Consider the following 56752-nt stretch of genomic DNA (forward strand, 5'->3'; position numbering starts at 1 on the left):
CCGAGGTCGACGAGGTTGACGGTGGTGAGAACGCTGGCCTCGATCGAGGTGCCGATGCCGACGACCGCCGTCGAGAAGTCGCCCACTCCGAGTTGGCGCAGCGCCTCCATGTTGGTGGTGTCGGCCTCGACGACGTGAGTGAGCCGCCCGGACCATTCCTGGACCATCTCCGGGTTGCGCTCGATGGCCATCACCTCGCGGCCGAGCTTCGTGAGGTTGAGCGCCGTGGAGGAGCCGAAGCGGCCGAGGCCGATGACGAGGATCGCCGAGGACGACTGCTGCGACGACTTCTTAGCCAATGATCGGCCTCTCTTCCGGGTACCGGAACATTCTTCGGGTGCTCTGCTGGGACAGCGCTGCGGCAAGCGTAATCGTACCGAGGCGGCCGAGGAACATCATCCCGCTGAGCACGTAGAGCCCGGCATCCGGTGCCGCGACACTGACTCCGGAGCTGAGACCGCACGTGGCGAAGGCCGAGATGACCTCGAACAGCACCAGGTCCAGCGGCATGCGCGTGATCTGCAGCATCACCAAGGTGCCGGTGATGACGGCTGCACCGCCGGCGAGCGTCACCGAGATCGCGAGCTTGATCGAGGAAGGTTCGATGCGGCGCCGGAAGGCGGAGACATCGGTCATCCCGCGGGCTTCGGAGAGGGCCGCCAGAACCAGCACGGCCAGTGTGGTGACCTTGATGCCGCCGGCCGTGGACGAGGAGCCGCCGCCGATGAACATCAGCACGTCCAGCAGGAGATGGCTCGTCTGGTTCATGTCGTCGATGGACATCGTGGCGAAGCCGCCCGAGCGGGGCATGACGGCCATGAAGAGGACCTCGAGGGCTGTGGGCCCGGCGCTCTCGTCGCCGAGCGTGCGCGGATTGCTCGCTTCGAAGAACAGCAGCAGGACGAAGCCGACGAGCACCAGCACAGCGGATGTGGTCAGCGTCAGCTTCGTATGGAGGTCCCAGCTGCGGGGCCGGTTCCAGGCGATGGCGATCATGAGGATGACGGGGAAGCCGAGCGAGCCGATGAAGACGGCGACCATGATGACGGTGAGGATCCAGGGATCGTCGGCGAAGTGCTCCATGCCGCCGGGGTGAATCGTGAAGCCGCCGTTGTTGAAGGCGGAGATCGAGTAGAACACCGAGAACCAGGCTGCGTCGCCGACGGACTCCCCCCGCGACAGGAAGCGGGGCAGGAGCAGCGTGAACACGACGAGCTCGGCGATGACGATCGTGGAGATCACGGCGCGCAGCAGGGTGCCGACCTGGCCGAGCTTCCACGTGTTGGTCGCCTGCGCCGCGATCAGCCGCTGGCGCACCCCCAGCTTCTTCGACACGGCCATGCCCAGCACCGAGGCAAGCGTCAGGATGCCCAGACCGCCCACCTGGATGCCGGCTGCGATGACCCCGACGCCGAAGTCCGACCAGTGCTCTTCGGTCACCTCGGTCGTCAAACCGGTCACCGTGACCGCCGAGGTCGCTGTGAACAGGCTGGTGGCGAAGCTCCAGGACTCGGGATCTCGGTGAGAGATCGGCAGACACAGGAGCACCGTGATGATGCCGATGAAGGCGAGGAACGACACCATAGCCAGGCGCGCCGGAGAGGAGTCGGCAAGATGGTCGACGAAATCGCGCAGCCTGGGACCCGGACTGCGGGCCGGTGGGCGCACCGGCGCGTGCGCCGTCGCCTCTGGCCGGCCGCTGGGCCCCGGCGCTGGGCCGAGAGGGCGTTCCGATGCCCGCCGTCGAATCACAGGGACAGTCTAGACAGTGGCAACGCTGCGGCGGACGTCCTCGCACCGGTGAGCCGGACGTCTCATCACTGCGGTCGGTGGGGGAGTGCGACCTCTTCGAAGAGTCGCTCACCGAGCGGCGTGAAGTCCGTCTCCCCGTGCTCCCACCACTCGTCGAGGTCTTCGAAGCTTCCCTGATCCTCGAGCCCGAGCTCCTCAGCGGCGGCCGACCACTTCTCCGAGGATTCGCGCACCCGCGCACTGATGTCGTCCCCAAGCAGCCCGCTGTCTTCCACAGCCTGGACCTGGGATTCGTTCTCCTGGCCGATGAGCTGCTCCGTCTCCGGATCGAACGGCGCGATCGTGCCCCCGGCGGCCTTGGCCTGACGGACGCTTTCGGCGTTGCCGTCGGCGACGATGCCCACGATTCCGCCATAGGTCGCGGAGGCCGCATCGAAGATGATCTGCTGGTAGGCCAGCGGGAGCTGCCCGAAGCTCGCACCGGCAAGTTCCGCACCCACTGCGCGCGAGGACATGCTGTGATCGTCGGTGCTGTAGCTGATGTGCGGTGCGACTTCGAGGATCCCGCCCTCCGCGGACGGCAGGAGCTGGGCGAAGGTGCAGTCGACGGTGCCCCGCTGCAGGGCCTCGAACACCTCGACGTACTCCATGGACACCGGGGAAGCGCCGAGGGCCTCGACGACTCCCAGGTGGGAGGTGCTGGCGACGCGGATCTGCCGCCCCTTCCAGTCGTCGGGTTCGGATCCCGGGTCGGCGCACACGGAGTAGTAGCCGCCGGAGCTGATGATGGGCGTCAGCGGCACCACGCCCTGGGCCTCGTACTCATCGAGCAGGCTCTCGGTCGACCAGCCGATGTCACTGGACACCGCGTTGTAGATCGCCTCACCGACAACCGGGGAGATCGGCAGTCCCGACAGGGAAGTCGCCGCCGCATCGAACGAGGGGTAGTCGCTGGGGTTGTAGATCGGCAGGTTGTAGGCCAGGTCGAGTCGCCCGTCGGCCAGCGCGTCATCGATCTCGGCGTAGCCGGCGATGGCCTGACCCCAGACCAGCTCGATCGTGATCTTGCCGCCGGAGCGCTCCTCGATGTACTCCTTGTAGGCCTGCGCGGCGGGAGCCATGATGGAATTCGGCGAGGCAGCAGGTGGCTGGTAGTTGAGCGTCACCGGTTCAAGATCCGCGAGTGCCGCGTCGACCTCTTCCTGGGGCGCTGCGTGCTCGAATCCTTCTCCGCCGCCGGATCCGTCCCCCGTACCGGCCGAGCCGGCACATCCGCTCAGCGCCAGCGCTGTGCCCGAAGCCAGCGCGACGGCCGGCAGGAAGTTCCTCTTCGTCATACTCGACACCTTTGTCCGGAGTAGTCGTGCATTGTGTTCCACGTTCCGCCCGGCGTCAGCGCCGCACCCAATGGAACTTATCCAATGTTCGATAGGAGTACAACAGAGTGGGACATGGGGGAGGGGCGCCCGTAGGCGACGGGAGCCCGTACGCGACGGGAGTCACGCCAGCAGATACAGTGGTGGGATGAGCAGGCGTGAGACGGACGTTTTCGTTGTCTGGGACGAGTCCTTCACCGAATACAACTTCGGTCCGAACCATCCGATGAACCCGTTGCGCCTGGACCTGACCGCCAAGCTCGCATCGGATTTCGGACTCTTCGATCACCCTCGCGTGCAGATCGGAGAAGCTCCCCGCGTCGACGAGGACGAGCTGGCTGTCCTCCACAAGCCCGAGTTCATCGCGGCGGTGAAGGCCGCCGAATCGACCGAGGAGCTCGACGAGAAGACCGTCAGCACCTACGGCGTCGGCACCGAGGACGTGCCGCGGTTCGAGAAGATCCACGAGGCCTCCGGCCGCATCTTCCAGGGAAGTGTCGAAGCGGCGCGCGCGATCAGCAGCAAGAGGTTCGAGCGCGCCGTCAATTTCTGCGGTGGAATGCACCATGCGATGCCGGGCCGCGCCTCGGGGTTCTGCGTCTACAACGATGTCGCCGGAGCGATCAGGCATTTCCTCGACAACGGCTATGAGCGGGTGGTCTACATCGACCTCGACGCCCACCACGGTGACGGCACCGAGAACTTCTTCTGGGACGACCCCCGGGTCCTGACGATCTCGATCCACGAGAACGGGCGATTCCTGTTCCCCGGCACCGGCTTCGCCAATGACATCGGCGGCATGTCGGCTGCCGCGTCCGCGATCAACATCGCACTGCCGCCGCGCGCCGGCGACCCGGAATGGCTGCGCGCCATCGACGCCGTCGTCCCACCCGTGCTGCGCGAGTTCGGACCGCAGGTCATCGTCTCCCAGCACGGCTGCGACGGACACCGCCTCGACCCTCTCACCCACCTGCGCCTCAGCGTGGATGCGATGCGGGTGGCAGCCGAATGGGTCCGCGACCTGGCCGACGAGTTCGCCGAGGGGCGCTGGCTGGCGACCGGCGGCGGAGGATACGCCCTCGTCGATGTGGTGCCGCGCGCCTGGGTGAACCTGGTCGCGATCGCCGCAGGAGCCGACATCGCTCCCGGTGCCGAGGTGCCGGAGCGCTGGCGCGACTACGTCCAGGCGAAGGCCGGCCTGACGGCGCCCATGCTGATGACCGACGGCCACGACGGAACCTTCGACTCCTGGAAGAACGGATTCGACCCGGAGTCCGACCTGGACCGGACGGTGATGGCCACCCGGAAGAACATCTTCCCCTTCTACGGGCTCGACGCCTACTACGACTGAGGACGGTCCCCTGGCAACTGCGTTGGGAGCGCCGGCCCGCGAGACCTTCCTCACGCCCCCGCCCACCAGGTGTCCCAGTTTTTGGGATCTCGGCGGAAAGAGATAGAATCGAGCGGTTAGTTCAGTCGGCGGGCACTCCGTGTTCACCGAGATTTCGACTCCGTGAGGATGCACATGGGTTCAGTCATCAAGAAGCGCCGCAAGCGTATGGCCAAGAAGAAGCACCGCAAGCTGCTTCGCAAGACCCGCCATCAGCGCCGCAACAAGAAGTAGGGCGCTTCACGGCTTCGGACCCCCGCCGGATGGCCGGCGGGGTTTCGTCTGCGCTCGAGCATGACTCGCCGAACATGACTGTCGAACTGACGTTTCTCACCCGCTCCGACTGCCACCTGTGCGCTCAGGCGCGGGAGGACGTCGCAGCCGCTGTCGGTGAGAGGGATGTCGTCATCGCGGAGATCGACATCGATGCGGACGAAGAACTCCGCGACAAATATGATTGGGATGTGCCGGTGGTGCTGCTGAACGGCAGGCAGCACAGTTTTCACCGCGTCGATCGTGGGCGGCTCGCCCAGGCGCTCGACGCGCTGCTGGCGCGTCGCACGTGACCGGCGGCGGAAGGCCGCGGAACAGGAGTGACAACGGTGGTTGAGACCGTGTCCGGTCCGGACCTGTCGGCCGCCCTGCCCGCACGCTCCGTCCCCGCACCCGTCGTGGCGCGCCTGCCCGGATACCTCCAGGCTCTCGAATCCCTCCGTGCCGGCGGACGCTCGACCGTCTCCAGCGAGGAGCTCGCAGGGATGTGCGCAGTGGGCTCGGCGATCCTCAGACGCGACCTCAGCCACCTGTCCGCGGCCGGCCGGCGCGGAGTCGGCTACGACTGTGCAGGGCTGGCGGCCAACATCCGGTCGTTCCTGGGCCTGGACCGCGTGCGCCGCATCGGCATCATCGGCGCGGGCCGGCTCGGTTCCGCGCTGGCCGACTACGCCGGAATCGCCGCCAGCGGCTTCGCCCTGGCCGGCGTCTTCGACACCAGCCCGCGCGTGGTCGGCACCTCGGTCGGCGGTCTCACCGTCTCTCCGATGGGCGACTTCGCCGAGCGCAGCGCCGAGGCGGGGATCGAGCTCGCAGTGATCGCAGTCCCGGCCCCCGCAGCTCAATCCGCCGCCGATGCGGCCGTCGCCGCCGGCATTCGCGGCATCCTCAACTTCGCCCCCGTAGTACTCACCGTTCCCCCCGCAGTCCACGTCCGTCACGTGGATCTCGCAACTGAATTACAGGTCCTGGCCCATTACACGGCCGCCGAAGCAAGGGAGCAGCAGCAGTGACACTCCTCGTCCTGGGAATCTCGCACCGGTCAGCGCCGATCTCCGTCCTCGACGTCCTCTCGCTCGACAGCGCGGGCATCGAGACGCTGGTCAACGGCGCGCTGGAGGGGGAGTACGTCTCAGGCATCACCGTGCTCTCGACCTGCAACCGCCTCGAAGTCGTCGCCGACGTCTCCGCCTTCCACGGTGGCCTCGCCGACATCGGCTCGGCGCTGGTCGATGCCGTCGGCATCGAATGGAACATCCTCGCGCAGCACCTCTACGTGCACTTCGAGACGAAGGCCATGGAGCATCTGCTCAATCTGGCCACGGGGCTGGACTCGATGGCACTCGGCGAGTCACAGATCCTCGGGCAGCTTCGACAGGCATTCATCGCCTCTCAGGAGGAGAACCGCCTGACCGGCGACCTGTCGCACGCCATCCAGCAGGCGCTGCGCGTCGGCAAGCGGGCGCACTCCGAGACCGCGCTCGACAATGTCTCCCAGTCGCTGCTCGACACCGCGCTCGATTCCGCTGTCGCCCACATCGGCCCGCTCGATCAGGCGAAGGCACTGGTCGTCGGTGCGGGTGCGATGTCCGGGCTCACGGTTGCCACGCTGCAGCGGGTGGGGGTGGCCAGGATCACCGTCATCAACCGCACCCTGGAGAAGGCCGAGCGGCTGGTGGCCCCGGTCGGCGGGCGCGCGGTCGCGTTCGACGACGAGGCGCTCGTGCACGAGATCGCCGACGCGGACCTCATCATCTCGGTGACCGGAGCCCGCGGAGTCGTCCTCGGCCGCGATGAGATCGTCGCCGGCATGCAGCATGATTTCGACTCGCAGCCGCGGAAGTTCCTCGTCGACCTCGCGTTGCCCCACGACATCGCTCCCGACGTCGAGGAGCTGCCGTTCGTCCAGCTCATCGGCCTCGAAGACCTGTCGACGAAGTTCGCCGAGGCGGATCACCACAGCGATTCGAGCGTCATCTCGGTCATCTCCGAGGTCCGCTCGATCATCAAGTCGGAGATGAAGACCCTGACCGCCGGGAAGAAGGCGCGCAGCATCGCGCCGACGGTGACGGCGCTGCGGGCGCAGGCCGAGGAGACCGTCGCGCTGGAGTTCGAGCGGCTGGAGAAGAAGCTCGCCGGCAAGGTCGACGACAAGGCGCTCAGCGAGGTCCGCAAGTCGATGGCCCGAGCGGTCGACAAGATCATCCACACGCCCACCGTCCGGGTCAAGGAGCTCTCCGCCTCGGACACCGGTGTCGACTACGCCGCCGCACTCACCACCCTCTTCAACCTGTCATCGGCGCAGTCGCCGACCGCCGCGGCCATCGACCGCACGAAGATCGCGGTCACCGCACCCGGCGCCAACCAGGTGCAGGCCAGCGACAACCATCACGTCGCGGCGGACGGGCTCAAGCCCGTCGCCGACCACACTCTCGACGTCGTCGAGCCGGAGCGCTTCACCGGCAGGGAGATCAGGCTGGGCACCCGTCGGTCCCAGCTGGCACGCTCCCAGTCGACGGCGATCGCCCAGCAGATCGCGGCGCAGACCGGCTGGCGGGTCAAGATCGTCGAAGTGGTCACCGAAGGCGACGTCAACATGACACCGCTGGCGCAGATGGGCGGCACCGGGGTGTTCGTCTCCGCCGTGCGCACTGCGCTGCTGACCGGCAAGATCGACGTCGCCGTCCACTCGCTCAAGGATCTGCCCACCGCTCCCGCCGCCGGCATCGCGTTGGCCGCCATCCCGCCCCGGGTGGACCCCTCGGACGTTCTCATCGCCCGTGACGGTCTGACTCTGGCGGACCTGCCTGCCGGCTCCGTCGTCGGCACCGGCTCACCTCGCCGCGCCGCCCAGCTGCGCGCTGTCCGGCCCGATATCGAGGTGACCGGAGTGCGCGGCAACGTCGGCACCCGCATCAGCCACGTCTACGAGGGCCGGCTCGACGCTGTGGTGCTCGCCGCCGCCGGCGTCCGCCGCCTCGGCCGGCTGGCCGAGGTCACCGATGTGCTCGAACCGCCGCGCATGCTCCCGGCTCCCGGCCAGGGCGCGCTGGCCGTCGAGACGCGCTCTGCCGCCGCCCAGCTCAGCGAGCTCGACAGCGAACTGCGCCGAGCCCTCGAAGCCATTCACGACGAGACCACCGCGCTGGCAGTCATGTGCGAGCGCTCCGTGCTGTCCCGCTCCGAGGCCGGCTGCTCGGCGCCCATCGGCGCGCTGGCCGAGGTCGAGGGGCAGACGCTCACCGTCACCGGTGTGATGGCCGACGACGACGGTCGGCTGACCCGAGTGACCCGCCGTCGCAGGCTGCCCGCCTCCACCGAGGCGTCCCGCGAGGAGGTGCGCCACTCGGCCCTCGAGCTCGGCGCGGAGGCGGCCGACGAGATGCTCGCCGCGCTCGGCATCACCATCGGCGGGAACGCCGAGGCGAACGCCCCCGAATCCCAGCTCGATCCGCGCCGGGCGCTGGGTCCGGTGCAGGCGAAGGAGGTCGACGGCAGTGGTCGACGATGAACAGCTGCGGGCCGCGGTGAACCCGTCCGGTCCGCGTGGGGAGACCGCTGCCGGAGCGCTGCGCCGCACCCAGCTGGTGCCTCAGCGCCCCATGGTGTATTTCCTGGGCGCCGGTCCGGGTGACCCCGGACTCATGACCTACCGGGGCTCGGAGCTGCTCGAGCGCGCCTCGCTGGTCGTCAGCGACACCCGCGTGCACGATGACATCCTGGAAGCCTACGTGCGCGCCTCGGTGCCCCGGATCGACTCCGCGGAACTCGGCCAGGCCGCCTCGACCCGCGGCCGGAAGCTCGCCGAGCTCGCACGGGAGCACGGAGTCGTCGTGCGGCTGGTGCCGCACGACGGCGTCCTGTTCTCGACGACCACGGACGAGGCGGCCGCCTGCCGCCGCCATGACGTGGACTTCGAGATCGTGCCGGGAGTGGGGCAGAGCTCCTCGATGTCCGCCTACACCGGAACCCCGGTGACCACCAATCGGGTGCGCTCGGTCCGGTTCATCGAGGCCGGCCCGCAGACCCACGTCGACGTCTCCAAGCACCGCAATACCGGACACGTCATCAGCGGCTCCGTCGAGGAGATCGTCACCGCTCTCGAATCGCTCCTGGCCGACGGCTGGGACGGGGACACCCCGGTGCTCATGGCCAACGAGGTCTCGACGGTGCACCAGGTGACGATCGAGGCGACCATGGCGACCGCCGTCGGCAAGCTGCTCGCCGAGGCCTCGCCCGGCGACCATGTGATGATGCTCATGGGCCAGGGGATCGAGAAGCGCGCGGACCTGTCGTGGTTCGAATCGAAGCCGCTGTTCGGCTGGCGGGTGCTGATCCCGCGCACCCGGGAACAGGGCGCCTCGACGGCAGACCTGCTCACCGAGTACGGCGCCGAGGGGACGATCGTCCCGACGATCGCGATCCAGCCGCCGCGCACGCCGAACCAGATGGAGAAGGCGATCAAGGCCCTGGTCACCGGCGACTACCAGTGGGTGGGCTTCACCTCGGTCAACGCCGTGCGCGCGGTTCGGATGTGGCTGTCCGACCTCGGCCTGGACGCGCGCAGCCTGGCCGGAGTGAAGGTCGCCGCCGTCGGCGGTCCCACCGCCGAGGTGCTGCAGGACTGGGGAGTCAACCCGGACCTGGTGCCCAGCGGGGAATGGTCGGCGCGCGGATTGCTCGCCGACTGGCCGGACTTCGATGACTCGCTCGATCCGATCAACCGCGTGCTCCTGCCGCGGGCGGACATCGCCACCGAGGTGCTCGTCAGCGGCCTGCTGGAGCGAGGCTGGGAGGTCGACGACGTCACCGCTTACCGCACGGTGCGTGCCGCGCCCCCGCCGGCCCCGATCCGCGAGAGCATCAAGCGCGGCGACTTCGATGCGGTCCTCTTCACCTCATCCTCGACCGTGCGCAACCTCGTCGGCATCGCCGGCAAGCCGCATCCGACCACCGTGGTGGCCTGCATCGGCCCCGCGACCGCGCAGACCGCGGAGAGCCTCGGTCTGACCGTCGACGTCGTGGCCGATGAGGCGCATATGGGATCCCTCGTCTCCGGTCTGGTCGAATTCGCCCGCGCGCGCCGCGACGAGGACCTGGCCGAAGGCCGCACCCCCCTCAGGCCGTCGCAACGGCGGCGGACTGCCCGAAAGAAGAAGTGAATGAGTGACTACTCACTGGCCCCCGGTTCCATCCGTCCGCGCCGCCTGCGCAGCAGCCCTGCGATCCGGCGCCTCGTCAGCGAGCACCGTCTCCACGCCGCCGACCTCGTCCTCCCGATGTTCGTCAAGGAGACGCTGACCGAACCCTCCGAGCTGCAGGGCATGCCCGGCGTATTCCAGCACACCCTCGACTCGCTGGTGACTGCCGCCCGCGAAGCCGCCGACGCCGGAGTCGGCGGGCTCATGCTGTTCGGCATCCCCGCCGTCCGCGACGAGATCGGGTCGCAGGCGTGGGCCCCGGACGGGATCCTCAACCGTGCGATCACCGCAGTCAGCGAGGCGGTGGGGGACCGAACGGTCGTCATGGCCGATCTGTGCCTGGACGAGTTCACCTCTCACGGCCACTGCGGCGTGCTGGCCGCCGACGGCAGCGTCGACAACGACGCCACCCTGAACCGTTATGCGGAGATGGCAGTTGCGCAGGCCCGCGCCGGTGCCGCCGTGCTGGGACTGTCCGGGATGATGGATGGGCAGGTCGCCGCCGTCCGGCACGCGCTGGACACCGCCGGTTTCACCGACGTGATCGTGCTCGGCTACACCGCCAAGTACTCGTCCGCCTTCTACGGGCCCTTCCGCGAGGCCGTGGAATCACAGCTGCAGGGGGACCGCAGGACCTACCAGCAGGACCCGGCCAACGGCCGCGAGGCGATGCGCGAGCTCGAGCTCGACCTCGCCGAAGGCGCCGACATCGTCATGGTCAAGCCCGGACTGCCCTATCTCGACGTGCTCGCGGAGGTCGCCCAGGCCAGCCCCGTGCCGGTGTGGAGCTATCAGATCTCCGGCGAGTACGCGATGGTCGAGTTCGCTGCCCGGGCCGGAGCGATCGACCGGATGCCCGCGATCCTGGAGACCCTGGTGGCGTTAAAGCGCGCCGGCGCCGACGCGATTCTGACGTATTGGGCCACTGAGGTCGCGAGCGTCCTGGAGCGCAGGCGATGAGCGACCCCACCTCCGGTGTCTTCGCCGGCACCGCCGAAGTCGGCACAGCCGAAACCGGCACCGCCGAAGTCGGCACAGCCGAAGGCGAAGCGACCGGACCCGCCCGTGCCGAGCCGCGCTGGCTGACGGCCAATCAGCAACTGGCCTGGCGGAACCTGCTGGAAGGCCACGAACTCCTCATGAGCCAGCTCGACAAGGAGCTGCGGGCCGCGCACGGCATCGGGATGCCGGAGTACGAGCTGCTGGTCCGGCTGTCCGAGCAGCCGGACCACGCGATGCGGATGGCCCAGCTCGCCGACGAGGTGGGGATGTCCCGGTCGCGGCTGACGCACATCGTGGCGCGGATGGAGAGCCGGGGGCTGCTCAGCCGCGCCGCGATCGCCGAGGACGGTCGTGGAGTCGTCTGCCGGATGACCGAAGGCGGCTGGCAGCTGCTGCAGACCGCCGCGCCGACCCACGTCGAGGGGGTCCGCGACCACCTCATCGACTTGTTGAATGAGGACGAAGTCGAGACGATGAAGAACATCTTCCTCAAGGTCAACGCCCACATGCGTGAGCTGCGCTGAGCGATCGGCGCAAGAAGGAGCGACATGACGAACCAGCCCATCGACCGGTCCCGCGACCTCTTCGAGCGGGCCGGCAGAGTGACTCCCGGCGGAGTGAACTCCCCGGTCAGAGCATTCGGTGCGGTCGGCGGCACGCCCCGCTTCATCGATCGGGCCCGGGGTGCCGCGCTGATCGACGTGGACGGCAATGAGTATGTCGACCTCATCGGATCGTGGGGTCCGATGATCCTGGGCCACGCACACCCCGAGGTGCTCGACGCCGTCCGAACGGCCGCCGCCAAGGGCTTCTCCTTCGGTACACCCAGCGAGAACGAGGTGCTGCTCGCCGAGGCGATCGTCGACCGGGTCGATCCCGTCGACGAGGTCCGCCTCGTCTCCTCCGGCACCGAGGCGACGATGTCCGCCATCCGTCTGGCACGCGGCTTCACCGGCCGGCCCGTGGTGGTGAAGTTCGCCGGCTGCTACCACGGTCACGTCGATGCGCTGCTGGCCGCTGCCGGCTCCGGCGTCGCCACCTTCTCCCTGCCCGACACTCCGGGCGTGACCGGTGCCAGCGCCGCCGACACCCTGGTGCTGCCCTACAACGACCAGGAGGCGCTGCGCTCGGCCTTCGCCGAGCACGGCGACCGGATCGCATGTGTCATCACCGAAGCCTGCCCCGGCAACATGGGCGTCGTACCCCCGCGCGACGGCTTCACCCGGCTCATCCGCTCGCTGACCCACCAGCACGCGGCCCTCATGATCTCCGACGAGGTGATGACCGGCTTCCGCGTCTCACCCAGCGGCTGGTACGGCTGGGAGCTCGAACGCGAGGGATACCCGGACGGTCCGGCTGATCTCTTCACCTTCGGCAAGGTGATGGGCGGCGGCTTCCCGGCAGCCGCATTCGGCGGACGCCGGGAGGTCATGGCCCAGCTGGCCCCGAGCGGTCCGGTGTACCAAGCCGGCACGCTGTCGGGCAACCCGGTGGCAACGGCCGCCGGGCTGGCGACACTGCGGCTGACCACCGAGCTCGATGTCTACTCGGCCATCGAGACCGCCGCGGACAGGCTCCGCCCCGAGGTCACCGCGGCGCTCAGCGCCGCCGGCGTCCCGCATGTCATCCAGAGCGCGAACTCGATGTTCTCCGTGTTCTTCACCGACCGCGAGGCGGTGGTCGACTACGAGGACGCGCGCAGTCAGGACACCGCCGCCTACGCGGCCTTCTTCACCGCGATGCTCGAGCAGGGCGTCCACCTGCCGCCGAGCGCCTTCGAGGTCTGGTTCCTGTCGCTTGCCCACACCGATGAGGTGCTCGACCGCATCGTCGCGGCACTGCCGAGGGCCGCCGCCGCCGCGGCTTCTGCCATGGCCGGCTCCGCGGGGGACAGGACGACCGGATGACGTTGGTGCAGATTCACCTGACCCGGCACGGGGAGGTGCACAACCCGGACGGCATCCTCTACGGCCGGCTCGAGGGCTTCGGACTGTCCGAGCGGGGCAGGGCGATGGCCGACCGGCTCGTCGAGCACTTCACCGCCGCCGAGCGCAGCGTCCGCCTGCTCGTCTCCTCTCCGCTGCAGCGCGCGCAGGAGACGCTGGCACCGCTCGCCGCACAGCTGGAGCTGGAGCCGCGCATCGACGAACGCGTCATCGAGGCCGAGAACGCCTTCGAGGGGACCGCGGTCAACCGCGGATCCCTGTCCCGGCCGCAGAACCTCGCACGGGTGTACAACCCGTTCCGGCCGTCATGGGGCGAGCCCTACCTCGACCAGGTCAAGCGCATGCGGGCCGCTATGGCCTCGCTGCGGGTCCGCCTGGAGCGGGCAGCCGACGAGGCGGGACTCGACGCGGTCGACGGCGTCATCGTGTCCCATCAGCTGCCGATCTGGGTCACCCGCCTGGCCGCGGAGCGCAGGCCGCTGTGGCACGACCCGCGCAAGCGCGAGTGCGCACTGGGGTCTGTCACGACCTTCACATACGAGTCCGGCAGACTGATCGGCGTGGAATACGAGAACGTGTGCGCCGACCTGCAGCCGGCGAAGGCGGTGACCGGCGCGTGACCAGCCGACGGACGCTGCTGACCTGGCTGGCCGCGGGCGCCTCGGCGACGGTGCTGGCCGGATGCTCCACCGGTGACGACGCGCTCGCCCAGCAGGCCGGCTCCGAGCAGGGCTACGTCTCCGGCGCGGGAGTCATCACTCGGGTGCCGGTCGCCGAACGGGGCGAGCCGCTCGACCTGGAATTCACCACCCTGGCAGGCGAACAGACGTCGCTGGCGCAGTGGCGACCCAAGCTGGCCGTCATCAACCTCTGGTACGCCGCCTGCCCGCCGTGCCGGAAGGAAGCACCGGATCTGGCCGCGGTCTCCGAGGAGTTCTCCGAGCAGACGGCGTTCCTCGGCGTCAACGTCCGCGATCAGGCGGCGGCCGCCGAGGCCTTCGTGCGGAACTTCGAGGTCCCCTACCCGAACATGCTCGACTCCGACGGCCGCATGGTCGCGATGCTCTCGGGCATCCTGCCTCCGCAGGCCACTCCGTCCACGGTGATCCTCGACTCCGCGGGACGGGCGGCGGCTCGGGTCGTGGGCGCCGTGGAGGAGTCGACTCTGCGGGGGCTCATCGAAGACGTGCTGGCGGAGTAGCCGGTGCCCGACCTGCTCGCCGGCCTCGGCCAGACCTTCGCCCAGACAGTCATGGACGGCCCGCTCCTCGTCGCCATCGCCGTCGCGGCGCTGGCCGGAGCCGTGTCCTTCGCCTCACCCTGCGTGCTGCCGCTGGTCCCCGGCTACGTCGGCTACGTCACCGGACTGTCCGGCAGCTCGCTGCAGGACCGCCGCACCAGCAAAGTGGTCCTCGGGGTCAGTCTGTTCGTGCTCGGCTTCGCCGTCGTGTTCGTCGCGATCGGCGCCCTGTTCTCCGGACTGGGTGTGCTGCTGGCGGAATGGATCGACGTCGTCACCCGCATCATGGGCGTCTTCGTCATCCTCGCCGGCATCGTCTTCATGGGCGGGTTCAGCTTCCTGCAGCGCGAGCGGCGGATCCACGCCCGCCCGCGGGCCGGACTGTGGGGAGCCCCGGTGCTCGGGGCCACCTTCGCGCTCGGCTGGGCCCCATGCATCGGTCCGACGCTGGCGGCGGTGCTGGCGATGTCGACCGGGTTCGGCGCCTCGGACGGCGTGTGGCGCGGCACCATGCTGACCTTCGTCTACTGCCTGGGTCTGGGGATCCCGTTCATCCTCGTCGCGGTTGCACTGCACAAGGGGATGGGCCGGCTCGCATGGGTGCGCACTCACCAGCAGACGATCGTGCGGATCGGCGGAATCGTCCTGATCATCCTCGGAGTCCTGCTCGTCACCGGCATCTGGACCGCCTGGATCTACAGCCTGCAGGGGCTGATCTCCGGGTTCGAGATGATCATCTGATCGCGCACCGGACACGGCCTGGAAGAGAAGAAGCGAACACCACTGTGACGAAGAACCCCACCCAGCAGAAGCCCGGCTCGACTGCCCAAAAGGGCGCGGCCGGCGCGAAGACGACCGGCACCCCCGCTGTGAAGGCGGCGCCGGCCAACATCGGCTTCCTCGGAATGCTGCGCTGGGCGTGGCGGCAGCTGACCACCATGCGGGTGGCGCTCATCCTGCTGCTCATCCTGGCGCTGGCGGCCATTCCGGGTTCGCTGTTGCCCCAGCGGATTCAGGACCCGATCCGCGTCAGCACCTTCATCGAGGAGAACGGGGCCTGGGGCGAGTTCCTCGACCGGGTGCAGCTGTTCGACGTCTACTCCTCGATCTGGTTCTCCAGCGTCTACATCCTGCTGATGATCTCCCTGGTCGGCTGTGTCCTGCCGCGGACGAACCAGCACTGGAAGGCGATGCGGCAGGATCCCCCGAGGGCGCCTCGGCGGCTGTCGCGGATGCCCGGCTACCAGACCTTCCGACTGGCCGTCGACCCGGATGCCGGGACCGACCGCCCGTCGGCCACCGCCGCAGCCGGCGGCTCGGGTGCCGCAGATTCCGCAGCCGGCGGCCCGGGTGACTCCGCCGCAGCCGGCCAGAGCCTCCTCGGCCGCGCGCAGCAGCGCCTCAAGAAGCAGGGCTACCGGACGGTGCGGCTCGACGACCACATCGCCGCCGAGCGCGGCTACCTGCGGGAGACGGGCAACCTGGTGTTCCATGCGTCCCTGCTGCTCCTGGTCGTGACCATGGCGGTCGGGTCGCTGTTCGGATACTCCGGGCAGCGAGTGCTCGTCGAGGGCGACACCTTCACCAACTCGCTGGTGTCCTACGACTCCTTCGAACCGGGCACGTACTTCGACGCGAGCCGGCTCGATGACTTCCGCCTCCGGCTCAACAGCTTCGAGTCGACCTTCGACGACCAGGCGACCGGCAGCCAGTTCGGTCAGCCGCGCTCCTTCGAAGCCGACATCACGGAATTCCACGAGGGCCGGGAAACTCGCCATCTCCTCGAGGTCAACCAGCCGATCCGGGTGGGCGGCACGGGCGTGTACCTCACGGGCAACGGCTACGCCCCCGTGTTCACCACCCGTGATTCCCAGGGCACCGTCACCTTCTCCGGCCCTGTCGTTTTCATTCCCCAGCCGGAGGCCTCGGGCTACGGCTCCAGGGGAGTGGTGAAGGTGCCGGACGCCGAGCCGGATCAGCTCGGCTTCGTCGGGTTCCTGCTGCCCACCGCCGGCCTCAACGACAACGGGGAGCTGATCTCGCGGTTCGCCGAGCTGCGCAACCCCTATGTCGTGATGAACGTGTACAGGGGCGACCTGGGCCTCGACGACGGGATCCCGCAGTCCGTCTACGAGCTCGAGGCCGACGACATGGTGCAGGTCACCGACGCGAGCGGCAGCCCGGTCACCCTTGAGATGGCTCCCGGCGAGACGGTGGAGCTGCCGGACGGACTGGGCAGCATCACGCTCGAGGGCGTCGACCGCTTCGTGGCGCTCGACATCCGGCACAACCCGACCCAGGGGCTGATGCTGGTGCTCTCCATATTCCTGCTGATCGGACTGGGCCTGTCGCTGTTCGTGCCGCGGCGGCGGATGTGGGTCCGGGTGACCGACCGCGAGGTCGAGGTCGCAGCGCTTGCCCGCGGTGAGGATCCCCGCTCCGAGCATGCCGCGAAGGATCTGGCACTAGAATTGCAGGACTGACCGAGCATGCCGAGCCTCTCGGCGAAGGGACACTGAATGGACGTCAACATCGAGCTGGCCACCTGGTCGAACCTGCTCATCTATTCGGCGATGGCCGTCTATGCGATCGCCTTCATCGCCTACGCATTCGACCTGTTCGGCGGCCGCACGCTCAACTCCGCCGCCGGGGGTCGGAAGGCGACGGCTGCCGTCGCTGCATCGGCCGGCGGTGGCAGGGTCAGGCGCACGGCCCGGACCTCATCCTCCGTCGCGGTGCTGGACCCGGAGACGGCGACCGGTCCCGCAGCCGACGCCGGTTCGGGAGGTGGTTCGGGTGCGGCAGGAGACGCCGCCGAGGCCGGTTCCGGAGGCGCGGTCACCTCGGCCCGCACCCGCAGCCGTCGGCTGGCCCGCGTCGGCACCGCACTGACGGCGCTGGCCCTCCTGCTCCACGTGGCGGCCATCGTGACCCGGACGCTGTCGGTGATGCGGGTGCCGTGGGGCAACATGATGGAGTACGCGCTCACCGCCTCGGCGCTGGCCGGAATCGTCTACCTCGTCGTGCTGAAGTTCCGCGACGTGCGGTATCTGGGCACCTTCGTCGCCGGTGCGATCCTCATCACGCTGGGCCTGTGCATCACGGTCTTCTACACGCCGGCCGCGCAGCTGATCCCCGCTCTGCAGTCGTACTGGATCTACATCCACGTGCCGATCGCGATCCTGTCCACCGCGCTGCTGTCGATCTCTGCCGCGCTGGCGGTGTTCCAGATCGTCAAGGCCGCCACCGAGGCTCGCGCCACGCCCAGGTGGCTGCGCTTCATGGAGCGGGTGCCGGCGAGCGGGAACATCGAGCAGGTGTCCTATCGGATCGCCGCGGTGGGCTTCGTGACCTGGACATTCACGCTGATCGCAGGGGCGGTGTGGGCCGAGGTGGCCTGGGGCCGCTACTGGGGCTGGGACACCAAGGAGATCTGGACCTTCGTCGTCTGGGTGGTCTACGCGGCCTACCTGCACGCTCGCGCCACCCGCGGATGGGGCCCGACGAAGGTCGCAGTGCTCAACCTCATCGGCTTCGCGTCGGTGGTGTTCAACTTCTCCATCGTCAACGTCTACTTCAACGGACTGCACTCGTACTCGGGCCTGTGATCTTCCGGCCTTGGGCAGGCCTGATCCCCGGGGAGAGGCGTGGTCCACGGGGGAGCCCGCATAGCGAATGCCCGGCACCGAGAAGGTGCCGGGCATTTGCGTGGGTCGCGCTGCGCCGGTGAGGTTACGTCGTTCACGAGTCACTGCCGGTCAGATGCCGAGGTCGGGAAAGCGGTGCCGGTCAGGCGCCGGAATCGGGAAATCGCTGCCGGTCAGGCGCCCGCCTCGGGAGGCTCCTCCTCGGACTGCTCCCGCTGGCGGCGGTCACGGCGACGATCTGCGGCAAGGTCATCGGCGAGCTTGCGGAGGAATTCCGGGTCGTCGTCCGGGGCGACGGGGCCGCGACCGGCGGCGGGGCGCTCGCGGCTCTCGAACGAGGAGCGGCCGAACAGATACCACAGCAGCACGCCGACGATCGGGACCAGCAGGATGACGAGGGCCCACGCCCACTTGGGCATGATGCGGATGTGCTGACGATCGCGCGTGAGGCAGTCGAACACGCCGTACAGCGTGATCGCTGTCAGGAGGACGATTGCGGCGACGAGGAACCTGGACATGGCACAAGCGTAATTCACCGCCCTAACAGGAACCTGAGCATGAGACGGCGCGGACAGGCCCACTACACTGGATGGAATCATGCGCAACGTTTTCATCTACTCCCTGCTCCGCCTGCTGATGCTCGTCGGCGTGGTCGCCCTCGTCTGGCTGATCGCCGGCATCTCACTCATCAGCACGATCCTCGCGATCCTCATCGCCACGATGCTCAGCCTGCTCCTGCTGGGCCCCTTCCGCGCGAAGGCGACCACCGAGATGGTCGGGTGGCGCAGCGCGGCCAAGCAGCGCAGGGCGGGGAGGACGGCACTCGCCGACTCCGACGCCTCGGCCGAGGACGCGGAGATCGCTGAGGAGCCGGGCTCAGAGGGCCAGGCCGAGGGCGAGCAGCGCTGAGTAGGTCAGCGCCGTCAGCCCGGTGTTCTTGATCACCGGGATCAGCTTCTGGCCCTGCCCTCCGCCGAGCACCGTCTGCAGCGGCGATATCGCCAGCACCAGTGACAGCGCTGCCAGCACCGCTGCGGGATGCCCGAACAGGATCGGCACGAGCAGCAGCAGGTAGGGCACGAACACGAAAGCGCCGTACACCATGCGCGCCTTCTGGTCCCCGAGCAGCACTGCCAGCGTCGTCTTCCCCGCAGCGGTGTCGGTCGGGATGTCGCGGAGGTTGTTGACCATCAGCACGGCGCAGGAGAACAGCCCGATCGCCACCGCGCCGGCGATCGCGGCCGCGGTCACCTGGGAGACGAGCACGTAGGTGGTGCCGAGTGTCGCAACGAGGCCGAAGAAGATGAAGACGAAGACCTCGCCGAGTGCCATGTAGCCGTAGGGCCGCCTGCCGCCCGTGTAGTACCACGCGGCCAGGACCGCCAGGATGCCCACGGGAATGAACCACCACGCCTGAGCGACCAGGATCAGGACGATTCCGGCCGCCGCAGCGACGCCGAAGGAGATGAAGGCTGCGCGCTTGACGACATGGGGCGGCGCCGCTCCCGAGGCGGTCAGCCGCTGGGGCCCGACCCGGACGTCGTCGGTGCCGCGGATCCCGTCGGAGTAGTCGTTGGCGAAATTCGAGCCGATCTGCAGGCCGAGCGAGACGATCGCGGCCAGGAGTGCGCGGAGCAGGAGAGTGCCGATCCCGACCGCCGGGGCACTGGCCGGGTTGACCGATCCGATGATGAGGGAGGAGAACCCGCCGATCGCGCCGAAGGCCGCCCCGGTGCCGATGAGCACGGGGGCCACGGACAGGGGGAGGGTCCGCAGGCGAGCGCCTTCGATCCACTCTGCCGCTGTCGCCATTTCGTCCTTCTCTCGGATTCCAACCCCCTCATGCTACAGAGCGGCGGCGAGCGCCGAGCCGGCACGCCGATTGCAGGTTCATAACCTTCGGAGGCCGGCCCCCAGGCGATCTGCAGCCAGCCGGCGGGCAGCTGTGCGATCCGGCTTGCCGATGGATCTCATCGGCAGCTCGGTCAAGGGCAGCACCGCAGCAGGCTGCTCATAGCGCGGCAGCGCGGTGCCGGTGCGCACGCGCACCCAGCGGGCGAGTTCCACGGGATCCGGCTCGGCTGCGGCCAGGGCGGCCAGCTCCCCGCCGGCGGGCCGGACGAGCGCGACGATGCGTTCGCCCCATTCGGGGTCCGGGACCGAGGTGACGAGCACCTCGGCGGCTCCGCTGGCCTCCAGCACCCGCAGCAGCACGGCCTCGACCGCAAGGGGCGAGACGTTCTCGCCGCCGGTGATGATGACGTCATCGGCGCGCCCGAGGATCTCCAGCACGCCCTCGGAGATCCGGCCGAGGTCGCTGGTCAGGAAGGAGCGGCGACCGGCAGGGCCGGTGCCGAACCCGGTGCCGGCATCGGGCAGTGCGCGCAGGACCGGGCCGCTGCCGGTGTCGGTCACCTCGACGTACCCGTCGGCCACCACGGCGCCGGTCAGACGCACCAGCCCGTCGGCCGTGATGTCGAGCTCGACCTCGTCGAAGGGGTGTCCGTCGTACACGCAGCCTCCGCACGTCTCGCTCATCCCGTAGGTGCGCACGATGCGCAGCCCGACGGCTGCGGCGGACCGGAGCAGCGCGGGGGAGATCGCCGCTCCTCCGAGGAGGATCGCATCGAGCGCGGCAGCCGCTCGCATGGCATCGGAGTCGGCCATGACGCGTACCAGCTGGGTGGGCACGAGCGAGCCGTACAGCGGGACGCCGCTGTCGGTCGTCTCCTGCAGCCGGGCGACGTCGGCGGTGAACGAGGCTGCGGTGAAGCGCCCGACCGACTGCAGGGGAGCGGTGCCGGCAAGCAGCGAGCGCAGCACCACCTGCGCCCCGGCGATGTGGTTGGTCGGCAGGGCGAGATGCCACCGGCCGGGGCCGGACAGGTGGCGTTCAGTGGCCCGCGCCGAGGCGGTGAGCGCGGCCGCCGACAGCGCCACCCCCTTCGGCCGGCCGGTGGAGCCGGAGGTGAACACCACCAGGGCCGGCGCCTCGCGGTCGGTGCCCGCGGCCTCGTACGCCTGGGGCGGCGCGAGCCGCACGTCCCCGCTTCGATCCCGGGGGAGGACCACGGTGTGCTCGCCCTGCAGGGCGCCGCGCAGCAGTTCGGCAAGGTCAGCGCCCGGCTGCCGAGCGCGGGCACTGTCAGGACTCAGCTCCGGCACCTCAGTAGTACCAGGGGAACGGCGCCCAGTCGGGATCGCGCTTCTCCAGGAAGGCGTCCCGGCCCTCGACGGCCTCATCGGTCATGTAGCCCAGGCGGGTCGCCTCGCCGGCGAACACCTGCTGACCCATCAGCCCGTCGTCCACGAGGTTGAACGCGAACTTGAGCATCCGCTGCGCCTGCGGGGACTTGCCGAGGATCTCGCGGGCCATCTGCAGAGCCGCGACCTCGAGCTCGGCGTGGTCGACGACTTCGTTGACTGCGCCCATGTCGGCCATGTCCTGCGCGGTGTAGGTGCGGCCGAGGAAGAAGATCTCGCGGGCCTTCTTCTGCCCGACCAGCTTGGCGAGGTAGGCCGAGCCGTAGCCGGCGTCGTAGGAGCCGACATCGGCGTCGGTCTGCTTGAAGCGGGCGTGCTCGCGGGAGGCGATCGTCATGTCGCAGACCACGTGCAGGCTGTGTCCGCCGCCGGCTGCCCAGCCCGGGACGACGGCGATGACGACCTTGGGCATCGTGCGGATGAGCCGCTGCACCTCGAGGATGTGGAGCCGTCCGGCGCGGGCGGGGTCGACGGTCTCGGCGGTGTCGCCGCTGGCGTACTGGTAGCCGGAGCGGCCCCGGATGCGCTGGTCCCCGCCCGAGCAGAACGCCCAGCCGCCGTCCTTGGTGCTGGGGCCGTTGCCGGTGAGCAGCACGCAGCCCACATCCGGGGTCTGCCGGGCGTGGTCGAGCGCGCGGTACAGCTCGTCGACGGTGTGGGGCCGGAACGCGTTGCGCACCTCGGGCCGGTCGAAGGCGATGCGGACACAGCCGAGGTCGCTGCCGTCGGGGCCCAGCGCCCGGTGGTAGGTGATGTCCGTGAAGTCGAAGCCGGACACCTCACGCCACGCCGTCGGGTCGAAGATCTCGGAGACACTGTTCATGGGCTCAGCTTAACCGGGAGGCAGGCGGCGGTTAGGCTGGCGCCCATGACCCGCGCTCACAGCCCCACTGAGGTGCACGCGGCGCTCGAGGCCGCCGATCCGCGGGAGGTGTTCCCCGAGATCGCGGTGGTGTCCCTGCCGATGGTCACCCGCTTCCGCGGGATCACCGTCCGCGAGGCGATGCTGCTGCGCGGTCCGGCCGGCTGGGCGGAGTTCTCGCCGTTCATCGAGTACGACACCGCCGAGGCGGCCCGCTGGCTGCTGGCAGCGGTCGAGTTCGCCTGGGCGGAGCCCCCGGAGCCGCTCCGGCCGCGGGTGCCGGTCAACGGCACCATCCCGGCCTGTCCGCCGGGGCAGGTCGCCGAGGTGGCGGCCCGCTACGGCGACGTGTCCACATTCAAGATCAAGATCGCCGAGCAGGGCGCGGCATCCCTCGCCGAGGACCTCCGCCGGATCGAGGCGCTCCGCCGCGCGCGCCCGGACGCCGCGGTGCGATTGGACGCCAACGGCCGGTACGCGCCCGAGGAGGCGATGCGAGCGCTGCAGGCGTTCTCCCGCTTCGAGCTGCAGTACGTCGAGCAGCCGGTGGCCGCGGTGGAGGATCTCGCCCGGATCCGGGAGGCCGCAGACGCCGCCGGACTGGGAATCCGGATCGCAGCCGACGAATCGATCCGCAAGGCGGAGGACCCCTATCGGGTGGCGGAGCTCGGGGCGGCCGACGTGATCGTCGTCAAGGTGCAGCCGCTGGGCGGAGTGATCCGCGCGCGCGAGGTGGTCACCGGCTGCGGACTGCCGGCGGTGGTGTCATCGGCACTCGACACCTCGGTGGGGCTGAGTGCCGGAGCCGCGCTGGCGGCCGCGCTGCCGGTCACCGATCGCGTCGCTGAGATCTTCGGCGGGGCACCCGCCTGCGGCCTGGGGACGAGTGCGCTGTTCGCCGCCGATATCAGCGCCGCACCGGTGCGGGCCGAGCACGGTTCGGTGCCGGTCGGCCGCGCAGCCCCCGACCCGGCACAGCTCAGCCGGCTGCGGGCCGCTCCCTCACGAGTGCGGTGGTGGATGCACCGGCTTCAGCAGTGCTGGAAGCACCTGCGAACCGAGAGCTCTCCTCGGCCGCGACCGGAGTGATCGTGACCGTGGTGACCTCGTCCTGACCCCAGGTGCGGAAGTGGCGGGTCCGCTTCCCGGGGACGATCGGATCGTGGAGGGCACCGGCCATCCGCCCGGTGAGCTCCAGACGCCCCTCGGCGTCGGCCGCCAGGTCGTAGATATTGTCCGACAGCGGGGACGACACCGCGATCCGATAGCTCTGCCCGGGGTGGAACAGCGCAGGAGTTCGGACCCGGAAGGTGCCTGCTCCGTTGAGCGTGAAGGTCGATGCCGTGACCTCGGAGAAGGTCACCAGCTGGGCGCGTCGGCGCGAGATGGAGACGTCCCACCCGTGGACGGAGAAGATCGGCTCGCCGGTGACGAAGGAGAAGGCCCCGCCGTCGTGCACCCCCGAGGCGCCGGCCCAGACGGCGTCCGGGCCCGCAGCGGCCGTGTCGTCCAGCCAGGTCAGCCAGGCGGCGAGCTCACGCTGCCACGCGTACCAGTTGTGCAGCCCGGTGGGCCGCGGCAGCCACGTGTGGGCGATCCCGAGCGATTCGAGCCGAGCGTGGAACGCCTCGCCGTGCTCGTTGACGACTGCTTCGAGCACGTCGATCTCGTCCTCCGTGTCGTCCGGGTCGGGTGTTCCGGAGCCTGCGGTGAAGTAGAGCTGGGTGCCGGCGAGGTTGGGCGTCAGGCTCATCGGGGAGTTCGCCTCCCACTCCGCGCGGTCGCGGCGCGGGTCGCCGAACAGCGATTTCGACTCCCCGCCCTCGCGCAGCGCGATGATGTCGAAGAGCGGCACAGCCCGGAGCGGATCCAGCGGGGACGAGAAGGCGGCGGCGGCGCGGTAGCGGTCCGGATGCTGGGCGGCGTACTTCATCGCGCCGTACCCGCCCATCGACAGGCCCGCGAGCAGCCGGCCGCTGCGCTCCGGACTCACCGAGAAGCGGTCGGCGACGAAGTCGGGCAGCTCCTGGGTGTGGAACTGCGGCCAGTCCAGCACGCGGCCGTCGACCTGGTGGCGGGAGTATGAGCCCGCGCCGGCGTCGGGCATCACGACGAGGTAGGGGCTGTCAGCGGTGAGCTGCTCCGCCGCTCCCAGGTCCGTCCAGGACCGGAAGTCGTCTCCGCTGCCGTGGAACAGGTAGATGACGTCGGCGTGCTCGCTGGGTCTGCCGGGCAGCAGCACCCGCACGCCCACGGTGCGGCCGAGGGCGGGTGAGTAGACGAAGAACTCCCGCAGGCGGGCCGACAGCTTGCGCTTCTCGCGCACGTGGAAGCGGTGCGCGTCCCGGCCGGTGGGTTCCGGGCCGAGGAAGCTCAGGGTCTGGTTCCGGCCGGGGAACTCTCCGGCGCGGGAGCGTGCGGCCGTCAGCGCACGCACGGCGCGCGCGCCGACCGACATGAACATGGAGCGCGGATTCATTCGACAGACCTCACGATGACGACGGCAGATGGCAGACGGTAGGCGGAACACGGCAGCGGACGATGGAGCGGCCGGACCGCTGACGAGCAGAAACGCTCTCGCAGCGGTCGGGCGGATGGTCGGGCGGATTGCGGTGGAGCGGCGGTCGCCGGCGGCTGCGGCGATGAAGTCGACGGCGGCGTAGGCATTGCAGTTGCAGACAACGAGGTTACAAACATACAGACGAAAAGTGAACGGAAGCTGGACGTGTGATACCGAACCGATGCGCAGGACCCGAGGTGCACAGCAGGTGAGCGGCCGAATTGTCCGACCGCTGCCTGCGGTGGACCGGCGGGAATGATTGAATCGACGGGATGAATCATTCGACTGCAACCGCCCGCGCACTGCTGCTCGCGCTGCGCCGCCTCGGGGTGCGCGATGTCGTCGTGTCCCCGGGCTCCCGCTCTGCCCCGCTGACCTACGCGCTGGCTCAGCTCGACGCCGCGGGCCTGGTGCGGGTGCGGGTGCGCATCGACGAGCGCGAGGCGGCGTTCCTGGCGCTCGGGATCGCCAAGGGCCTGCGGGCGTCCGGCCGCGAGCGGCCCGTCGCGGTGGTCACCACCTCGGGGACGGCGGTCGCGAATCTCCATCCCGCGGTGCTCGAGGCGTCCTACGGGCACCTGCCGCTCATCGCCCTGACGGCCGACCGGCCTGCCCGACTGCGGGGCGCCGGGGCCAATCAGACGATCGACGACCAGTCCGCCGTGCTCAGCGACGTCCGCGCCCGATTCGATGTCGCGGCGACCGGCGCATCCCCGCAGCGAGCCCGGGAGTCCGCCGTCGAGGCGGTGGCCCGGTCGCTCGGTGACGGGTTCGCCACCGGCCGCACACCCGGTCCGGTGCAGCTCAATGTGCAGTTCGATGTCCCGCTCGTGCCCGACGTGGCCGACATGGCCCCGTGGTGGCCGGCGGTCACGGAGCACGATGGTCCGGAGCGGCCGGCCGCGAACGGCGACGAGCGCCCCCGACCGCCCGCAGATCGAGAATCCGTGCCGCTGGCGGCCTCCTTCGCGGCCACGGTCCTGCCGGCGCTCGGCCGGCACGCGGTGGTCCTCAGCGGCGATGCGTTCGACCATGCGGCGCGCCGGCTGGTCGAGCTGCTGCGGCACCGCCCCGTGCCGGTGCTGGCGGAGCCGTCGTCGCCGCTGGTCGCCGTCCCGGAACTCGTGGTCGATCACACTCGCGTGCTCGACGCCCGCCCGGAGCTGGTCGCGCGCATCACCGATCTCATCGTGCTCGGCAAGCCCACGCTGTCCCGGCAGGACCAGCGGCTGCTGGGCCGCCCGGGCCTCGCGGTCCACCGCATCCAGCCCGACCTCGATCAGGTCCCCGAGGATGAGTGGGAGCAGGCTCTCGCCTCGGCGCCGGAGCCGACCGGCGCGGCGGGATGGGCAGCGGAATGGGCCGCCGCCGGCCGGGCCTGTGCCGCGGAGGCGGAGGACGGGCCACAGGATGTCACCGCTGCGGTCGCTCGCGCCGTGCTCGCCGCGCCCGGCACGGTGTTCGCGGGCAGCTCCAACGCCGTGCGCTACCTGGATCGGGCGCTGCGTCCCGAGCTCCGAGCCCGCGTCCACGCCTCCCGTGGCCTGGCCGGCATCGACGGATTGGTCTCGACCGCCCTCGGGTTCGCGCAGGGGTCGGGGGGACCCGTCCGCCTGCTCATCGGTGACGTCTCGCTCCTGCACGGGATCGGCGGCCTGCTGCGTGAGTCCGGGGAGGAGCTCGGCCGCGTGCAGATCATCGTGCTCAATGACGACGGCGGCGCGATCTTCGCCGGACTCGAACACGGTAGGCCGCACCTCGCCCCGTACTTCCCGCGCTATTTCGCCACCTCCCACGGCAGGGCCTTCGCCGACTTCGCCCGCGCGTACGGGGTCCCTTACGAGGCGCATTCCACCGCCGCCGGGGTCCGCGCCGCAATCGAGGCGGGCAGGCCCGGCATCATCGAGGTCCGGCTGGCACCGGTGCGCTCACCCGGAGGGCCGGGAGGACCGCCGAGCGGGCAGGAGGGTGTGCCCGGCTCCGAGTGAACCGGCCGTGCGACCCGGCGGCGGCGCGGTCAGGGAAGCAGACCCAGTGCTCGCTTCATGGGTGCGAGCTTCGCCTCGGTCTCCGCGAGCTCGGAGTCGGGGTCGGAGTCCGGCATGATCCCGGCGCCGGCGAAGACGCGGATCCGATTGCGCGCCTCCAGCTGACCGCAGCGCAGCGCGATCCCGAACTGACCGTTTCCGCGGTCGTCGAGCCAGCCGACGGGTCCGGCGTAGCGACCGCGGTCGGCCTCCTCGAACTCCTCGATCGCATCCAGTGCGGTCGCCTTCGGGAATCCACCCACCGCGGCCGTCGGATGCACTGCCGCGGCCACCTCGAGGGCGGAGGGGAGTCCGGTCTCGCCGCGCCGGAGCGTGCCGTGGGCGTCCGAGGCGAGATGGATGACATTGGCCAGCTGCAGCAGGTGGGGCTCGGCGTCGACGTGGAGTTCGTCGGTGACCGTCGCCAGGCTCTCGGCCAGCGACTCGATCGCGTAGCTGTGCTCCCGAGTGTCCTTCGCCGATCCGAGCTGCGTGCGCGCTGCGGCGATCTCCGCCGCCGGATCCGCCTCGACCCGATACGTCCCCGCCAGCACCCGGGAGGTGACCTGCCCGTCGGAGACCCCGATGAGCAGCTCGGGGGTGGCGCCGATCAGTCCGGCGACGTTGAAGGTCCAGCAGCTCGGATAGGCCTGGTTGAGCCGGCCCAGGACCGCGCGCACATCGATGTCGGCCTCGGCCTCGATGACCTCGTCGCGGGCCAGCACGATCTTGCCCAGCCCCTGTCCGCTGCTGCGCAGGCGCTCGACGGCGCGGGTGACGATCCGGGTGTACTTCTCCGCCGTCACCGTGCCCGGCAGCGGACGGGCGCCGACAGGCAGCTTCAGCGGCGTCTCCGCCAGCACGAAGGCGTCCGCCTCGTGAGCGGTTCGGCCCGCGTCGGATCCGGGTCCGCGCACATCGGTGGGCCTGGTGTCGGGCTTGCCGGCGTCGCCGGGTTCTCCGTCCCTGAGCCGGATCGATGTCAGCCAGACCCGCCCCTCCCGCCGGCCCATCACGAACTCCGGGACGTCGATGACGGAGGAGACCTGCGAATGGCGGGAGAAGGCGACCGCGGAGAACCCGATGAGGCCGGAACCGGCCAGCCCCACCTCGTTGTGGATGCGCGCCTCGGCCGACAGCGCTCGCCACGCTCGCGCCAGCGCCGCGAACCGGTCCGGCCCGCAGGCCCGCAGCCGGACCAGCCGGCCCAGCCCCACCAGGCCCGAGGTGCCGCGCACCCAGCAGGAGAATCCCGCCGGCGGAAGCTGGGAGAGGAATTCCGCTGCTGTCGTCGGCAGGCCCTGCACGAAGGGCTTGGGCGCATCCGGGTGCACGCCGTCGATGAACCACGAGTGCACCTCGAGGCGCGCAGCGGGAGCGGCCGGCTCGGCCGTGACGTCGAAGGTTCTCATCGGCGCCAATCCTATCCGGACCGGCTGCCGGACCCCGATTGGCGCCCTGCAGTCGGAAGTTGAGATCATGGTCCTCATGATTCGCGCCCAGCTGGACAAGAAGAAGACCGATGTCGCATCGATGTTCGATGCGGTCGCGCGCCGCTACGACGTGACGAACGACGCGATGACCTTCGGGATCTCGCGGCTGTGGCGCATCGAGATCACCCGTGCTGTCGACCCGCGGCCGGGCGAGCGGATCCTCGACCTGGCCGCCGGCACCGGCTCATCCTCGGTGCCCTTCGCCAAGGCGGGCGCGGAAGTCGTCGCCGGCGACATCTCCGAGGGCATGCTCGCCGTCGGCCGGGAGAAGCACCCGGAGATCGAATTCGTCTACGCGGATGCGATGGATCTGCCCTTCGACGACGGTGAGTTCGACGTCGTCACGATCACCTACGGTCTGCGCAACGTCACCGATCCGCACCTGGGTCTGCGGGAGATGCTGCGCGTGCTCAAGCCCGGCGGGCGCCTCGTGGTGGCCGAGTTCTCGGCGCTGGAGTCGCGGATGCTCAACTCGGTGTACAAGGAGTACATCATGGCGGCCCTGCCGACCGTCGCCCGCGCGGTGAGCTCGAACCCGGAGGCCTACGTGTACCTGGCCGAGAGCATCCGCGCCTGGCCGGACCAGCTGACGCTGTCGCACTGGATCCTCGACGCCGGCTTCGACCAGGTGAAGTACCGCAACCTCACCGGCGGCGTCGTCGCCCTCCACCATGCGCTCAAGCCCGCGGAGCCCGCTGCATGACGACCACGATCGACGCCGACGCCATCGTCGTCGGCGCCGGACCTGCGGGATCGACTGCGGCCGCGCACCTGGCAGGTGCCGGCTTCGACGTCGTCATCCTCGAGAAGTCGTCGTTCCCGCGCGACAAGATCTGCGGGGATGCGCTGACCCCGCGCGCCGTGCGCGAGCTCGCCGCCCTCGACTTCGAGACCCCGGAGTCCGCCGGCTGGCACCGCAACCGGGGCCTGCGGCTGATCGGAGGCGGGCACCGCCTCGAGATCGACTGGCCGGAGGTCGGAGGAATGCCGGCCTACGGCCTCACCCGATCGCGGATGCGGCTGGACGAGGAGCTCGCTCGCCACGCCCAGTCCCGCGGCGCCCGGCTCTACGAACAGGTATTCGCCTCGGAGCCGGTGTTCGGCGCCGACGGCTGGGTGACCGGCGTCAAGGCGACGGGGACCGACCATCGCGGCCGCAAGGTGGGCCCGGACGCACTGTTCCGCGCCCCGGTCGTGATCGCCGCGGACGGTGTGTCCGCCCGCATGGCAGTGGCGCTGGGCATCGAGAAGCGCGACGACCGGCCGATGGGAGTGGCCGTCCGCACGTACCACTCCTCGCCGCGTCACAGCGACGATCACATCGAGAGCTGGGTCGAGCTGCGGCAGCGCTCGGAGGACGGCGCGCCGGGCGAGGCGATGCCCGGTTACGGCTGGCTGTTCCCGATGGGCGACGGCACCGTCAACGTCGGCCTGGGCATCCTCGACACCTCGCCGCAGTTCGGCCAGGTCTCCCTGCGCACGGTCCTCGACGAATGGCTCCAGGCGATGGGCTCAGAATGGGCGATCGGCCCGGACACTCGGTTGGAACCGGTCCGCAGCGCAGCCCTGCCCATGGCCTTCAACCGCACTCCCCACTTCAGCCGGGGCGTGCTGCTGGTCGGCGACGCAGGGGGGATGGTCAATCCATTCAACGGGGAGGGCATCGACTACGCCATGGAGTCCGCCCGGCTGGCAGCCGAGGTGATCGCCACCTATTCCCGCTATCCCGAGGCGGCGCGCCGGGAGAGGCTTCGGGAATATCCCGGCCTGGTCCGGGACAGCCTCGGCGGCTACTTCACCCTCGGGCGGATCTTCGCGAAGATCATCGGCCGACCGGAGATCATGAGCCTGGCCATCAAGTACGGTATGAGTGTCGACACGCTGATGACCTTTGTGGTGAGACTGCTGGCCAACCTGTACCAGGACGAGGCGGGTGCAGACCGCGATCTGTACGATCGCATCATCACCGCCCTGACCCGCCTGGTCCCCGCGACCGGCAACGAATGAGCCCATGAGGACGATTGAAGAGGACATGACGAACGCCGCCGACGCCGGCCGCTCTTCTGCGGCAGACCCGACTCCCACCTCGGGCCCGCTCTCCCCGGCGACGTTCGCCCAGTCCGACTCCGCGCTCGCCCAGGCGCTCGCGGAGCGGCTGCTCGAAGTCGAGGACCTGCTCGACTCCGCGGTCGAGCAGACCGCGTCGCTGCCCAATGAGAGCTCGCACCATCTGCTGCGTGCAGGCGGCAAGCGGGTCCGTCCGATGCTCGTGCTGCTGGCAGCTCAGTACGGCGACCCCTCCCACCTGTCGGTCAGTCGTGCCGCCGCGGCCGTCGAGCTGATCCACCTCGCGACCCTCTACCACGACGACGTCATGGACGACGCCCCGATGCGCCGCGGCGCACCCTCGGCGCATGCGGTCTGGGGCAACAGCGTGGCCATCCTGACCGGCGACCTGCTGTTCGCGCGGGCCTCGCTGCTGACCGCGCAGATGGGGCCGGACGCGGTTCGGCTGCAGGCGGAGACCTTTGAACGGCTGGTCCTCGGCCAGCTCAACGAGTTCACCGGGCCCGGCGAGGGCGTCGACCCCGTCGCGCACTACCTGCAGGTGCTGGCCGACAAGACCGGATCGCTGATCGCGGCGTCCGGGGAGTTCGGGCTGCGCTATTCGCAGGCGCCGGCGGAGCTGATCCCGGTGCTGCGGGACTACGGCGAGAAGGTGGGAATCGCCTTCCAGCTCGCCGACGACATCATCGACATCGCCTCCGAGGGCGAGAAGTCCGGCAAGACCCCGGGCACCGATCTGCGGGAGGGGGTACCGACGCTGCCGGTGCTCTACCTGCAGGCCGACGCCGCCGCAGGAGACGCGGACGCGGCCTCCGTCGTGGCGCTGCTGGAGTCCGACCTGAGCACCGACGAGGCGCTTGAGCGGGCGCGCACCGCGCTCGTCGCCCACCCGGCGCTCGACCGCGCTCGGCAGACGGCTCGCTCCTGGTCGGATGCGGCGATCGCCGCGCTCGACCCGCTGCCGAGGGGCGAGGTCAAGGACGGGCTCGTCGAGTTCGCCCGCTCCGTCGTCGATCGCGTCGCCTGAGCCGTCGTCGATCGTTTCGCCTAAGCCGCCGTCGAGCGCGTCGCCCGAGCAGCTGCTTCAGCGGCGTCGGCGACGGTTCGCCTCCAGCATGTCGACGGTGAGGATGACGACCGCCGACCAGATGATGAAGAATCCGACCCAGCGTGCCGTCGTCATCTCCTCGCCCAGCACGGTCACGCCCAGGATGAACTGAATCGTCGGGGTGATGTACTGCATCATCCCCACCCAGGACAGCGGGATGCGCCGAGTCGCCGCGCCGAACAGGATCAGCGGTATCGCCGTGATCGGGCCCAGCGACAGCATGATGAGCAGGTGCCCGATCCCTTCGGTGCCGAAGTGGGAGTGCCCGGTCGCGGTGAGGATGAGGATCACGGCGACCGCGAACGGGGTGAGCACCGCCGTCTCGACCGTGAGGCCTTCGAGAGCTCCGACCCGGCCGCCGACCTTGTTCTTGAGGAGGCCGTAGGTGCCGAACGAGAAGGAGACGAGGAGCGCCAGCCAGGGGACCTGCCCGTAGCCGATCGCGATCACGATGACCGCGAAGGCTCCCACGGCCATGGCGACCCACTGGAGCGGACGCAGCTTCTCCCGGAGGAACACCACGCCCAGGAAGACGGTGACGAGGGGGTTGAAGAAGTAGCCCAGTGAGATCTCGACGACCCGGTTGAACTCCACGCCGAGCAGGAATCCGAACCAGTTGATCGCGATCACCACGCTGGCCAGCGTGAGGATCCAGAAGTCGCGCGGGGAGCGGAAGACCTGGCCGACCCGCGGGAATCCGCGCGCGAGCGTGAGCAGCATGGCGCAGAAGAGCATCGACCACAGGATCCGGTGGGCCAGGATCTCCAGGCTGCCGGCGGGTGCGGCTGCGGCGAAGACCAGCGGCATTCCGCCCCAGAAGAGGTAGCCCGAGAAGCCGAGGACGAGCCCCGCCCTGCGCCGCGCGGATTCCTCTGCTGCATGGTCTGCGTCAGTCACATCGGCAGTCTAGACACAATGTGCACAGTCTGCTGTGACTTCGGTGATTTCGGACACCTCTGGTCGCTGGGGGGCCTTAGGTGACACTAAGATGGGAGGTCGACCGACTGAAAGGTGTGTTATGACTCGTCCTCTCCGGGTGGCCATTGTGGGCGCAGGTCCTGCAGGAATCTACGCAGCCGATCTGCTGACCAAGGCCGAACGGGACTTCGACGTCAGCATCGATCTCTTCGAGCGTCTGCCGGCACCCTTCGGACTCGTCCGCTATGGAGTGGCACCGGACCATCCTCGGATCAAGGGCATCGTCAACGCCCTGATCAAGGTTCTCGATCGCGGTGACATCCGCCTGTTCGCGAACGTCGAGTACGGTGTCGACCTCCTGCGCGAGGAGCTGCAGGGGCACTACGATGCGGTGATCTTCTCGACCGGCTGCTTCATCGACGCCCGGCTCGACATCCCCGGCATCGAGCTCGAGGGATCCTACGGTGCCGCCGAATTCGTCAACTGGTACGACGCCCACCCCGACGTGCCGCAGACCTGGCCGCTGGATGCCGAGCGCGTCGCGGTCATCGGCAACGGCAACGTCGCCCTCGACGTGGCTCGCATCCTCGCCAAGCCCGCCGATGACATGCTGAGCACGGAGATCCCGGACCACGTGTACCAGGGGCTCAAGAACTCCCGTATCACCGATGTCCATGTGTTCGGTCGCCGCGGCCCCGCGCAGGCCAAGTTCACTCCGCTGGAGCTGCGGGAGCTGGGCCACGTCCGGGACGTCGACATCATCGTCTACCCCGAGGACTTCGAGTTCGATGACGCCTCGATGACGGCGATCCATTCGAACAACCAGACCAAGCAGGTCACCAAGACGCTGACCGACTTCACCCTGCGTGAGCCGACCGGCGCTTCCCGCAGGCTCCATCTCCACTTCCTCCATGCTCCCGTTGCGGTGCTGGGGGAGGAGCGCGTGGAGGGACTGCGCACCGAGCGTCAGGAGCTCGACGGCAGCGGAGGCGTGACCGGCACCGGCGAGTTCGTCGACTGGGAGATCGACGCGGTCTATCAGGCCGTGGGCTACTTCGGCACTGCGCTGCCGCAGCTGCCGTTCGACGACCGCAAGGGTGTGATCCCGAACCACGAGGGACGGGTCGCGGACACGCTGTCGCAGAGTGACGCTTCGGAGGCCCCCGTGCTGCCGGGCGTCTATGCCACCGGCTGGATCAAGCGCGGTCCCGTCGGGCTGATCGGCCACACCAAGGGCGACGCCCTGGAGACGATCACGCACCTCATCGAGGACCACCTCGCCGGTCGGCTGCCTGCCCCCGAGGCGCCGGACGAGGACGCGATCGTCGACCTGCTGAGTGCCAAGTCCGTCGACTTCGTCGACTGGGAGGGCTACCACCTGCTGGAAGCGGCTGAGCGGGCGCTCGGCGAGCCGCATGGCCGCGAGCGGATCAAGATCGCCACGCGGGAGGCGATGCTGGCCGAGGCGCGTCGTGCCGTCCATCCGGCGGGTTCGGCCATCGGATCTGCCGCCGACTGAGCCCCCGGCCGGCAGTGCTCGTCACAGCGCCTTCAGCTGCTTCGGCAGTCTGCAGATGAGGCGGGCAGGTCATCAGCTGAGATGGGCAGGGAATCGGGCGCCGGCCTGATTCCCTGCCCATTCGCGTCTCACATCGTGCGAGATGCTGCGCCGGCGGACGAGTTCAGCGATAGTTCGTGAACTGCAGGTCGACGTCGAGGTCCTTGCCCTTGAGCAGAGCGATCACCGACTGCAGATCGTCGCGCTTCTTGGAGCTCACTCGCAGCTCGTCGCCCTGGATCTGAGCCTTGACTCCCTTCGGCCCCTCGTCGCGGATGAGCTTCGAGATCTCCTTCGCATTCTCCTTGTCGATGCCCTCCTTGAGCTGAGCCTCGATCCGGAACTCCTTGCCCGACGGATACGGTTCGCCGGAGTCGAGCGACTTCAGCGAGATGCCGCGCTTGACGAGCTTCGACTGGAACACGTCGAGCACGGCCTTGACGCGATCGTCGCTGTCGGCCTTCATGAGGATCTTCTCGCCCGACCACTCGATCGAGGCGCCGGTTCCCTTGAAGTCGTAGCGGGAACTGATCTCCTTGGCAGCCTGATTGAGGGCGTTGTCCGCCTCCTGCCTGTCCACTTTGGACACAATGTCGAATGACGAGTCACTGGCCATCGGCTTCTCCTAGCACGTACGCGGGTATCTGTCCGGCCAAGTCTAGTGGCGCGCGGCCGCCCGGACCGGGTGGTGCGCTCGGCCCGGGCGGCCGTCGTACCACTCGTGGTCGTGGCTGCGGATGCCTCGGGGACGCATTTGGTGTTTTCTCCCGGCGCCTAGTATTCTTCCTTAGGTGCTCGACGAGTTCTGCTCGTCGAAATCATCCCGGCAGGTTGCCCGAGCGGCCAAAGGGAGCTGACTGTAAATCAGCCGGCATTGCCTTCATAGGTTCGAATCCTATACCTGCCACGGGAACAGAATGAGGCCCGGAATCCAGCGGACATGCTGGGTTCCGGGCCTCATTCGCTGCCGGTGGCGCGCCGGCTGCGAAAGTCGAGCCGGACGGCGTGAATCCCGGGCGCGCGCTCGCGTGAATCGCCGTTAGTGTTGGTCCCATGTACTCCCCGATCCAGAAGTACCTCGACGAGGTCCACGCCGGCCTGTTCCGCATCCACGGCGGATCGACCGAATCCCCCAACCGTGTTCTCGCGAGCAAGGACCCGAACCTTGTCGGGCTTGCGCTGACCACCTCCGACGGCTTCACCTACACCGTGGGGGACGCCGACGAGCGATTCTCCATGCAGTCCATCTCCAAGGTCTTCAGCTACGCGATCGCGCTCCAGGACAACGGCTTCACGTTCATGGACTCGAAGATCGACGTCGAGCCGTCCGGCTCCTCCTACAACGATCTGTCATCCGAATCCGGCAGCGGCAGGCCCAAGAACGCGCTCATCAACATCGGTGCCATCGCTGCGACCGCCCACATCATCCCCGACTCCGGGGAGTCCGTCTTCGACAAGATCCTGCGGGTGTACTCGGCATGCGCCGGCCGGCAGCTCGACGTCGACGAGGACGTCTACGCCAGTGACAGCGCCGGCAGCGCCCACAACCGTGCGCTCACCTGGTTCCTGTCCTCGTGGGGAATCATCGAGGGCGATCCCATTCCCGCCCACGACGACTACACCCGGCAGTGTGCGGTCAGTGTCAGCGCCCGTGACCTGTCGGTGATGGCGGCGACGCTGGCCAACCTCGGCGTCAACCCGCAGACGGGGGAGAGGGTGTTCGAGACCAAGATCGTGCAGCGAGTGCTGTCGGTGATGCTCACCTGCGGGATGTACGACGACTCGGGGGACTGGGTCTCCAGCGTGGGGATGCCTGCCAAGAGCGGGGTCGGCGGCGGAATCATCTCCGTGCAGCCCGGCCAGCTGGGAATGGCCTCGTTCTCGCCGCCGCTGGACGAGCACGGCTCCAGTGTCCGCGGGCTGGCGGCCCACCGGTGGATGTCCCGGGATCTCGAGCTGCACTTCGTGCGCACCTCGAACGCAGGCCGTTCCACCATCCGGTCCCGGGAGTCGATCGACCGGCTGCCCTCGAGCACCCGTCGGCCGGACGTCGCTGAAGAGGTGCTGGCGGAGTACGGCCACCTGGCACAGGTCATCGAGGTGATGGGCGACCTGCGCTTCTCGGGTGTGGAGGTCGTCTCCCGCGCGGTCAGCGATCTGCACGAGGACACCCTCTGCGTCGTGCTCGATCTCACCCGCGCCGACGAGGTCGCCGATGTGTCGGTGCGTGCCCTCTCGCGCCTGGCGCAGACCCTGGGCTCCCACACGGCCCTGGGCCTGGTCGACCCGGAGGAGCGGATGGCCGAGCTCATGGTGCCGGTCCAGATGGAGCTCGCGGTGTTCGCCTCCCGCAATGAGGCGCTGGTGTGGGCGGAGGACCGCATCCTGGAGGTCTACGGCAACGAGGACTGCTTCCCCGAGGATGAGACCGAGCATGCTGTGCTCATCGAGCGCGTCGACGAGACGTTCCGTGACGACATCGAGCAGTATCTCGTCGCCGAGAGCTACGAGGCCGGGGAGACCATCCGCAATATCGGGGACCCCTTCGACGGCATCCGGTTCATCACCTCGGGCACGGTGCACACGCTCTCGCCTGCGGAGACCGGCCGCGAGGTGATCACGATCCTGACGGCGGGCATGTCCTTCGGAGAGCTGTCCCTCAACGATCACTTCAATCAGCCGTTCACCGTCCGGGCCGAGACGGATGTCGAGATCAGGCTCCTGCCGCGGGATGCGATCGATCGGCTCACCGAGAACTCCCCGCGGGTGGCGGCGCATCTGTGGCGGGCGATCGCGGTGGAAGGCTACGCACGCCTCGGTCAGACCCTGCGAGGGCACAGTTGAGGTTCGATGAATACCTGCGGATGCACGAGCATCCGGGGGTGCCCGGCTCCGATGTCAAACCCTGGGTGATCGCGCACCGGGGCTACTCCGGCGCAGCTCCGGAGAACTCCCTGGCGGCGATCGATGCTGCCCGAGCCGTGGGCTCGGACTTCATCGAGGTCGATCTGCGGCTGAGCGGGGACGGCACGCCCTACATCCTGCACGACTCCAGTCTGAACCGGACGACGAACACCTCAGGCAACATCGGGCAGATGAGCCAGGAGCGCATCTCGCTCGCGGATGCCGGCTCCTGGCTGGGTCCCGGCTTCGCCGGACAGCGCATTCCACGGCTGCGCACTGTGCTGGCCGATCTCGCCGAACACGGCGGCAACCTGCTGCTGGAACTCAAGGATGATTGGTCGCCGGGTGCGGTGGCGCAGGTGGCCGAGGACATCATCGACACCGGAATGGCGGACCGCGTCATCATCCAGAGCTTCTCCACCGAGACCCTCGAAACCGCCCGCGACCTCATCCCGATGGTCCCGCGGGGACTGCTGCGGCTGGTTCCGAAGGACGACGACATGGCCGTCGCCGACGAGCTCGAGGTGATCGCCTACAACCCCTCGCAGCGCGGCTTCTTCATGCGCAGGCAGCTGGTCGAGGAGTTCATGGAGCTGGGTTTCGGCGTCTTCGTCTGGACAGTCGACGAACCTGCCAACTGGGAGCGGCTGCTGGGCTCGGGGGTGTCCGGGATCATCACCAATCAGCCCGGCCGCCTGCAGGGATTCCTGGCCGCGAAGTTCGACCCCGTCTGAGTCCCTCGCGCGCCTCGGGCCGGGTCGAGGTGTCCGGGCCGTGACAGATCCGACACACGGCCTGCGCGGATGCGTGACGTCACTCGCTTAGGCTGAGCCCATGCCCCCCAGCCGAATCGCCCTGACAGTGCTGTGCCCGGTGGTGCTGCTGCTGAGCAGCATGCTCCTCGGAGCTGCACCCGCTGCGGCTGTGACGGAGCCGCTCCGGTCCGCCGAGGCGCGGGCTGCTGCCGACGCCTACGTGGAGGAGCAGATCGCTGCGGTCGGAGCGGCGTGGGACGCCGGCGAGGTGTTCGCCGATCCGGGCGCCGCGGCGTTCTGGGACGACAGGCAGCAGGCGATCGTGGCCGAGCAGGTCCAGCGGGCGGAGCGGACCGGTGCCGCGGTGAACATCGCGCTGGTCGCCGCCCGGCCCGACTACGACCGGGACGGTGAGCACCTCGGAACTCAGCGCGATCCGCTCCTGCAGCGGATCCTGATGGGGGACGCCCAGGCCCGATCGGTGGATTCGGCGGTCTACGTCGTGTGGGACGAGCGTTCCGTCTACTCGCTGGTGGTGGAGGACGGTGTGCTGGTGCGCGACCTGGGGGAGCACTTCCACCAGGACCTGAATGCGGAAGTCCCCGGTCCCGCGATTCACTACGCGCTGCGCACTCTCGATCCCGCAGAGAGCACGGAGCTGACCGACGTCGAGCGCGAGCCGCGGTTCCAACTGGCGTCACCGCGAACCCCGATGGAGGTCGTCCGGCAGGGCCATCAGGCATTCGACTTCTTCTCGCTGCTCCTCGGTCTGGGAGTGATCGCGGTCCTGACCTTCCTTCACACCGGCGCACGGCCGCTGCTGAACCGCATTCGGGGGCAGGAGCGGGAAGCGCCGCGGAGCCACCGGGTCGGTGGAAATGGCAGCCGCCGCGCACGGAGCGCGAACGAGCCATCCCGTGACCGGCAGCTCGACAGGCTGCATGAGAAAGCGGTCCTGGGGCACCGATGGCTCCAGCGGACGACGAAGCTCAGCGCCGACACCAAGGACGCGGTGAGCCGCCTGCCCGAACCCGAGGCGACGAGCAACCCGGTCGTGCTGGCCGCGTGGAGTGCCCTGGCCGATGAGGCTCGGGGAGCTGCGAGCCGACGATGCTTCTTCCGGCCCGACCTCTGTGCCGAGGCGACTCGCACCTGGGACGCGCTCGGCACCGACCTCGAGGTTCCGGTCTCCGAGGGTGTCCGCGCGGCACTCGACGACGGTCGCGACCCGAGTTATCTGTCGGCGAAGGGGATCGATCGCGGCAGGCCCTACTGGAGGGAGAAGAAGTCCCCGTTCGCCGCCAGCGGCTTCGGCGCATTCGGCCCGCTGAGCGCCGCCATCGCTGCGATGCCGGAATCGTGGAGTCCGCCACCGGGTCCGGGGGCTCCCCGGGGGAACCGCGGTGCGGCGAGCAGCAGACGGGACAGCACACCCCGTGCAGGACGGTCCCGCCCCCTCTGGGCAGACGTGCTGGTCGTGGGAGTCCTGATTCCGGTCGTCGCCATCGCACTCGCGACGGCGGTCTCCTGGCACAATCACACCGCACAGGTCGCCATCGCCTCGCCCGCGAACCTCGGGCCCGGCGCGGTGGTCGGGTCCGTGGACACCACGAGGACCGACAGCATCGTCTCCGCTCTGCGCGAGGACCAGGTCTACATCGACCCGGGGATGCGGATGCACTTCAGCCCCGCGGACGAGGAGCGCCTGGAACAGGCCGCGGCGGACGCGGGCCCCGAGGTCGCCGTCGTCGCGCTCGACTTCGTCGGCACCGACGAGTTCCGTGGCGATAAGGGGCTCTTCCTTCGTGAGGTCTACGCACACCTGCCGGGTGATGCCGTGGTGCTGCTGGTCGGAGCGGTAGGGGTGGACCTGGAGACGCACGAGGTGATTCCCGATTTCGAGGCGATGTCCGCCGTCCGCGACCGCATCTGGGACCTGCCGGTCCATGCCGAGGCGGCTGAATACCTTCAGGCCTGGCCGCAGTTCGAATGGGTCGCGAACACGGGATCGCTCAACGACTTCGAGACGACCGCCCAGCGACTCGCCGACCGCTACGAGCCCCGATCCATGCCCGGGTCGCCGGAATACTTCACCGAAGTCCGCAACGGCCAGATCGCAGTGGGAGTCGTCATTCTGCTCGCCGCGCTCGTCGTGCTCACCCTGCTGCGCATCCGTCGCAGCATCACGAAGGAGAACCGCTGATGACCACCATCGGGCTCACGCGACGCGTCGCGGCGGCGGCTGCCGCCGGTCTCACCGCAGCCGTCCTCAGCGTCGCGCCCGCCGGGGCGACGTCGCCGGGGCAGGCCGCCGAGGCGCCCGCGGCGGTCGGCCACGCACCTGCCGACCCGCAGGCTGCGCCGGAAGCCGAGGAGTCGTCGGCGGAAGCCGCTCCGGCCGGTGAGGGAGCCGCCTCGGATGCAGGGAGCGCAGTCCCCGATGCAGACCGCGGAACCCCCGATGCGGAGAGCGCAGCGCCGGAGATCGAGGGCAGCGCAGACCTGCAGGACGCGCTCGCCGTGGCCGAGCACTGGCAGCGCGACGCGCTCTACATCGACCCGCGGATTCAGAATCCGTATCCCGCATCGACCTACGAGGCGATCCGCGACAAGCTCACGCAGACCAAGCACCCGACCTACGTGGCCTTCCTGGAGACGGACGACTACAAGGAAGCCACCGATTTCGCGACCCTCCTGGCCAATGCCCACGGCGACCACGGAGTGTTCCTGGTCGTGCCGTCCGACGGCGACCTCGTCCACAGCTCTGATCTTCCCGATCCGCAGGAGGAGAATGCCGTCGCGGACCAGATGTATCGCTGGAACGTCGATCCGAACAGGCGGATGTCCGATCTCGAATGGCTCAATGACGTCCTCGACCGGCTCGTCGACCCGCAGCCGATCGAGTACCGGTCCTCGCCGTGGGATCGCGTGGCCGGGAGCTGGTACCTGCACCCGGTGCGCAACTCGGTGATCGCGGGGGTGCTCCTGCTCGCCGTGTTCGCCGGAGTCTGGCTGCTGGCCTCGCGCCGCCCGGTGAAGAAGCGCAAGTACCGGATCCCTGCGGACGTGATGGCTGCTGCGCGCAGCGCGAGCCGCAGGAACATGCGGGACGGGCTGGGCGGCGATGCACTCCGGATCGCCGAGCGACTCGAATCGCTGCAGACGCAGGGGCTGTCGCCCGAGCAGTCCGACACCGTCCAGCAGGGCCTCGACGCCTACGGCCTGGCCCGGCGGATCGCCGACGACGAGTCCGCCAGAGAGGACGACCTGGTCGGGGCGCTGGTGCTGTTCGATCTTGCGGAACGGTCCCTGGAATCGGTCGAGCGCCAGCGATCGTCACGGCTGTCGCGCAGCTTCACGCCCCGTGGGCTGTGCACGGTGAATCCGCGGCACGGTGAGGCGCGGAAGTCGATCACCGTCGACGCCGGCGGCGCTCATGAGAGCATGCCGCTGCCGGTCTGCGGGAAGTGCGCTGCGGACCAGAAGGCGCAGAATCCGCTCCAGTGGCTGCGGGTGGACGGGAAGCCGTATCCGGAGCATCGGACGGTCTGGGCGGACACGCTCTACGGCGCGACCGAGGCCGATCTGGTGAGAGAGGTGACCCGGGCGCGGGCGGTCGCGTGATGGCCGCGCGCACCTCGGTTCCCGCTGCGGAACCCGGTTTTGCATCTACCCGGCGGCGTGTGTAGAGTATCTACTCGTTGCCCCAATAGCTCAGTCGGCAGAGCGTTTCCATGGTAAGGAAAAGGTCAAGGGTTCGATTCCCTTTTGGGGCTCTCGTACGAATCACGATTCGTGCACAGGGCGGGGTAGCTCAGCTGGTTAGAGCGCACGACTCATAATCGTGAGGTCGCGGGATCGAGTCCCGCTCCCGCTACGACACCATCGCACAAGGCCGGCACCGGAAGGTGCCGGCCTTTGCTGTGCTCGGTTCCGCTTGTGCTGTGCTCGGCTCCGCTTGACCCGCTCGTCGCGATGCGGCATGCTTCAGTTCGTAGCGAACGTTTGATCAGTCTTTTACCCCTCGATCGGACGACATTCGATCAGCAGAGCAGCAGGGGAGCGCAGATGAAGGACATGGAATCCGCCGGGCACGGAGGTCAGGGGGATCTGCAGCGGCGGCTCACGCAGATCGTGGGCGTCCCGATCCGCGAGCTCGACGTCCGGCCGCTGGCAGGCGGAGCAAGTCGGCAGCTGCTGAAGCTGACCGCGCAGACTCCGGACGGTCCGCGACCCGCCGTGCTCCGCGCCGACCACGAGGGAGACACGCAGCCGAAGGCGAACTTCACCGAGGCCGCGGTGCTGGCGGCAGCGGGTGCCGCCGGAGTCCCCTGCCCGCGGCTGCTCCACGACGACACCCCCGGCGAGCTCATCGGGACGCCCGGGATGCTCATCGAATTCGTCGAGGGTGAGACGATCGCGCGCAGGATCCTCCGTGACGAGCGCTTCGCCGCGGCGCGGCGGGCACTTCCGGCGGATCTCGCGCGAGCGGCAGCGGCGATCCACGCGATCGATCCGAACAGCCTCTCCGAAGCCGGACTGCGTGAGCTGGTCGACCCGGTGGCGTCCCTGGCCGAGGAGTACCGTGAGATCGGGATTCAGCGACCGGTCTTCGACCTCGCGCTCGCCCGGTTGGAGGACACACGCCCGGAGAACACGACCGGAACGGCAGTCGTCCACGGCGACTTCCGCCTCGGGAACCTCATGGTCGACGAGTCCGGGCTGGCGGCGGTCCTCGACTGGGAACTCGCCCACCTCGGTGACCCCGATGAAGATCTCGGATACCTGACGATGCGAGCGTGGCGGTTCGGCGGTCCGGGCGAGGTCGCCGGACTCGGGGACCTCGACGCCTTCCTCGACGACTACGCTCGGGCGAGCGGACGGCGTCCGGACACGACGGCTGTGCGCTGGTGGCAGGCGCGCGCGACGCTGTGGTGGGGGATCGGCACCCTGCGTCAGATGCAGCGTGCTCACGAGAACCACCCCAATGAGCTCGAGCTGCTGGCGATCGGCCGCCGTGCGGCTGAGCAGGAGCACGACCTGCTGCAGCTGCTGTTCCCGGACTCGCTGCCGGACCCCGCGGAAGCGGGAGCCGCAGGGGCCCCCCGCTCCGCTGCCGGGGCACCCCGCTCGGACCGCGCGGCGGCCGCGAATGTGGATCCGCTGGATCCGGACGACCTGTTCTCGGCGCCGTGCGCAGCCGAGCTGCTCGGCGCGCTGTCCCGGTGGATCGACCGGGACGTCGTCAGCTCGGATGATGCGCCGAGCAGCTTCCGGGGTCGAGTGGCGCGCAATGTCGTCGACCTCGTCGGCCGGCAGCGCGAACTCGAACCGGTGGCGACTGCGAGCTCGGCGTCCGCGCTCGCCACCCTGGGCTTCGCCTCGGAACCGGAGCTGGCCGCCGCGATCCGCTCCGGTGCCGCCCGGGATGTCGATCTCCTCGTTCCCGCGCTCGACCTCATCACCCGCTTCCGGCTGTCGGCATCCAATCCCCGGTACCTCGGCTGACTCGCGGCTCCCGCATTCTCTGAGCAGGCGAAGATCCCGGCTGGAATCGGATTCCGACCGGGATCTTTCGGCTCCGCGGACGGACGGGGTTTCGAGCCGCGGCCGGCGGGTTCAGTCCCGCAGCACTCGGCGCAGGATCTTGCCCGTCGCCGTCTTCGGCAGCTCGTCGAGCACCTCGATCTGGCGCGGGTACTTGTAGGCCGCCCTGTTGGCCTTGCAGTAGTCGCGCAGCTCGTCCTCGGTGGCCTGAGCGCCGGTCTTGAGCGTGACGAAGGCCTTGACGGTCTCCCCGCGGTACGCGTCGGCAACGCCGACGACGGCGGCCTCGCTCACGGCGGGATGACTGTACAGGACATCCTCGACTTCCCGCGGCCACACCTTGTAGCCGGAGGCATTGATCATGTCCTTCTTCCGGTCGACAAGGTAGTACCACCCCTGCTCGTCGACGAAGCCGACGTCCCCGGTCCTGAGGAAGCCATCGACGAAGGCCTGCGCCGTCGCCTCGGGATTGTGCCAGTAGCCCGGGGTGATCTGCGGTCCCCTGGACAGGATCTCCCCGTACTCGCCGGGCCGGCAGTCCTCGCCGGTCTCCGCCACCACGCGGCAGGTGGTGTTGTAGATGGGTTTGCCGATCGACAGCGCGCCGGAGGCAGGGTCGACCGGCGCCCGCTCGCCGCGCGGCACGGCGTGGGTGGGGGAGGCGGTCTCGCTCATGCCGTAGACGTTGTGCACGTAGGCCCCCAGCACCCGCTCCAATCGGTCTCCCAGGGCCGGCGCGATCGGTGCGCCGCCGGAGAAGACCGACTCCAGGGAATCGAAATCCCCGTCCCGGCGCGCCGGGCTGTCGGCCAGGGCCATGAGCGCGGTGATGGCGCCCACGGCGAGCACTGGCTTCCGCCGGCGGATGGTCTCCAGCATCACCTCGGCATTGAAGCGGTGGCTGAGCACGATCGGGCAGTGCGCTCGCACCGCGAGCATGATGTGGCCGACCATCCCCGTGATGTGGAACAGGGGCGCGATGCCGAGGATGGGCTGACCTGTCTGCAGACCGGTGATCTCGATGTAGCTCTCGGCGTTGAATACGAGGTTGCCGTGGGTGTTCATCGCGCCCTTGGGCCTGCCGGTCGTGCCCGAGGTGTAGGTGAGCACTGCCGTATCCGCGGCACCTGACCCCGGTTCGGCCGGCAGCTCGCCCGGCGAGCTGTACGCCGCCTCTGCCGTGATGACGCCGGCGGGCAGCTCCGTGGGCACCGGCACGGTCTCGATCCTGATGGCCGAGTTCTCCTGCACCCAGCGCTGATGCTCGCCGACCACCGTCACCTGCACTGCGGAGCCGTCGAGAGCATCGCGTGCGACGGTGTCGTAGAGGCCGGGAATGGTGATGAGCGCACGGGCTTCGGAGTCGGCCAGGTGGTAGCGGAGCTCCCGGGCGGTGTTCATCGGGTTGACCGGAACCACGATCCCGCCCAGTCGCCACGTCGCGAGCAGTCCGATCACGAACAGCGGATCGTTCTGCGCGTAGACGGCCACGCGGTCATCCGGACCGATTCCCGACCGGTGCAGGGCCGCTGCCAGCCGGTCGGCCCGCTCGTCGACCTCGGCGAAGGTCAGCGTGCGCTCGAAGCTGTGGATGAAGGGGGAGTCCGGAGCCGCCTCGATCGCCGAGCGCCACATCTCGCGCACCGAGGCGAACGGCGACCTGATCGATTCGCCGAACGGCTTCATCGGAGTTCGGGTACTGTGTGCGGAGTCTTCCATGGCGTCCTTGCCTCCGTTGGTCGCGGTTCGGTATGCGTGAAGCGAGCGAGTGCTCGCTCACCCCTTCACTGTAGGAGAATGCGCAGATTTGTGAAGCGGTCCTCCGCTCGGTCCCAGGTGCGGCTGATAGCCTGTTTAACATGATTAAAGGCAACCCGGACACAGCGGTCGAGGAGGAGAGCGTGGGCCATCGGGTGCGCGCTGCTCGCAACGCGGCTGGACTCACGCTGGAGCAGGTGAGTCGGCGCATCGGGGTGAGCCCGGCGACGCTGTCCCTGATCGAGCGGGACAAGGTCTCCGTCACCGTTGAGCGGCTGACGAACCTGGCTCAGGTGTTCGGCATCGAGCTCGACGATCTGATGTCGGGCACGGGCACTCCGGCCGCCGGCGGCGCCCAGTTCGACAACGGGCGTGACGAGACTCTGCCCAAGGTGCTGGAAGCGGCTATCGAGTGCTTCACGAAATGGGGCTATCACGGCACATCCATGCGCCAGATCGCGCAGGCGGCGGACGTCAGCGTCGCGGGGGTGTACCACTACTACGAGAGCAAGCAGCAGATGCTCGTCGCGATCCTCGACTCCACCATGGAAGGCCTCATCGAAGGCCTGGAGGGCGCTCGGGAGAAGGTCGCGGACCGTCCGCCCGAAGAACGGTTCGCCGCCGTCGTCGAAGCGCTCGCCTACTACCACGCGAGCTCGCAGAACAAGGCGTTCATCGGCGCCAGCGAGATGCGCAGCATCGAGGAGCCGCATCGGACGAGGATCGCCGGCCTGCGCCGCTCGGTGCAGTACATGATCGACGACGAGGCCGCAGCCGCCGCCGAGGCGGGGGTGTTCACGGTTCCCGACCTCAAGTTCGCCTGCCGCCTGGTGGCGAACATGTGCACCTCCCTGGCCCAGTGGTTCGACAGAGCGGGTCCGATCAGCGCGGAGGACGCTGCGGCGAACATCGCCCGGTACGCCCTGGCGATGATGAAGGTCGAATCCGCCGCCCGGTAGACTTTCGCCAGCTGACGGATACGACTTCGGGGCACCGCCCCGATCGAACTTCAGGGGCGCGGCCCCTCGGGAGGAGCACCATGGCAGTCAACACCGAGCTGCAGGGGACCAGCTACACGCTGGCCACCCCGTACGAGGTGTCCCGCGAGGCGATCGCGCAGTTCGCGCGGGCCACGGGAGCCAACAATCGCGCGCACTTCGACGCGGAGTTCGCCGCCTCGCTCGGCTACCGTGACGTCGTCGCCCCGACCACGTTCGCGGTGATTCCCGCACAGCGAGCCGAGGGCCTGTACATCTCGCTGCCGGAGGCCGGCATCGACTTCTCCCGCGTCGTCCACGGATCCGAGCAGTTCACCTACACCCGCCCGATCATCGCCGGGGACGTGCTGAGCGCCACGTGCCACGTCGACGGGCTCCGGGAGGCCGGCGGACACGCCATGGTCACCACCCGCACCGAGCTCACCGAGGCGGAGAGCGGAGCGCCGGTCGCCACCGTCGTCTCGACGATCGTCGTGAGAGGAGAAGCAGCATGACCGAGTCCGCACCGCGCGAGGACCACCGCCCCGGCGCCGCCGACATCGCCCCCAGGTTGGCCGACCTCGAAGTCGGCCGGACAGTCGTCTCGGCCCGGATCCCGATCTCCCGTGCGGACCTCGTCCGCTATGCCGGAGCCTCGGGCGACTACAACCACATCCACTGGAACGAGCGCTTCGCGCGCGAGGTGGGGCTGGACAATGTCATCGCCCACGGCATGCTCACGATGGGTTCGGTGGTCGCCCGGATCAGCGAATGGGCCGTCGACCCCGGCGCGATCGTCGACTACCGCACGCGCTTCACCGCGCCCGTCGTGGTCCCGGATGCCGAATCCGGTGCCCCGGACGCCCCGACCGCCTTCCTCGGGATGACGGCGACGGTCGGTGCGATCGACGCCGACGGCGGTACAGCCCGGCTCGACGTGGAGGTCACCAGCGGCGAGGAGAAGGTGCTCGGACGAACGCAGGTCAAGGTTCGCCTGCAGTGAATCTGGCCGATCTCACCACCTTCCGCGTGGGCGGGCCGGCACCCCACCTCATGACCGTCCGCTCCCGGTCCGAGCTGGTCGACTGCTGCTCCCGGCATCGTCTGCAGCCCGACCGGCCGGACAGGTCGGTGCCCGATGTGCTCTTCGTCGGCGGCGGCTCCAACCTGCTCATCGCCGACGAGGGCTTCACGGGCCCGGCGTGCGTGATCCGGTCGACCGGAATCGACGAGCGGCCGGCCGGCACCGGGCAGCGGCTGCTCACGGTCGAGGCGGGGGAGAACTGGGATGCCTTCGTCGCCTCGACTCTTCGCCGGGGCCTGACCGGGCTCGAGGCGCTCTCGGGCATTCCCGGGTCGGTGGGCGCCACTCCCATCCAGAACGTCGGAGCCTACGGCGCCGAGGTCGCCGAATCGATCGATTCCGTGCTGGCGTTCGATCGGATCACCGGTGAGCAGCTTCGGTTCGGTGCGCAGGACCTCGGATTCGGGTACCGCACGTCGATGTTCAAGCGCACCGCCGCCGAGCACGGCGCAGTGCGCTTCGTGGTGCTGGCCGTCACCTTCCGGCTGCCGGAGGCGACGATGTCGGCTCCGGTGCGCTACAGCCAGCTCGCTCGGGCCCTCGGCGTGGAGATCGGGGCTCGCGTCTCCGCCTGCGAGGTGCGGGAGGCGGTGCTGGCGCTGCGCGCGTCCAAGGGCATGGTTCTCGACGACGCCGACCACGACACCTGGTCGGCGGGCTCATTCTTCACGAATCCGATCCTGCCCGCCGACGCCGTTCTGCCCGAGGATGCTCCGCGCTATCCGGTGACGGACCCGCTCACGGGTGCGCAGGACCCGGCGGTGGTGAAGACCTCTGCTGCCTGGCTGATCGACCACGCGGGCTTCGCCAAGGGGTTCGGTATCGGGGACCGTCGTGCGACTCTGTCGACCAAGCACACCCTCGCCCTCACGAACAGAGGCGACGCATCCACGGCTGACCTGCTCGAGCTCGCCCGCCGCATCAGGGACGGAGTCGAAGGGATCTTCGGCATCCGCCTGGAGCCCGAGCCCAATCTCGTCGGCTGCCGACTCTAGAGTCCGACCTCCCCCAGAGCCCGAACTCTCGAAAGGGACGCATGCCTGCGCAGAGCCGGCCTTCGCTGCTGACCCGCACTCCGCCTGCCGCGCCCCGCCGGACCCAGCGGGCAACCGGCCCGGTCGGGCCGGTGCTCGTGCGGATCCTCGGCGTGATCGGGGTGATCCTGGCATGCCTCGTGCTGGTGGCGCCGTGGGCGCTCTTCACCGCTCGGACGGAGGCGAACTTCGGCCCCCACGTGGCCGTCTACTCGGTGACTGCCGACGCGACGATCACCGTCGACTTCGGACCGCTGGGAGAGCTGCTGATCCCGGCCGACGGTCTGCTGCCGTTGGGGCTCGGAGCGCAGGTCGACGTCGAGGAGATCCCGGCCGAATCCGCTCTCGGCGGCACGACTCTCGATGCACTCGGACAGGACATCGCCTCCTACGCGACCTTCTTCACCGCTCCCGAGGCGCAGCTCGACGCTGTCGCCCGCGGCCTGATCCGTGACTTCGCCGTCCGGGAGTTCGGAGCCGGACTCGGGCTCGCCGCTGTCGTCGGGGTGCTCGCCGTGCTCAGCGGACCCCGGCAGCGCTTCCGCCCACCGCGGGCGAGGGCGGCGGTCGGCGCGGTCTCCGGGACAGTGGTCGTGCTCCTGATCGCGGCGCTGGTCGTGCCGATCCAGCGCCCGCGTCCGATCGACCCCAACCCCGCTTTCGTCGGCACCCCGCTTGAGGGTGCCCAGGTGACCGGCCGGCTCTCGGGCGTCATCGACGAGGTCGCGAAGCTGGTGGCCGACTTCGCGTCGGCGAACGACGCGTTCTACACGACAGCGCTGCAATCGCTGGATTCGGGCTGGGAGGAACGGCCCCTCACCGTGCGGCTGACTCCCGGCTCTTCCCTCGTGCCACCTCCGACCGAGGGGGTGTGGCGCGGTGCCGAGGCCGGCGAGCACGTCATCACGGCCGTGTTCGCCTCCGATCTCCACTGCAATGTCGGCATGACCCGAGTCGTCGCCGATGTCGTCGCCCGGGCCGACGCGGATCTCTACATCGACGGCGGAGACATCACGATGACCGGCACGCCGGCCGAGAACTACTGCCTCGACTCGCTCGACCACGAGCTTCCCGACGGTCTTCCCAAGGTCTTCGTCAAGGGCAACCACGACTCACTCGACACCGTCGCGCATGCCCGCGGGTCAGGCTGGACCGTGCTCGACGGGGAACCGGTCGAAGTGGCCGGGCTGCGCTTCTTCGGCGACGGGGATCCGCGGCGCACGGTCTTCGGGCAGCCGGAGCCGCTGCTGGAGACGGGGGAGACGACTGCCGAGTTCACATCGCGCATGACCACGGAGTCGTGTGCCGCCGAACCCGATGTGCTGCTGATCCACGACCCCCGGCAGGCGCAGGAGTCACTCGGAGTCGGCTGTGCGCGTTTCGCTCTGCACGGACACTGGCACCGGCGAGTCGGGCCGGAGCCATTCGGGCGGGGAGCGCGCTTCGTGAACTCGACGACCGGGGGAGCGCTGGCGAATGCGCTGACTCCCGGACCCCTGAAGATGCCGGCAGAGCTCACCATCATCCGGTTCGACGGCAGCACGGGCACTCCGCTGGACCTCCAGGTGGTGACCGTGGACATGGCGGCCCAGGCGGAGATCTCGCCCTGGCTGCGGATCCCGCAGCCGGGACCTTGGCTGCCGCAGTCGGAGTAGGTCGCCTGCTGCTCCGAACGGCGGCTGTTCGACGGATCGGTGCTCAGGCTGATCGTCTGATCAGGGCGCTCGTCGAGCGGCTGCTCGGTTCGACGGATCGGGGCCGAAGACTGTATGCTCGTACATCGGCGGACAGATGGCCTGCGCAAGCGGGGCGTCGGCGCTGCCGAAGGGGTGTGGCGCAAGTGGTAGCGCAACGGTCTCCAAAACCGTAGGCTGCAGGTTCGAGTCCTGTCACCCCTGCTCATGGTTCGCCGGTGGGCGCCGGTTGCCGGCACACTCACGCGGGGGACAGTGCAGACACGAACAACGACCGAGTGAGGATGCGTGGGCGACACACCGGCAAGAACCTCGGGTGCCAAGAGCAGAAGAAGCACAGCCGAGGAGCAGAAGAAGCGGGGCCTGTTCGGAAGCATCCTGCAGTTCTTCAGGGAAGTCGTCGCCGAGCTCAAGAAGGTCGTGACTCCGACCCGCAGAGAACTCGTCAACTACACCCTCGTCGTCCTCGGCTTCGTCATCGTGATGATGCTGCTGGTGACCGGACTCGACTTCATCTTCGGAAAGCTTGCCGGCTTCGTCTTCGCAGGATCTCCGCTCTGGCCCCTGTGGTGACACACTGAGCGAGGACCGGTCGAAGGCCAACCGCAAACTGCACAAGGAGATCTGGTGTCGGAGAAGGAAACCGAGAACATCGAAATCGCTGCCGTAGAGGAGCATCCTGCCCCAGCGGAGCAGGCGGTCGAGGAGTCGGCTGTTCAGCCGACCGCCGACGTTGAGCAGTCGCTCGCTGACGATGTCTCGGAGTCCGCGGCCGAAGACGAGCCGGCCGCTGCTGAGGATTCGGCTGCGGTGGGGGACGGTGCGGACGCTGCTGACGACTCGGCGCCTGCAGCGGAGACCGGGGCGCCGGACGCTGAGGACGCGCAGGTCGCTGATGACGCGCAGGATTCCGCTGCGGACGCGCCGGCCGACGAGGACGCGCGGGATTCCGCTGGTGACGCGCCGGCCGCCGAGGACGAGGTCGACCCGGTCGAGGAGTTCAAGGCCGAACTCCGCATGAAGGAAGGCGATTGGTACGTCGTCCACTCCTATGCGGGCTACGAGAACCGCGTCAAGGCCAACCTCGAGAACCGCATCGTCAACTTCGACATGGAAGACCAGATCTTCGAGATCCAGGTCCCCATGGAGGACGTCGTCGAGATCAAGAACGGACAGCGCAAGCAGATCCGCCGCGTGCGCATCCCGGGCTATGTGCTCGTGCGGATGAGCCTGAGTGATGAGAGCTGGGGCGTGGTGCGCCACACGCCGGGCGTCACCGGCTTCGTGGGCAACGCCTATGATCCGGTGCCGCTGCGCCTGGACGAGGTGTTCTCGATGCTCGCTCCCGTGTTCGAGGAGCAGCAGGCGAAGGCGGCCGCTGAAGCCGGCGCAACCGCCGTGCAGGCAGGCACGCCGATCACGGTCGAGTTCGAGGTCGGAGAGTCGGTCATGGTCAAGGAGGGCTCCTTCGAGGGGCACCCGGCGACCATCCAGGAGATCCGCCCGGAATCGCAGAAGCTCACCGTGCTGCTGTCGATCTTCGAGCGTGATGTTCCGGTCGAGCTCGGGTTCGACCAGGTCTCGAAGATCTGATCGACTGCTCACCGACAGCTTTCGGCGCCCGGAGGTTTCCGGGCGCTGCAGCCATATCCGGAACCCGGATTCGGTGCGGGCCGCACTGGTTTAGCGTCCAGCCCCGTTCTGTGGAATAATGGTGTGGTTTGATTGCCCAACCCCATCGGAGTCGGCGATCAGCACCCCGCGACAGACGTCTCGGGGTTTCCCTCACAGGACAAGGACCGAAAATGCCTCCTAAGAAAAAGGTGACCGGTCTGATCAAGCTCCAGATCCAGGCTGGTGCCGCGAACCCGGCACCGCCGATCGGCCCGGCGCTTGGTCAGCACGGCGTCAACATCATGGAATTCTGCAAGGCGTACAACGCCGCGACGGAATCCCAGCGCGGAAATGTCATTCCGGTGGAGATCACCGTCTATGAAGACCGCTCGTTCACCTTCATCACCAAGACCCCGCCGGCCGCGGAGCTCATCAAGAAGGCCGCCGGCGTGAAGTCTGCCTCTGCGACTCCTCACACTGTCAAGGTCGGTCATCTGACCGCCGATCAGGTGCGCGAGATCGCCGAGACCAAGATGCCCGACCTCAACGCCAACGACGTGGAGGCCGCATCGAAGATCATCGCGGGCACCGCCCGTTCGATGGGCATCACCACCGACGTCGAAGTCTGATTCGACGCTGATCACTGTGGCAGGGCCGGCGCGGCCCACACCACGACTGCAAGGAGAGAAGCAGATGGCACAGCGCTCAAAGGCCTACCGGGCCGCCGCGGAGAAGATCGCGGCAGATACCTACTACGAACCCAACCAGGCGATCGCCCTGGCCAAGGAGACTTCGGTGTCGAAGTTCGACGCCACCGTCGAGGTGGCGTTCCGCCTCAGCGTCGATCCGCGCAAGGCGGATCAGATGGTGCGCGGCACCGTCAACCTTCCGCACGGCACCGGCAAGACCGCCACGGTCCTGGTGTTCGCCGCCGGCGACCGTGCAGAAGCCGCCCGCGAAGCAGGTGCCGACTATGTCGGTTCCGATGACCTGCTGGAGAAGGTGGCAGCCGGCTTCACCGATTTCGACGCAGCCGTCGCCACGCCGGACATGATGGGCAAGGTCGGCCGTCTGGGCAAGGTGCTGGGTCCCCGCGGACTCATGCCGAACCCGAAGACCGGCACGGTGACGATGGATGTCGCCAAGGCAGTGAGTGAGATCAAGGGCGGAAAGATCGAGTTCCGCGTCGACAAGCACTCCAACCTGCACTTCATCATCGGCAAGGCGTCGTTCGATCAAGAGAAGCTGCAGGAGAACTTCACCGCAGCGCTCGATGAGGTGCTGCGTCTGAAGCCTTCGTCCTCCAAGGGACGCTACATCTCCAAGGCCACCATCTCGACCACCAACGGTCCGGGTGTGCCCGTGGACGCCAATGCCCTGCGCCCCTGAGGCGCGGGTTCGCTGAGGCGGAGTCAGACGGCTGAGGCCGGGTGCGGTGCGCACCCGGCCTCAGCCGCATTCAGCCCTGCGGCTCGGTGGGCGAGTCCTGCTCATTCCGCCCCGGCGAGTCGGCAGGTCCGAGAGCGACCAGATAGTTGTCGGAGTTCTCGTACTCGTACATGAACCTGGGGAAGTCGATCGCGCCCGACTCGTACCTCTCCTTGAGCTCGTCGTAGGAGAAGCCCGGCCTGGGAGTCATCGACCAGGTGTGATCCCGCGTGTTGTCGAAGTCGACGACCACCCAGACGCCCTCGGCGGTGAGCACGTACATCTCGTCCTCGGCAAGGTCCGTGCGGGCTGCCCCGCCTGCGACCCGGGTGACGCCTCCGCGGGGATCGCGCGGTGGGAATTCGCCGTCGGCGATCGCGGCCAGCTGTGCATTGCGGGAATTGACCCAGACCTGTTCTCTCTGTCCTGGACGGTTCATCTGCGATTCCTCGGGCCTCTCTGGTTCTCGACTGCGATCAGTCTATGGTGAAGGTGATTCGAGCTGTGGTGAAAGGAGCACCTCATGGCATCGGTGCTGTATGCGAGCCGGAACGGGACGTACGACGAGTTCGTGGAGCAGTATGACGCATCGTCGGCCGATCGGGAGAAGCTCCTCGTCTCGGCGCTCACCCATCCGGAGCCGGTGCACCGGGTGGCGATCGCGACTCGCCTGCTCGATGACGGTGCCGACATCGTCGAAGCAGAACGGCGTCACGGTGCTGTCCTCCTGTCCCTCCTCCCGGCCCTCCGGCACGACTCGGCGCTCGAAGGTCCGCTGGTCCAGCGCCTGGTCGACGGCGGAGCGGATGTCAATGCGCTCGAGCGGCGCGGGGACAGGCCCATCAACTACGTGATCCGGATGTCGCTGCCCGATGAAGAGCGCGGGCCGTTCTACCGGGCGCTGTTCGGGTCGGGGCGCCTGGACCTTGCAGTGCCCGCCGACCCCCGGCAACCCGACGGTCCCACGCTGATCGAACACCTGCTCGCGAATCCCGAGACGCAGAAGCTCCCCGTGCTCCGCGATCACCTGGTGCGGTGGGCTGCAGATCATCAGTCGTCCCAGGGCTGACTGGGACGTCAGCCGCGGCCTTCGTCCAGATGGCTCGAGTTGCGCCCCGGCTCCTCCACCATGTACCTGTTCGGTCCCTGCTGCTCGTGCATGAACTCCGGGAAGGTCAGGTCGCCGTCGAGGTAGTCGGCCTTCGATCTGCGGTACTCCTGGTTCGGCAGGTGCCCCATGTTCCACTTCCACTCGCCGGACCTGTCGAACTTCGTGATCACGTACTCGTTCGAGGTGTTGAGCACGTACATCTCGTCCTCCGCCAGCATCTCCCTCTCGTGCCCCCGCTTGATCCGAGTCTCCATGCCGCGACTGTCCGGGGGAGGGAACTCACCGTTGCGCATCTGCTCGAGCTGCTGATTCCGCGAGTTCACCCACACCTGCTCGCGCTGCCCGGGCAGGTACGGCGGTCTGTTCCTGGTGCGGCCTCGGTCATCGGCGAACTTGGGCAGCACCCGGTTGCCGTTCTCGTTCACGTACTCCCTGGGATAGACGTTCTCGTACCAGTCCAGCGCGGGCTGCTGAGCGGTCTGGGCGAAGCGAGGATCCGAGTAGCCGGGATTGCTGTTCGTGCCGTAGCCGCCTGCGGGCCGCTGGGGCGCCACCGGCCGGCGATCCCAGCGCACGGACGCTCCGGCCACACTGTCCGCCGAGCGCGAAGCTCCCGAGGCGACCTGCCCCGCGATGTCGTCGGCCTGCCTCGCAGCCGAGGTCGCGGATTCCACTCCGTCGCCCAGGACGTTCTTCACGCGCCTGCCGGTTCGGCCTGCGCTCGCGGCGTCACCGGCGAACGGGATCATGCCGGCCATCGACATCCCGGCGTTGAGGGGATCGCCCTCGATCGCGTACCAGAGTCCGTTCCCGACGTCGATCGGAATGCCGACAACCGGCAGCATGCCCCCGAAGTCGAGTCCGAGGTGGATCCAGTCCGACACCGACATGTCGGCGTCTGCCTCAGCCTGCTGCCGCAGCGCCTCGGCCAGACCTGCCACCCGAGCGGACTCGCCGACGATCGCCTCGGTCTGCGCAGTGTTCGCGAAGTCGCCGGTGGTGATGTCGGTGAGGAGACCGGTGAGCGAGTCCACTCCGCCCTCGCCCCACTCCCGCATCATCAGGGTCTGGAGGTAGGTCGACATTGCGGGCTCGCCTGCAACCTCGAACCGACGAGTGTTCGACGGGGAGAGGATGCTGCGTGCGGCTTCCGGGTTGAAGCGGAGGCCTGCGACGAGGTGGAGCATCGGGTCGTCGAGCGAGCGGCCCGCTGGATCGGTGATCCCGTACGGCGCCATCACCCGGGACGCGCCCGGGCGCTCGGCCTCGATGTCGAACATCTTCGCGTGAACGGTCTCGAGGAACTCGCGGCCGAATGCTCCGCGCGAGAGAGTGAGCGCGATCGCACCGCTGAGCTGACTGCTGGGGTAGCTCTCGTCCCAGTAGCGGAGTGTGAGGGCCTCGGCCCAGGAGTCCGCGAAGCCCTCGGGCGGGGACAGCGGGCCCGTGCCGCGGCTGGCGACCCCCAGGGAGCCTCCGATGGCGTCGATGAATGCCTCGTATTCGGCTCGCGAGGCGTCGACCGCCTCGGGCCCGTCCTGCTCCGCCCAGCGCAGGTCGAGGGCCCGGTTCTGCACGAGGAGGCCGGTCATCGCCGGATCGAGCCCCTTCGCGAGCTCCTGGGCGAAATAGGGGTCGAGCGCGTTGTCGGTCAGGAGCTGCAGCAGTTCGGGGTCCATGGGCCGCCGCTCCCCGCTGATCTGCATCTCTGCGTCCAACAGCGCCTGAAGCCTCTCCAGGGCCCGCTGCGCGTCCTCGCGCGCCTGCTGAGGCGTGCGGTCGGAGATCCGGGATTCGTCGATGTCGACGCTGGTCTGCAGGCCCGGTGTCTGAGCCTCGATGTACTCCGCCAGCGCAACGCGTCGGTTGAGGTCCGGGATCTGCTCGCGGATCCAGTGCGCAGCCTGCCGCGCCTGTGCAAGGCCCGGATTGTCGGCCGGGAGGAGGAGTCCGAGGAGTCGGTCGCTGATGATGGCGGCCTGTTCGAGGATGAGGGCGGCGCTGCTCTCCGAGGTGCGGATGAGGTCGTGCATGGCGGGGATGTCGATGCTGGTCGTGCTCATATGCTCACCCACGTCGCCTTCCACGCCTCGGCGGGATTCTCGATGTTCACGAGCGGTGGTTCGCCGGCAGCCTTGGTGGACATGTCGGCAGCTGCCACGGCGCCGGCCGCCTGGCACGGGCTCCTGTGCGCGGTGAGTGCGGCGTAGTACTCGTCAGCCGTGGACGAGACCCAGGCGCCGCCGTCCATGATCCGGATGAGGTCGTCGACGGCCTCGGCCATCGCATCGCCGTTGCCGGCGACGCGAGGCGCGTTGGCCACGAGGTCGTGCCGATAGAGGTTGGGCATGGGGACTGGGGGTATGGGCATGGGGATGACTCCGAGCGGGGATCAGCCGCAGCGCGAGGACGCACTGCGGTAGGGCCTGCAATGCTGGGAACGAGGGCAGTGGGGGAATCGAGGGGCAGTGGGGGAATCGAGGGGCAGTGGAAGATGGAATTCTCGAGGGGACGGGGATCCAGCGGCCGATGGCCGGTCGACGGGTTCGGGGATGTGACCGACGACAGTGCCACAATAGATGACAGCGCCACAATAGCCGACCGCGTAGCAGTCGACGACCGCGTCACAGTCGACGACAGCTGGGCTCACACCAGTGTCGGACCGCGTGGAAGGACACTACGCAGCCCGGTTTGCTCTCGGCGCCTGCTCTGCGCTAGTGTGGTGTGCGCCCAAGACCGTCGGTCTCAGCGGACGCCTCACCTCAGGTGTGACGGCTGCTGACGAAGACTCGGAAGAGTGACCTGCGCAGGTGACATGAGGATGTATGCAGCGGATGTTGTCCGCGATCGCAAGCGTTCCGTGCTTCCTGCGCGGAGCGCTTTTTTCGTGTCCGGCACCGACACCGTACGAAAGGAATACCATGGCGAGGCCTGACAAGGCAGCGGCAGTCGCGGAGCTCAAGCAGATGCTCGAGGGCTCCCAGGCTGCAGTGCTGACCGAGTACCGCGGTCTCACCGTCGCGCAGATGAAAGAGCTGCGCAACGCTCTCGGTGAGAACGCCAGCTACGCCGTGGTGAAGAATACGCTGACCGCAATCGCTGCCCGGGAAGCCGGCATCGAGGCATTCGACGGACTCCTCAATGGACCCTCCGCCATCGCCT

The 56752-nt window shown here is 68.8% G+C and carries 52 protein-coding genes and 4 tRNA genes (2 of these 56 cut by a window edge); 41 read left to right on the plus strand and 15 right to left on the minus strand.

What is annotated here, in order from left to right:
• From LXN01_RS00995 to dctP, 3 genes are all read right to left on the minus strand, one after another.
• Positions 1 to 299, minus strand: partial view of a potassium channel family protein gene (locus tag LXN01_RS00995; protein ID WP_236862682.1) — the beginning only. The gene continues 379 nt to the left of window position 1, outside the view; the window shows 299 of its 678 coding nt (coding positions 1–299); the start codon lies at positions 297 to 299; its stop codon lies beyond the left edge, outside the window.
• Entirely contained in the window at positions 292 to 1668 is a 1377-nt protein-coding gene (locus LXN01_RS01000; RefSeq protein WP_236863111.1) for a TrkH family potassium uptake protein, read from the minus strand. Before LXN01_RS01000 ends, LXN01_RS00995 begins: the two co-directional genes overlap by 8 nt.
• A gap of 149 nt (positions 1669 to 1817) precedes the next feature.
• Positions 1818 to 3089 (minus strand): TRAP transporter substrate-binding protein DctP, encoded by a 1272-nt coding sequence (gene dctP / locus LXN01_RS01005; protein ID WP_236862684.1) that lies wholly within the window; start codon positions 3087 to 3089, stop codon positions 1818 to 1820.
• A 187-nt stretch (positions 3090 to 3276) separates the two neighbouring features.
• Between dctP and LXN01_RS01010 the strand changes: the two genes are divergently transcribed.
• The 14 genes from LXN01_RS01010 (at position 3277) to ccsB (ending at position 17788) form a co-directional block, all read left to right on the plus strand.
• Positions 3277 to 4479 (plus strand): acetoin utilization protein AcuC, encoded by a 1203-nt coding sequence (locus tag LXN01_RS01010; RefSeq protein ID WP_236862686.1) that lies wholly within the window; start codon positions 3277 to 3279, stop codon positions 4477 to 4479.
• Between the two features lie 174 nt (positions 4480 to 4653).
• Positions 4654 to 4752, plus strand: a complete 99-nt coding sequence (locus tag LXN01_RS01015; RefSeq protein WP_003792170.1) for a 30S ribosomal protein bS22 — start codon at positions 4654 to 4656, stop codon at positions 4750 to 4752.
• A 74-nt stretch (positions 4753 to 4826) separates the two neighbouring features.
• A complete protein-coding gene (locus LXN01_RS01020; protein WP_236862687.1) occupies positions 4827 to 5084 on the plus strand; it encodes a glutaredoxin family protein in 258 nt (85 codons plus the stop codon).
• A 36-nt stretch (positions 5085 to 5120) separates the two neighbouring features.
• Positions 5121 to 5804, plus strand: a complete 684-nt coding sequence (locus LXN01_RS01025; protein WP_236862688.1) for a redox-sensing transcriptional repressor Rex — start codon at positions 5121 to 5123, stop codon at positions 5802 to 5804.
• Positions 5801 to 8302 (plus strand): glutamyl-tRNA reductase, encoded by a 2502-nt coding sequence (gene hemA, locus LXN01_RS01030; protein ID WP_236862689.1) that lies wholly within the window; start codon positions 5801 to 5803, stop codon positions 8300 to 8302. Before LXN01_RS01025 ends, hemA begins: the two co-directional genes overlap by 4 nt.
• Complete coding sequence (locus LXN01_RS01035; protein ID WP_336885213.1) at positions 8289 to 9953, plus strand: bifunctional uroporphyrinogen-III C-methyltransferase/uroporphyrinogen-III synthase; 1665 nt, start codon at positions 8289 to 8291, stop codon at positions 9951 to 9953. Before hemA ends, LXN01_RS01035 begins: the two co-directional genes overlap by 14 nt.
• On the plus strand, positions 9954 to 10952 hold the full coding sequence (gene hemB / locus LXN01_RS01040) for a porphobilinogen synthase (protein WP_236862691.1): 999 nt from the start codon (positions 9954 to 9956) through the stop codon (positions 10950 to 10952). It abuts the gene before it with no gap.
• The gene (locus LXN01_RS01045; RefSeq protein WP_236862692.1) at positions 10949 to 11518 is read left to right on the plus strand and encodes a MarR family winged helix-turn-helix transcriptional regulator; all 570 of its coding nucleotides are present in this window, start codon (positions 10949 to 10951) and stop codon (positions 11516 to 11518) included. Before hemB ends, LXN01_RS01045 begins: the two co-directional genes overlap by 4 nt.
• Before the next feature lie 24 nt (positions 11519 to 11542).
• On the plus strand, positions 11543 to 12901 hold the full coding sequence (gene hemL / locus LXN01_RS01050) for a glutamate-1-semialdehyde 2,1-aminomutase (protein WP_236862693.1): 1359 nt from the start codon (positions 11543 to 11545) through the stop codon (positions 12899 to 12901).
• Positions 12898 to 13560, plus strand: a complete 663-nt coding sequence (locus LXN01_RS01055) for a histidine phosphatase family protein (protein ID WP_236862694.1) — start codon at positions 12898 to 12900, stop codon at positions 13558 to 13560. Before hemL ends, LXN01_RS01055 begins: the two co-directional genes overlap by 4 nt.
• Positions 13557 to 14141 carry a TlpA family protein disulfide reductase gene (locus tag LXN01_RS01060; protein ID WP_236862695.1) on the plus strand — a complete coding sequence of 195 codons (585 nt, stop codon included), beginning with the start codon at positions 13557 to 13559 and terminating at the stop codon, positions 14139 to 14141. The genes LXN01_RS01055 and LXN01_RS01060 overlap by 4 nt, the downstream gene beginning before the upstream one ends.
• Positions 14142 to 14192: 51 nt before the next feature.
• Positions 14193 to 14921 (plus strand): cytochrome c biogenesis CcdA family protein, encoded by a 729-nt coding sequence (locus LXN01_RS01065; RefSeq protein ID WP_236863113.1) that lies wholly within the window; start codon positions 14193 to 14195, stop codon positions 14919 to 14921.
• Between the two features lie 44 nt (positions 14922 to 14965).
• Positions 14966 to 16663, plus strand: a complete 1698-nt coding sequence (gene resB / locus LXN01_RS01070; protein ID WP_236862696.1) for a cytochrome c biogenesis protein ResB — start codon at positions 14966 to 14968, stop codon at positions 16661 to 16663.
• A 36-nt stretch (positions 16664 to 16699) separates the two neighbouring features.
• A complete protein-coding gene (gene ccsB, locus LXN01_RS01075) occupies positions 16700 to 17788 on the plus strand; it encodes a c-type cytochrome biogenesis protein CcsB (RefSeq protein WP_236862697.1) in 1089 nt (362 codons plus the stop codon).
• 212 nt (positions 17789 to 18000) lie between these two features.
• Here ccsB and LXN01_RS01080 read toward each other — a convergent pair whose 3' ends face one another.
• Positions 18001 to 18345 (minus strand): PLD nuclease N-terminal domain-containing protein, encoded by a 345-nt coding sequence (locus LXN01_RS01080; RefSeq protein ID WP_236862698.1) that lies wholly within the window; start codon positions 18343 to 18345, stop codon positions 18001 to 18003.
• A 79-nt stretch (positions 18346 to 18424) separates the two neighbouring features.
• Between LXN01_RS01080 and LXN01_RS01085 the strand changes: the two genes are divergently transcribed.
• Positions 18425 to 18736: a DUF4229 domain-containing protein gene (locus LXN01_RS01085; RefSeq protein ID WP_236862699.1), complete on the plus strand. Its 312-nt coding sequence runs from the start codon at positions 18425 to 18427 to the stop codon at positions 18734 to 18736.
• On the opposite strand, the gene LXN01_RS01090 is transcribed toward LXN01_RS01085, so the two are convergent.
• The 3 genes from LXN01_RS01090 to LXN01_RS01100 all read right to left on the minus strand — a co-directional run bounded on the left by LXN01_RS01090 (position 18704) and on the right by LXN01_RS01100 (position 21914).
• Positions 18704 to 19639, minus strand: a complete 936-nt coding sequence (locus LXN01_RS01090; RefSeq protein WP_236862700.1) for a 1,4-dihydroxy-2-naphthoate polyprenyltransferase — start codon at positions 19637 to 19639, stop codon at positions 18704 to 18706. The two genes, LXN01_RS01085 and LXN01_RS01090, sit on opposite strands and share 33 nt — an antisense overlap.
• A gap of 78 nt (positions 19640 to 19717) precedes the next feature.
• Complete coding sequence (locus LXN01_RS01095; protein ID WP_236862702.1) at positions 19718 to 20992, minus strand: AMP-binding protein; 1275 nt, start codon at positions 20990 to 20992, stop codon at positions 19718 to 19720.
• 1 nt (position 20993) lies between these two features.
• A complete protein-coding gene (locus tag LXN01_RS01100; RefSeq protein WP_236862703.1) occupies positions 20994 to 21914 on the minus strand; it encodes a 1,4-dihydroxy-2-naphthoyl-CoA synthase in 921 nt (306 codons plus the stop codon).
• A 45-nt stretch (positions 21915 to 21959) separates the two neighbouring features.
• Between LXN01_RS01100 and LXN01_RS01105 the strand changes: the two genes are divergently transcribed.
• Entirely contained in the window at positions 21960 to 23042 is a 1083-nt protein-coding gene (locus LXN01_RS01105) for an o-succinylbenzoate synthase (RefSeq protein ID WP_236862704.1), read from the plus strand.
• Here the strand turns inward: LXN01_RS01105 and LXN01_RS01110 are convergent.
• The gene (locus LXN01_RS01110) at positions 22933 to 24432 is read right to left on the minus strand and encodes an alpha/beta hydrolase (protein WP_236862706.1); all 1500 of its coding nucleotides are present in this window, start codon (positions 24430 to 24432) and stop codon (positions 22933 to 22935) included. The two genes, LXN01_RS01105 and LXN01_RS01110, sit on opposite strands and share 110 nt — an antisense overlap.
• 353 nt (positions 24433 to 24785) lie before the next feature.
• Here LXN01_RS01110 and menD point away from each other — a divergent pair, with 353 nt between their 5' ends.
• Positions 24786 to 26501, plus strand: a complete 1716-nt coding sequence (gene menD / locus LXN01_RS01115; RefSeq protein WP_236862708.1) for a 2-succinyl-5-enolpyruvyl-6-hydroxy-3-cyclohexene-1-carboxylic-acid synthase — start codon at positions 24786 to 24788, stop codon at positions 26499 to 26501.
• Positions 26502 to 26530: 29 nt separating this feature from the next.
• Here the strand turns inward: menD and LXN01_RS01120 are convergent, their stop codons facing one another.
• Positions 26531 to 27952: an isochorismate synthase gene (locus LXN01_RS01120; RefSeq protein ID WP_236862709.1), complete on the minus strand. Its 1422-nt coding sequence runs from the start codon at positions 27950 to 27952 to the stop codon at positions 26531 to 26533.
• Positions 27953 to 28028: 76 nt separating this feature from the next.
• Between LXN01_RS01120 and LXN01_RS01125 the strand changes: the two genes are divergently transcribed.
• The 3 genes from LXN01_RS01125 to LXN01_RS01135 are packed head-to-tail and all read left to right on the plus strand — an operon-like array spanning position 28029 to position 31127.
• Positions 28029 to 28736, plus strand: a complete 708-nt coding sequence (locus LXN01_RS01125) for a demethylmenaquinone methyltransferase (RefSeq protein WP_236862710.1) — start codon at positions 28029 to 28031, stop codon at positions 28734 to 28736.
• Positions 28733 to 30040, plus strand: a complete 1308-nt coding sequence (locus LXN01_RS01130) for a geranylgeranyl reductase family protein (protein ID WP_236862711.1) — start codon at positions 28733 to 28735, stop codon at positions 30038 to 30040. The genes LXN01_RS01125 and LXN01_RS01130 overlap by 4 nt, the downstream gene beginning before the upstream one ends.
• 4 nt (positions 30041 to 30044) lie before the next feature.
• On the plus strand, positions 30045 to 31127 hold the full coding sequence (locus LXN01_RS01135) for a polyprenyl synthetase family protein (RefSeq protein WP_236862712.1): 1083 nt from the start codon (positions 30045 to 30047) through the stop codon (positions 31125 to 31127).
• A gap of 57 nt (positions 31128 to 31184) precedes the next feature.
• Here the strand turns inward: LXN01_RS01135 and rarD are convergent, their stop codons facing one another.
• Positions 31185 to 32105: an EamA family transporter RarD gene (rarD, locus tag LXN01_RS01140; RefSeq protein ID WP_236862713.1), complete on the minus strand. Its 921-nt coding sequence runs from the start codon at positions 32103 to 32105 to the stop codon at positions 31185 to 31187.
• A 121-nt stretch (positions 32106 to 32226) separates the two neighbouring features.
• Here rarD and LXN01_RS01145 point away from each other — a divergent pair, with 121 nt between their 5' ends.
• A complete protein-coding gene (locus LXN01_RS01145; protein WP_236862714.1) occupies positions 32227 to 33645 on the plus strand; it encodes an FAD-dependent oxidoreductase in 1419 nt (472 codons plus the stop codon).
• Positions 33646 to 33808: 163 nt separating this feature from the next.
• On the opposite strand, the gene LXN01_RS01150 is transcribed toward LXN01_RS01145, so the two are convergent.
• Entirely contained in the window at positions 33809 to 34300 is a 492-nt protein-coding gene (locus LXN01_RS01150) for a YajQ family cyclic di-GMP-binding protein (RefSeq protein ID WP_236862715.1), read from the minus strand.
• Positions 34301 to 34509: 209 nt separating this feature from the next.
• Between LXN01_RS01150 and LXN01_RS01155 the strand changes: the two genes are divergently transcribed.
• From LXN01_RS01155 to LXN01_RS01190, 8 genes are all read left to right on the plus strand, one after another.
• Positions 34510 to 34591, plus strand: a tRNA-Tyr gene (locus tag LXN01_RS01155).
• Between the two features lie 146 nt (positions 34592 to 34737).
• On the plus strand, positions 34738 to 36528 hold the full coding sequence (gene glsA / locus LXN01_RS01160; protein WP_236862716.1) for a glutaminase A: 1791 nt from the start codon (positions 34738 to 34740) through the stop codon (positions 36526 to 36528).
• Positions 36525 to 37322, plus strand: a complete 798-nt coding sequence (locus LXN01_RS01165; RefSeq protein ID WP_236862717.1) for a glycerophosphodiester phosphodiesterase — start codon at positions 36525 to 36527, stop codon at positions 37320 to 37322. The genes glsA and LXN01_RS01165 overlap by 4 nt, the downstream gene beginning before the upstream one ends.
• 100 nt (positions 37323 to 37422) lie before the next feature.
• Entirely contained in the window at positions 37423 to 39546 is a 2124-nt protein-coding gene (locus LXN01_RS01170) for a hypothetical protein (RefSeq protein WP_236862718.1), read from the plus strand.
• Positions 39546 to 40967: a hypothetical protein gene (locus LXN01_RS01175; RefSeq protein ID WP_236862719.1), complete on the plus strand. Its 1422-nt coding sequence runs from the start codon at positions 39546 to 39548 to the stop codon at positions 40965 to 40967. The genes LXN01_RS01170 and LXN01_RS01175 overlap by 1 nt, the downstream gene beginning before the upstream one ends.
• Before the next feature lie 79 nt (positions 40968 to 41046).
• A tRNA-Thr gene (locus LXN01_RS01180) sits at positions 41047 to 41119 on the plus strand.
• Positions 41120 to 41146: 27 nt separating this feature from the next.
• A tRNA-Met gene (locus LXN01_RS01185) sits at positions 41147 to 41220 on the plus strand.
• A 191-nt stretch (positions 41221 to 41411) separates the two neighbouring features.
• A complete protein-coding gene (locus tag LXN01_RS01190; RefSeq protein ID WP_236862720.1) occupies positions 41412 to 42851 on the plus strand; it encodes a phosphotransferase in 1440 nt (479 codons plus the stop codon).
• A 111-nt stretch (positions 42852 to 42962) separates the two neighbouring features.
• Here the strand turns inward: LXN01_RS01190 and LXN01_RS01195 are convergent, their stop codons facing one another.
• Positions 42963 to 44609: a class I adenylate-forming enzyme family protein gene (locus LXN01_RS01195; RefSeq protein WP_236862721.1), complete on the minus strand. Its 1647-nt coding sequence runs from the start codon at positions 44607 to 44609 to the stop codon at positions 42963 to 42965.
• Between the two features lie 140 nt (positions 44610 to 44749).
• On the opposite strand from LXN01_RS01195, the gene LXN01_RS01200 reads away from it, so the two are divergent.
• From LXN01_RS01200 to rplA, 10 genes are all read left to right on the plus strand, one after another.
• On the plus strand, positions 44750 to 45607 hold the full coding sequence (locus LXN01_RS01200; protein WP_236862722.1) for a TetR-type transcription factor C-terminal domain-containing protein: 858 nt from the start codon (positions 44750 to 44752) through the stop codon (positions 45605 to 45607).
• A gap of 80 nt (positions 45608 to 45687) precedes the next feature.
• On the plus strand, positions 45688 to 46140 hold the full coding sequence (locus tag LXN01_RS01205; RefSeq protein ID WP_236862723.1) for an FAS1-like dehydratase domain-containing protein: 453 nt from the start codon (positions 45688 to 45690) through the stop codon (positions 46138 to 46140).
• The gene (locus LXN01_RS01210) at positions 46137 to 46628 is read left to right on the plus strand and encodes a MaoC/PaaZ C-terminal domain-containing protein (protein WP_236862724.1); all 492 of its coding nucleotides are present in this window, start codon (positions 46137 to 46139) and stop codon (positions 46626 to 46628) included. The genes LXN01_RS01205 and LXN01_RS01210 overlap by 4 nt, the downstream gene beginning before the upstream one ends.
• Positions 46625 to 47704, plus strand: a complete 1080-nt coding sequence (locus tag LXN01_RS01215) for a UDP-N-acetylmuramate dehydrogenase (RefSeq protein WP_236862725.1) — start codon at positions 46625 to 46627, stop codon at positions 47702 to 47704. The genes LXN01_RS01210 and LXN01_RS01215 overlap by 4 nt, the downstream gene beginning before the upstream one ends.
• 41 nt (positions 47705 to 47745) lie before the next feature.
• Positions 47746 to 49398, plus strand: coding sequence for a metallophosphoesterase family protein (locus tag LXN01_RS01220; RefSeq protein WP_236862726.1), 1653 nt, complete (start codon positions 47746 to 47748; stop codon positions 49396 to 49398).
• A 170-nt stretch (positions 49399 to 49568) separates the two neighbouring features.
• Positions 49569 to 49641 (plus strand) — tRNA-Trp (locus LXN01_RS01225).
• Positions 49642 to 49725: 84 nt separating this feature from the next.
• Positions 49726 to 50010: a preprotein translocase subunit SecE gene (gene secE / locus LXN01_RS01230; protein ID WP_236862727.1), complete on the plus strand. Its 285-nt coding sequence runs from the start codon at positions 49726 to 49728 to the stop codon at positions 50008 to 50010.
• Between the two features lie 54 nt (positions 50011 to 50064).
• Positions 50065 to 51030: a transcription termination/antitermination protein NusG gene (gene nusG, locus LXN01_RS01235; protein WP_425547671.1), complete on the plus strand. Its 966-nt coding sequence runs from the start codon at positions 50065 to 50067 to the stop codon at positions 51028 to 51030.
• A 212-nt stretch (positions 51031 to 51242) separates the two neighbouring features.
• Positions 51243 to 51680: a 50S ribosomal protein L11 gene (rplK, locus tag LXN01_RS01240; RefSeq protein ID WP_236862728.1), complete on the plus strand. Its 438-nt coding sequence runs from the start codon at positions 51243 to 51245 to the stop codon at positions 51678 to 51680.
• A 64-nt stretch (positions 51681 to 51744) separates the two neighbouring features.
• Positions 51745 to 52440, plus strand: coding sequence for a 50S ribosomal protein L1 (rplA, locus tag LXN01_RS01245; RefSeq protein WP_236862729.1), 696 nt, complete (start codon positions 51745 to 51747; stop codon positions 52438 to 52440).
• 70 nt (positions 52441 to 52510) lie between these two features.
• Here the strand turns inward: rplA and LXN01_RS01250 are convergent, their stop codons facing one another.
• The gene (locus LXN01_RS01250) at positions 52511 to 52918 is read right to left on the minus strand and encodes an HNH/ENDO VII family nuclease (protein ID WP_236862730.1); all 408 of its coding nucleotides are present in this window, start codon (positions 52916 to 52918) and stop codon (positions 52511 to 52513) included.
• Positions 52919 to 53002: 84 nt separating this feature from the next.
• Here LXN01_RS01250 and LXN01_RS01255 point away from each other — a divergent pair, with 84 nt between their 5' ends.
• Complete coding sequence (locus LXN01_RS01255) at positions 53003 to 53548, plus strand: hypothetical protein (RefSeq protein WP_236862731.1); 546 nt, start codon at positions 53003 to 53005, stop codon at positions 53546 to 53548.
• An 8-nt stretch (positions 53549 to 53556) separates the two neighbouring features.
• On the opposite strand, the gene LXN01_RS01260 is transcribed toward LXN01_RS01255, so the two are convergent.
• A complete protein-coding gene (locus tag LXN01_RS01260) occupies positions 53557 to 55653 on the minus strand; it encodes a GH-E family nuclease (protein WP_236862732.1) in 2097 nt (698 codons plus the stop codon).
• A complete protein-coding gene (locus LXN01_RS01265; RefSeq protein WP_236862733.1) occupies positions 55650 to 55961 on the minus strand; it encodes a hypothetical protein in 312 nt (103 codons plus the stop codon). The genes LXN01_RS01260 and LXN01_RS01265 overlap by 4 nt, the downstream gene beginning before the upstream one ends.
• Before the next feature lie 550 nt (positions 55962 to 56511).
• On the opposite strand from LXN01_RS01265, the gene rplJ reads away from it, so the two are divergent.
• A protein-coding gene (gene rplJ, locus LXN01_RS01270; RefSeq protein ID WP_236862734.1) for a 50S ribosomal protein L10 crosses the window boundary here: on the plus strand, positions 56512 to 56752 show its beginning. The gene runs 302 nt beyond the window's last position; 241 of the gene's 543 nt are visible here — the first part of the coding sequence; it begins with the start codon at positions 56512 to 56514; its stop codon lies off the right edge, out of view.

This window comes from Brevibacterium daeguense, assembly GCF_021729135.1.
GTDB classification, from domain to species: Bacteria; Actinomycetota; Actinomycetes; order Actinomycetales; family Brevibacteriaceae; genus Brevibacterium; species Brevibacterium daeguense.

Coding starts and splice junctions, on each gene's coding strand:
- dctP (WP_236862684.1), bottom strand. CDS start 3,089: ATGACGAAGAGGAACTTCCTGCCGGCCGTCGCGCTGGCTTCGGGCACA.
- LXN01_RS01010 (WP_236862686.1), top strand. CDS start 3,277: ATGAGCAGGCGTGAGACGGACGTTTTCGTTGTCTGGGACGAGTCCTTC.
- LXN01_RS01015 (WP_003792170.1), top strand. CDS start 4,654: ATGGGTTCAGTCATCAAGAAGCGCCGCAAGCGTATGGCCAAGAAGAAG.
- LXN01_RS01020 (WP_236862687.1), top strand. CDS start 4,827: ATGACTGTCGAACTGACGTTTCTCACCCGCTCCGACTGCCACCTGTGC.
- hemB (WP_236862691.1), top strand. CDS start 9,954: ATGAGTGACTACTCACTGGCCCCCGGTTCCATCCGTCCGCGCCGCCTG.
- LXN01_RS01045 (WP_236862692.1), top strand. CDS start 10,949: ATGAGCGACCCCACCTCCGGTGTCTTCGCCGGCACCGCCGAAGTCGGC.
- hemL (WP_236862693.1), top strand. CDS start 11,543: ATGACGAACCAGCCCATCGACCGGTCCCGCGACCTCTTCGAGCGGGCC.
- LXN01_RS01055 (WP_236862694.1), top strand. CDS start 12,898: ATGACGTTGGTGCAGATTCACCTGACCCGGCACGGGGAGGTGCACAAC.
- LXN01_RS01065 (WP_236863113.1), top strand. CDS start 14,193: ATGGACGGCCCGCTCCTCGTCGCCATCGCCGTCGCGGCGCTGGCCGGA.
- ccsB (WP_236862697.1), top strand. CDS start 16,700: ATGGACGTCAACATCGAGCTGGCCACCTGGTCGAACCTGCTCATCTAT.
- LXN01_RS01080 (WP_236862698.1), bottom strand. CDS start 18,345: ATGTCCAGGTTCCTCGTCGCCGCAATCGTCCTCCTGACAGCGATCACG.
- LXN01_RS01085 (WP_236862699.1), top strand. CDS start 18,425: ATGCGCAACGTTTTCATCTACTCCCTGCTCCGCCTGCTGATGCTCGTC.
- LXN01_RS01090 (WP_236862700.1), bottom strand. CDS start 19,639: ATGGCGACAGCGGCAGAGTGGATCGAAGGCGCTCGCCTGCGGACCCTC.
- LXN01_RS01100 (WP_236862703.1), bottom strand. CDS start 21,914: ATGAACAGTGTCTCCGAGATCTTCGACCCGACGGCGTGGCGTGAGGTG.
- LXN01_RS01105 (WP_236862704.1), top strand. CDS start 21,960: ATGACCCGCGCTCACAGCCCCACTGAGGTGCACGCGGCGCTCGAGGCC.
- LXN01_RS01110 (WP_236862706.1), bottom strand. CDS start 24,432: ATGAATCCGCGCTCCATGTTCATGTCGGTCGGCGCGCGCGCCGTGCGT.
- menD (WP_236862708.1), top strand. CDS start 24,786: ATGAATCATTCGACTGCAACCGCCCGCGCACTGCTGCTCGCGCTGCGC.
- LXN01_RS01120 (WP_236862709.1), bottom strand. CDS start 27,952: ATGAGAACCTTCGACGTCACGGCCGAGCCGGCCGCTCCCGCTGCGCGC.
- LXN01_RS01125 (WP_236862710.1), top strand. CDS start 28,029: ATGATTCGCGCCCAGCTGGACAAGAAGAAGACCGATGTCGCATCGATG.
- LXN01_RS01130 (WP_236862711.1), top strand. CDS start 28,733: ATGACGACCACGATCGACGCCGACGCCATCGTCGTCGGCGCCGGACCT.
- LXN01_RS01135 (WP_236862712.1), top strand. CDS start 30,045: ATGAGGACGATTGAAGAGGACATGACGAACGCCGCCGACGCCGGCCGC.
- LXN01_RS01145 (WP_236862714.1), top strand. CDS start 32,227: ATGACTCGTCCTCTCCGGGTGGCCATTGTGGGCGCAGGTCCTGCAGGA.
- LXN01_RS01150 (WP_236862715.1), bottom strand. CDS start 34,300: ATGGCCAGTGACTCGTCATTCGACATTGTGTCCAAAGTGGACAGGCAG.
- glsA (WP_236862716.1), top strand. CDS start 34,738: ATGTACTCCCCGATCCAGAAGTACCTCGACGAGGTCCACGCCGGCCTG.
- LXN01_RS01170 (WP_236862718.1), top strand. CDS start 37,423: ATGCCCCCCAGCCGAATCGCCCTGACAGTGCTGTGCCCGGTGGTGCTG.
- LXN01_RS01175 (WP_236862719.1), top strand. CDS start 39,546: ATGACCACCATCGGGCTCACGCGACGCGTCGCGGCGGCGGCTGCCGCC.
- LXN01_RS01190 (WP_236862720.1), top strand. CDS start 41,412: ATGAAGGACATGGAATCCGCCGGGCACGGAGGTCAGGGGGATCTGCAG.
- LXN01_RS01195 (WP_236862721.1), bottom strand. CDS start 44,609: ATGGAAGACTCCGCACACAGTACCCGAACTCCGATGAAGCCGTTCGGC.
- LXN01_RS01200 (WP_236862722.1), top strand. CDS start 44,750: ATGATTAAAGGCAACCCGGACACAGCGGTCGAGGAGGAGAGCGTGGGC.
- LXN01_RS01205 (WP_236862723.1), top strand. CDS start 45,688: ATGGCAGTCAACACCGAGCTGCAGGGGACCAGCTACACGCTGGCCACC.
- LXN01_RS01210 (WP_236862724.1), top strand. CDS start 46,137: ATGACCGAGTCCGCACCGCGCGAGGACCACCGCCCCGGCGCCGCCGAC.
- LXN01_RS01220 (WP_236862726.1), top strand. CDS start 47,746: ATGCCTGCGCAGAGCCGGCCTTCGCTGCTGACCCGCACTCCGCCTGCC.
- rplK (WP_236862728.1), top strand. CDS start 51,243: ATGCCTCCTAAGAAAAAGGTGACCGGTCTGATCAAGCTCCAGATCCAG.
- rplA (WP_236862729.1), top strand. CDS start 51,745: ATGGCACAGCGCTCAAAGGCCTACCGGGCCGCCGCGGAGAAGATCGCG.
- LXN01_RS01250 (WP_236862730.1), bottom strand. CDS start 52,918: ATGAACCGTCCAGGACAGAGAGAACAGGTCTGGGTCAATTCCCGCAAT.
- LXN01_RS01255 (WP_236862731.1), top strand. CDS start 53,003: ATGGCATCGGTGCTGTATGCGAGCCGGAACGGGACGTACGACGAGTTC.
- LXN01_RS01260 (WP_236862732.1), bottom strand. CDS start 55,653: ATGAGCACGACCAGCATCGACATCCCCGCCATGCACGACCTCATCCGC.
- LXN01_RS01265 (WP_236862733.1), bottom strand. CDS start 55,961: ATGCCCATACCCCCAGTCCCCATGCCCAACCTCTATCGGCACGACCTC.